The 52540-nt window shown below is 75.8% G+C and carries 47 protein-coding genes and 1 pseudogene (1 of these 48 only partly in view); 31 read left to right on the top strand and 17 right to left on the bottom strand.

The features are described from left to right. Together ACFVHB_RS08645 and ACFVHB_RS08650 are read left to right on the top strand one after the other, a co-directional pair. Positions 1 to 200: the final stretch of an SDR family NAD(P)-dependent oxidoreductase gene (locus ACFVHB_RS08645; protein ID WP_380317223.1), read on the top strand. The gene continues 646 nt to the left of window position 1, outside the view; the window shows 200 of its 846 coding nt (coding positions 647–846); its start codon lies off the left edge, out of view; it ends in the stop codon at positions 198 to 200. Between the two features lie 198 nt (positions 201 to 398). After that, positions 399 to 1610: an ROK family transcriptional regulator gene (locus ACFVHB_RS08650; RefSeq protein ID WP_380317226.1), complete on the top strand. Its 1212-nt coding sequence runs from the start codon at positions 399 to 401 to the stop codon at positions 1608 to 1610. A gap of 639 nt (positions 1611 to 2249) precedes the next feature. On the opposite strand, the gene ACFVHB_RS08655 is transcribed toward ACFVHB_RS08650, so the two are convergent. Continuing rightward, on the bottom strand, positions 2250 to 3317 hold the full coding sequence (locus ACFVHB_RS08655) for an alpha/beta hydrolase (RefSeq protein WP_380317229.1): 1068 nt from the start codon (positions 3315 to 3317) through the stop codon (positions 2250 to 2252). Between the two features lie 309 nt (positions 3318 to 3626). Here ACFVHB_RS08655 and ACFVHB_RS08660 point away from each other — a divergent pair, with 309 nt between their 5' ends. Continuing rightward, complete coding sequence (locus ACFVHB_RS08660; RefSeq protein ID WP_380317232.1) at positions 3627 to 4823, top strand: serine/threonine-protein kinase; 1197 nt, start codon at positions 3627 to 3629, stop codon at positions 4821 to 4823. A 115-nt stretch (positions 4824 to 4938) separates the two neighbouring features. Here ACFVHB_RS08660 and ACFVHB_RS08665 read toward each other — a convergent pair whose 3' ends face one another. Continuing rightward, positions 4939 to 7278: a calcium-binding protein gene (locus ACFVHB_RS08665; RefSeq protein ID WP_380317235.1), complete on the bottom strand. Its 2340-nt coding sequence runs from the start codon at positions 7276 to 7278 to the stop codon at positions 4939 to 4941. Between the two features lie 705 nt (positions 7279 to 7983). On the opposite strand from ACFVHB_RS08665, the gene ACFVHB_RS08670 reads away from it, so the two are divergent. Beyond that, positions 7984 to 8991: a chitinase gene (locus ACFVHB_RS08670; RefSeq protein WP_380317238.1), complete on the top strand. Its 1008-nt coding sequence runs from the start codon at positions 7984 to 7986 to the stop codon at positions 8989 to 8991. A 172-nt stretch (positions 8992 to 9163) separates the two neighbouring features. Here ACFVHB_RS08670 and ACFVHB_RS08675 read toward each other — a convergent pair whose 3' ends face one another. Then, positions 9164 to 9811, bottom strand: coding sequence for an SIMPL domain-containing protein (locus tag ACFVHB_RS08675; protein WP_380317241.1), 648 nt, complete (start codon positions 9809 to 9811; stop codon positions 9164 to 9166). Between the two features lie 13 nt (positions 9812 to 9824). Further along, complete coding sequence (locus ACFVHB_RS08680; RefSeq protein WP_380317244.1) at positions 9825 to 10499, bottom strand: transcriptional regulator; 675 nt, start codon at positions 10497 to 10499, stop codon at positions 9825 to 9827. 278 nt (positions 10500 to 10777) lie between these two features. Between ACFVHB_RS08680 and ACFVHB_RS08685 the strand changes: the two genes are divergently transcribed. The 3 genes from ACFVHB_RS08685 (at position 10778) to ACFVHB_RS08695 (ending at position 14547) form a co-directional block, all read left to right on the top strand. Beyond that, a complete protein-coding gene (locus ACFVHB_RS08685) occupies positions 10778 to 11566 on the top strand; it encodes an ABC transporter ATP-binding protein (RefSeq protein WP_380317247.1) in 789 nt (262 codons plus the stop codon). Positions 11567 to 11750: 184 nt separating this feature from the next. Beyond that, entirely contained in the window at positions 11751 to 13181 is a 1431-nt protein-coding gene (locus ACFVHB_RS08690) for an FtsX-like permease family protein (RefSeq protein ID WP_380317250.1), read from the top strand. Further along, positions 13174 to 14547, top strand: coding sequence for a sensor histidine kinase (locus ACFVHB_RS08695; protein ID WP_380317253.1), 1374 nt, complete (start codon positions 13174 to 13176; stop codon positions 14545 to 14547). The genes ACFVHB_RS08690 and ACFVHB_RS08695 overlap by 8 nt, the downstream gene beginning before the upstream one ends. Positions 14548 to 14554: 7 nt before the next feature. On the opposite strand, the gene ACFVHB_RS08700 is transcribed toward ACFVHB_RS08695, so the two are convergent. Both ACFVHB_RS08700 and ACFVHB_RS08705 read right to left on the bottom strand, forming a co-directional pair. Then, entirely contained in the window at positions 14555 to 15220 is a 666-nt protein-coding gene (locus ACFVHB_RS08700; RefSeq protein ID WP_380317256.1) for a LuxR C-terminal-related transcriptional regulator, read from the bottom strand. A gap of 323 nt (positions 15221 to 15543) precedes the next feature. After that, positions 15544 to 16230 (bottom strand): hypothetical protein, encoded by a 687-nt coding sequence (locus tag ACFVHB_RS08705; RefSeq protein ID WP_380317259.1) that lies wholly within the window; start codon positions 16228 to 16230, stop codon positions 15544 to 15546. Between the two features lie 388 nt (positions 16231 to 16618). Here ACFVHB_RS08705 and ACFVHB_RS08710 point away from each other — a divergent pair, with 388 nt between their 5' ends. Next, positions 16619 to 17677, top strand: coding sequence for a phosphatidylinositol-specific phospholipase C domain-containing protein (locus ACFVHB_RS08710; RefSeq protein WP_380317263.1), 1059 nt, complete (start codon positions 16619 to 16621; stop codon positions 17675 to 17677). Positions 17678 to 17807: 130 nt separating this feature from the next. On the opposite strand, the gene ACFVHB_RS08715 is transcribed toward ACFVHB_RS08710, so the two are convergent. Both ACFVHB_RS08715 and ACFVHB_RS08720 read right to left on the bottom strand, forming a co-directional pair. Further along, on the bottom strand, positions 17808 to 18401 hold the full coding sequence (locus ACFVHB_RS08715; protein ID WP_380317266.1) for a hypothetical protein: 594 nt from the start codon (positions 18399 to 18401) through the stop codon (positions 17808 to 17810). 16 nt (positions 18402 to 18417) lie between these two features. Beyond that, positions 18418 to 19389 (bottom strand): aldo/keto reductase, encoded by a 972-nt coding sequence (locus ACFVHB_RS08720; RefSeq protein ID WP_380317269.1) that lies wholly within the window; start codon positions 19387 to 19389, stop codon positions 18418 to 18420. 344 nt (positions 19390 to 19733) lie between these two features. Between ACFVHB_RS08720 and ACFVHB_RS08725 the strand changes: the two genes are divergently transcribed. From ACFVHB_RS08725 to ACFVHB_RS08755, 7 genes are all read left to right on the top strand, one after another. Beyond that, positions 19734 to 20723: a DUF4129 domain-containing protein gene (locus ACFVHB_RS08725; RefSeq protein WP_380317272.1), complete on the top strand. Its 990-nt coding sequence runs from the start codon at positions 19734 to 19736 to the stop codon at positions 20721 to 20723. Continuing rightward, complete coding sequence (locus tag ACFVHB_RS08730; protein WP_380317275.1) at positions 20720 to 21280, top strand: hypothetical protein; 561 nt, start codon at positions 20720 to 20722, stop codon at positions 21278 to 21280. Before ACFVHB_RS08725 ends, ACFVHB_RS08730 begins: the two co-directional genes overlap by 4 nt. A 105-nt stretch (positions 21281 to 21385) precedes the next feature. Beyond that, positions 21386 to 22474, top strand: coding sequence for an AAA family ATPase (locus ACFVHB_RS08735; RefSeq protein ID WP_380317278.1), 1089 nt, complete (start codon positions 21386 to 21388; stop codon positions 22472 to 22474). Then, positions 22471 to 24018 (top strand): DUF58 domain-containing protein, encoded by a 1548-nt coding sequence (locus ACFVHB_RS08740; protein ID WP_380317281.1) that lies wholly within the window; start codon positions 22471 to 22473, stop codon positions 24016 to 24018. Before ACFVHB_RS08735 ends, ACFVHB_RS08740 begins: the two co-directional genes overlap by 4 nt. Positions 24019 to 24290: 272 nt before the next feature. Further along, positions 24291 to 24800 (top strand): hypothetical protein, encoded by a 510-nt coding sequence (locus ACFVHB_RS08745; protein WP_380317284.1) that lies wholly within the window; start codon positions 24291 to 24293, stop codon positions 24798 to 24800. Between the two features lie 54 nt (positions 24801 to 24854). Continuing rightward, positions 24855 to 25610: an alpha/beta fold hydrolase gene (locus ACFVHB_RS08750; RefSeq protein WP_380317287.1), complete on the top strand. Its 756-nt coding sequence runs from the start codon at positions 24855 to 24857 to the stop codon at positions 25608 to 25610. Positions 25611 to 25904: 294 nt separating this feature from the next. Beyond that, positions 25905 to 27383 carry a glutamate synthase subunit beta gene (locus ACFVHB_RS08755; RefSeq protein WP_380317290.1) on the top strand — a complete coding sequence of 493 codons (1479 nt, stop codon included), beginning with the start codon at positions 25905 to 25907 and terminating at the stop codon, positions 27381 to 27383. Positions 27384 to 27413: 30 nt separating this feature from the next. On the opposite strand, the gene ACFVHB_RS08760 is transcribed toward ACFVHB_RS08755, so the two are convergent. After that, positions 27414 to 28424: an NADP-dependent oxidoreductase gene (locus ACFVHB_RS08760; protein WP_380317293.1), complete on the bottom strand. Its 1011-nt coding sequence runs from the start codon at positions 28422 to 28424 to the stop codon at positions 27414 to 27416. A 288-nt stretch (positions 28425 to 28712) separates the two neighbouring features. Between ACFVHB_RS08760 and ACFVHB_RS08765 the strand changes: the two genes are divergently transcribed. From ACFVHB_RS08765 to ACFVHB_RS08775, 3 genes are all read left to right on the top strand, one after another. Continuing rightward, complete coding sequence (locus ACFVHB_RS08765; protein ID WP_380317296.1) at positions 28713 to 29036, top strand: DUF1330 domain-containing protein; 324 nt, start codon at positions 28713 to 28715, stop codon at positions 29034 to 29036. 193 nt (positions 29037 to 29229) lie between these two features. Further along, the gene (locus ACFVHB_RS08770; protein ID WP_380317299.1) at positions 29230 to 30576 is read left to right on the top strand and encodes a DUF3533 domain-containing protein; all 1347 of its coding nucleotides are present in this window, start codon (positions 29230 to 29232) and stop codon (positions 30574 to 30576) included. Between the two features lie 165 nt (positions 30577 to 30741). Beyond that, positions 30742 to 31395, top strand: a complete 654-nt coding sequence (locus ACFVHB_RS08775) for a GPP34 family phosphoprotein (protein WP_380317302.1) — start codon at positions 30742 to 30744, stop codon at positions 31393 to 31395. Between the two features lie 78 nt (positions 31396 to 31473). Here ACFVHB_RS08775 and ACFVHB_RS08780 read toward each other — a convergent pair whose 3' ends face one another. After that, the gene (locus ACFVHB_RS08780) at positions 31474 to 32076 is read right to left on the bottom strand and encodes a GNAT family N-acetyltransferase (RefSeq protein WP_380317305.1); all 603 of its coding nucleotides are present in this window, start codon (positions 32074 to 32076) and stop codon (positions 31474 to 31476) included. A 230-nt stretch (positions 32077 to 32306) separates the two neighbouring features. Between ACFVHB_RS08780 and ACFVHB_RS08785 the strand changes: the two genes are divergently transcribed. From ACFVHB_RS08785 to ACFVHB_RS08820, 8 genes and pseudogenes are all read left to right on the top strand, one after another. After that, the gene (locus tag ACFVHB_RS08785) at positions 32307 to 32504 is read left to right on the top strand and encodes a hypothetical protein (protein ID WP_380317308.1); all 198 of its coding nucleotides are present in this window, start codon (positions 32307 to 32309) and stop codon (positions 32502 to 32504) included. A gap of 56 nt (positions 32505 to 32560) precedes the next feature. Then, positions 32561 to 33784 carry an AAA family ATPase gene (locus tag ACFVHB_RS08790; RefSeq protein ID WP_380317311.1) on the top strand — a complete coding sequence of 408 codons (1224 nt, stop codon included), beginning with the start codon at positions 32561 to 32563 and terminating at the stop codon, positions 33782 to 33784. After that, positions 33781 to 34413 carry a hypothetical protein gene (locus ACFVHB_RS08795; RefSeq protein WP_380317313.1) on the top strand — a complete coding sequence of 211 codons (633 nt, stop codon included), beginning with the start codon at positions 33781 to 33783 and terminating at the stop codon, positions 34411 to 34413. Before ACFVHB_RS08790 ends, ACFVHB_RS08795 begins: the two co-directional genes overlap by 4 nt. Then, entirely contained in the window at positions 34410 to 36107 is a 1698-nt protein-coding gene (locus ACFVHB_RS08800; RefSeq protein WP_380317316.1) for a hypothetical protein, read from the top strand. Before ACFVHB_RS08795 ends, ACFVHB_RS08800 begins: the two co-directional genes overlap by 4 nt. Further along, the gene (locus ACFVHB_RS08805; protein ID WP_380317319.1) at positions 36104 to 39073 is read left to right on the top strand and encodes a bpX6 domain-containing protein; all 2970 of its coding nucleotides are present in this window, start codon (positions 36104 to 36106) and stop codon (positions 39071 to 39073) included. The genes ACFVHB_RS08800 and ACFVHB_RS08805 overlap by 4 nt, the downstream gene beginning before the upstream one ends. After that, positions 39070 to 39537 (top strand): hypothetical protein, encoded by a 468-nt coding sequence (locus tag ACFVHB_RS08810; RefSeq protein ID WP_380317322.1) that lies wholly within the window; start codon positions 39070 to 39072, stop codon positions 39535 to 39537. Before ACFVHB_RS08805 ends, ACFVHB_RS08810 begins: the two co-directional genes overlap by 4 nt. 149 nt (positions 39538 to 39686) lie before the next feature. Then, positions 39687 to 40127 (top strand): carboxymuconolactone decarboxylase family protein, encoded by a 441-nt coding sequence (locus ACFVHB_RS08815; RefSeq protein WP_380317367.1) that lies wholly within the window; start codon positions 39687 to 39689, stop codon positions 40125 to 40127. A 203-nt stretch (positions 40128 to 40330) separates the two neighbouring features. Continuing rightward, a pseudogene (locus ACFVHB_RS08820) lies at positions 40331 to 40545 on the top strand (aminoglycoside phosphotransferase family protein); the annotation flags it as partial. Between the two features lie 23 nt (positions 40546 to 40568). Here ACFVHB_RS08820 and ACFVHB_RS08825 read toward each other — a convergent pair. Then, a complete protein-coding gene (locus ACFVHB_RS08825; protein WP_380317325.1) occupies positions 40569 to 41693 on the bottom strand; it encodes an NAD(P)-dependent oxidoreductase in 1125 nt (374 codons plus the stop codon). Positions 41694 to 41752: 59 nt separating this feature from the next. Between ACFVHB_RS08825 and ACFVHB_RS08830 the strand changes: the two genes are divergently transcribed. From ACFVHB_RS08830 to ACFVHB_RS08840, 3 genes are all read left to right on the top strand, one after another. Next, the gene (locus ACFVHB_RS08830; RefSeq protein WP_380317328.1) at positions 41753 to 42175 is read left to right on the top strand and encodes a GNAT family N-acetyltransferase; all 423 of its coding nucleotides are present in this window, start codon (positions 41753 to 41755) and stop codon (positions 42173 to 42175) included. Between the two features lie 72 nt (positions 42176 to 42247). Then, a complete protein-coding gene (locus ACFVHB_RS08835) occupies positions 42248 to 42706 on the top strand; it encodes a hypothetical protein (RefSeq protein ID WP_380317331.1) in 459 nt (152 codons plus the stop codon). 109 nt (positions 42707 to 42815) lie between these two features. Further along, the gene (locus tag ACFVHB_RS08840) at positions 42816 to 43895 is read left to right on the top strand and encodes a 4Fe-4S binding protein (protein ID WP_380317334.1); all 1080 of its coding nucleotides are present in this window, start codon (positions 42816 to 42818) and stop codon (positions 43893 to 43895) included. Positions 43896 to 43940: 45 nt separating this feature from the next. Here ACFVHB_RS08840 and ACFVHB_RS08845 read toward each other — a convergent pair whose 3' ends face one another. Together ACFVHB_RS08845 and ACFVHB_RS08850 are read right to left on the bottom strand one after the other, a co-directional pair. After that, positions 43941 to 45113, bottom strand: a complete 1173-nt coding sequence (locus ACFVHB_RS08845; RefSeq protein ID WP_380317336.1) for a low temperature requirement protein A — start codon at positions 45111 to 45113, stop codon at positions 43941 to 43943. A 207-nt stretch (positions 45114 to 45320) separates the two neighbouring features. Beyond that, on the bottom strand, positions 45321 to 45653 hold the full coding sequence (locus tag ACFVHB_RS08850) for a carboxymuconolactone decarboxylase family protein (RefSeq protein ID WP_380317339.1): 333 nt from the start codon (positions 45651 to 45653) through the stop codon (positions 45321 to 45323). Between the two features lie 340 nt (positions 45654 to 45993). On the opposite strand from ACFVHB_RS08850, the gene ACFVHB_RS08855 reads away from it, so the two are divergent. Next, a complete protein-coding gene (locus tag ACFVHB_RS08855) occupies positions 45994 to 47451 on the top strand; it encodes a hypothetical protein (protein WP_380317342.1) in 1458 nt (485 codons plus the stop codon). Positions 47452 to 47526: 75 nt separating this feature from the next. Here ACFVHB_RS08855 and ACFVHB_RS08860 read toward each other — a convergent pair whose 3' ends face one another. From ACFVHB_RS08860 to ACFVHB_RS08875, 4 genes are all read right to left on the bottom strand, one after another. Next, the gene (locus ACFVHB_RS08860; RefSeq protein WP_380317345.1) at positions 47527 to 49296 is read right to left on the bottom strand and encodes a cation:proton antiporter; all 1770 of its coding nucleotides are present in this window, start codon (positions 49294 to 49296) and stop codon (positions 47527 to 47529) included. A gap of 161 nt (positions 49297 to 49457) precedes the next feature. Beyond that, on the bottom strand, positions 49458 to 51020 hold the full coding sequence (locus ACFVHB_RS08865; RefSeq protein ID WP_380317347.1) for an FAD-binding protein: 1563 nt from the start codon (positions 51018 to 51020) through the stop codon (positions 49458 to 49460). Between the two features lie 113 nt (positions 51021 to 51133). Then, entirely contained in the window at positions 51134 to 51436 is a 303-nt protein-coding gene (locus tag ACFVHB_RS08870; RefSeq protein WP_380317350.1) for a hypothetical protein, read from the bottom strand. A 221-nt stretch (positions 51437 to 51657) separates the two neighbouring features. Further along, a complete protein-coding gene (locus ACFVHB_RS08875) occupies positions 51658 to 51960 on the bottom strand; it encodes a cupin domain-containing protein (RefSeq protein ID WP_380317353.1) in 303 nt (100 codons plus the stop codon). A 210-nt stretch (positions 51961 to 52170) separates the two neighbouring features. Between ACFVHB_RS08875 and ACFVHB_RS08880 the strand changes: the two genes are divergently transcribed. Further along, a complete protein-coding gene (locus ACFVHB_RS08880; RefSeq protein ID WP_380317356.1) occupies positions 52171 to 52473 on the top strand; it encodes a YciI family protein in 303 nt (100 codons plus the stop codon). The last annotated feature ends 67 nt before the right edge of the window (positions 52474 to 52540 follow it).

Consider the following 52540-nt stretch of genomic DNA (forward strand, 5'->3'; position numbering starts at 1 on the left):
ACGTCGAGCGCACCCGCGGCGCCTTCGCCGACGCCCAGACCTCGGCCGAGGCCGCCGAGACGATCACGGCCGCGCTCACCGCCGAGCACCCCCCGTTCCGCCTCCAGACCTCCGACCGGGCCCGCGCCTTCGTCGCCACCAAGCTCGCCGACCTCGACGGCTCGGCCGTCCAGAACCTCACGGGCTCCTGGGTGGCCTGAGCCGGGACGGCTACCGCTGGTCCGTGATCCGCTCGGCGTTCCGCGGCTGCGGACGGCACGCCGCCGGCCGGCGGGGAGGCGCTGGGTCACCGGGTGGTGGCGGGGCGGAATTACGGCTGATGAGCGGGGTGGTGAGCGGTCATACTGTCGGGGGCCTGAGCACGGGCCGCCGCGCAGTGTCCGAGACCGGAGGAACCGATGAGCCGCCACCTGCCGAGCACCGTTCCGCCGGGTGGGGGCTCGGCGCAGCCGTGGAACCGGCAGCGGCTGCGCAGCAACAACGAGTGGCTGCTGCTGGAACTGCTGCGGACCGGCGGGGCCTCCTCGCGGGCCCAGTTGGCCCGGGACACCGGCCTCTCCAAGCCGACCGTGTCCGCCGCCCTGGCGGCGCTGGAGCAGGCGGGGCTGGCGCGGGAGGCCGGGCGGTTCGTGCCCGAGCGCGGGCGGACGGCGGTGTTGTACGAGCCGGACCCGACGGCCGGGCACGTGCTGGGCGTGGACATCGGCCGGGCCCGGCTGCGCGTGGCCGTGGCGGACCTCGCGGGGCGGATCGTCGCCCGCCGGGACATCCCGAACAAGGGCCGCACCGCCAACGCGGTGGCCGACGCCGTGGTGGCCGCGGCCCGTGAGGCGACGGCGGAGGCCGGGCTCGCGCCGGCCGAGATCGTGCACGCGGTGATCGGCACGCCCGGCGTCTGGGACGAGGAGCGGCGCGGCGTCCGCTACGCCACCAGCCTGCCGGGCTGGGGCAGACCCGGTCTGTTCGACCGGATCGGGGACGGGCTGGAGACGGCCGTCACCGTCGGCAACGACGCCAACCTCGCCGCACTCGGCGAGTACACCCTGGGCGCCGGCCGGGGCAGCCGGATGTTCGCCTACCTGCTGATCGGCACCGGCCTCGGCGTCGGCGTGCTGAAGGACGGCGAACTGCTCTCCGGCGCCCACGGCGCAGCCGGTGAGGTCGGGCTCGTGCCCCTGCCGCCCCGCCCCGACGGCGAGCCGGGCGGCACGATCGAGCAGGCCACCGCGGCCGACGCGGTGGTCCGGACTGCGCGCGAGCTGGGCATGACCGGCCCGCTGACGGCCAAGCAGGTCTTCGACGCGGCCCGTACCGGCGATCCGCTCGCCACCGAGGCCGTCCACCGCGAGGCCGGGCAACTCGCCTACGCCGTCGCCGTTCTGTCGGCGGTCCTGGACCCGGATCTGGTCGTCCTCGGCGGCGGCCTCGGCAGCAGCGCCGACCTGCTGATGGAGCCCCTGGAGCATGCCCTGCACCGGCTCACCCCGTTGCGGCCCAGGCTCGCGCCGAGCGAACTGGGGGAGGAGGTCGTCCTGCTCGGCGCCGTCGCGACGGCGCTGGACATCGCCCGGCCCGAGGTCTTCGTGCGACGGACGGTGGCCGCCGGCTGACGGGTCGGTTCGCGGTGCGCGCCCGGCGGCTGGTGCGGGGGGATCGACGGCGGGGTCCGCCGGTCGGACCGGGTGGGTGACGATGCGACCGTCTTCCCCCGAGGAACTCCGGGCTCTCCGCTTCGGCTCGGGGCGGCGTGCTGAGGCGGCCGATCGGTGGCCGGTGGAATCCGCGAGCGGACTTTGGACAGACGGTGCTCGCCCACGACCCCTCGCCCACCGAGCCCTCGACCGCGATCAGAACGGAACGGTCCGCGGCCTCCTCCGCGGCCTCCTTCGCCGTGGGTGACCGCTTCCTCGTCGCCTCGCCGTCGACGCCCGACCACGACGACCACCACCGGGTGTCACTTCGTGGCCTCGGTGCGGACGCGACACCGGAGCTCCTTGCCGACCCGCGCCGGGAGGTGCCCCGGCGACGACCCGCGCCGGAAGGTGCCCCCGGCGATGGTCCTGGAGACGTTCCCCGAGGTGGTGGGCACCCTGGAGGAGCTGGGCCGGCGCGGTCTGCGGATGGCCGTGGTGTCGGATCCGGGCCCGGCCGGCTCGCGACCGGAGCCCACCGGACGGGTGGATGACGGTGGGGCTGAACCCGCCCGCGCGGTCGCGGGCGGCCCGCCCGGTGCGGTGAGGCCGTCGGCTTCAGAGGTCCGAAGCGGGACCGGGGGGAGTGACGGGAGGGACGTGGCCGGTGCCGGCGAGGGTCCGCCGGAGCCAGCGGGTGCGGGCGTCGCGGGCGTCCTGGCTGAGGGCCGCCTGCGGTGCGAGGGTGTCGAAGCCGTGGAACGCGCCGGGCCAGACGTGCAGTTCGGCCTCGCCGCCGGCCCGCCAGATCGCGTCGGCGTAGGCCACGGCCTCGTCCCGGAAGGTTTCGGCCGATCCGACGTCGAGGTAGGCCGGGGGCAGGCCGGACAGGTCCGTGGCGCGGGCGGGGGCCGCGTAGGGCGGCAGGTCGGTGGCGCCGTACCGGTCGCCGAGCGCGGCCCGCCACGCGGTCGCGTTGGAGGTGCGGTCCCAGGTGTCGTGGCCGGCCAGCTGGTGGCTGGAGAAGGTGTCGTTGCGGTCGTCGAGCATCGGGCTGAGGAGGAGTTGGCCGATCGGCGCCGGCCCGCCGAGGTCGCGGGTCAGCAGGGCGAGCGCGGCGGCGAGCCCGCCTCCGGCGCTCTTCCCGCCGATCAGGATGCGGTCCGCGTCGAGGCCCAGTCCGGCCGCGTGCTCGGCCGCCCAGACGAGGCCGGCGTAGCAGTCCTCCACGGGGCCGGGGTACTGCGCCCGCGGCGCCAGCCGGTACTCGACGGAGAGGACGGCGAGCCGCAGTGGGAGGGCCCATTCGCGCAGCAGCCGGGGGAGCACGGACCAGGCGTTTCCCATGACCATGCCGCCGCCGTGCAGGTAGTACAGCACCGGGAGCGGCCCGGCGATCCCGGCGGGGCGTGCGCTGACGAGCGTGACCTCCGGCCCGTCCGGGGCCCCCGGTGCCCGCAGTTCGGCGACCTCGAACCGGCCGTCGGCCTGCAGGTCCCCGACCGTCGGCCTGGGCCGGGCCGTGGCGTCCCGCTGCTGCCGGGCGGCGAGGTTCTCCGGGGTGAGCGGCTCCCTCGCCCGCTCGCCCAGGGCCGCCAGCACCGTGAGCAGCTCCCGGTCGAAGGGCGGCGCTTGCCGGGCGACGGGAGCGGGGCCGGGCTCCGACGACGGTTCACCGGCACGCACGACGGGACCTCCCCCGGGGTCGAGGGACGCCCGGCGGCATCCCGACCGGGACAGCTTCTCAGCCCGGTCGGGTCCGGGGAAACGTGGTGGCCAGAGCGGATGACGCCCTTTCGGTCATCGTGGCGTCGGACCGCGCCGCGGGCGCGGCCCGCGGACCACGGCGCGGGAGCGGTCGGACTGAGGCCGCTTCACGCACCGAACGCCCTGCGCCCGTACGGCGCGTGGCGTCCGGCGGACGCCGGCCGGCCGAACTCCGGGGGAGCGTCGCGCGCCTGGCGGGGAGCGTCGGAGACGTCCTAGGGTGGCCGCATGGAGCTGGTCTCGCTGGTGGCCCTGATCGTCCTGATCCTTACCGTCGTCCTGGTGTTCCGGGCGGTCTCCGCCGGGGGCCGACGCCGGCGACACCGGCTCGACGCCGCCGCGGCGGCGCAGGCGCAGCCCGTCCACCCGCTCGCGCACCCGCAGTCCCCGGCGTACCTCCCGCCGCAGGCCGGGCCCGGGGCCGCGGCCCCGGCCGCACCCGCCGCACCCGCCGCCCCGGCCACGCCCGTTGTGGCCGCCGCACCCGCCGCCGCGCCGGTCGCACCCGCCGCGCCGGTCACGGCGGCCCCGACCGTCGCCCACCAGCCGATGCACCAGGGCGAGCCGCGGACGATCGGCGGGTACCACCTGCTGGGCCGGATCGGCTCCGGTGGGATGGGCACGGTGTACCTGGCCCGGCGCGAGGGCGCGGCGACCCAGGTGGCGCTGAAGACCATCAACCTCGAACTGCTGGACGACGCCGAGCTGCTGCGCCGCTTCGAGCGCGAGGCGGAGGTGCTGGGCATGGTCTCCGGCGCCTACACCGCCCGGGTGCTCGACGGCGGGGTGGACGGCCAACGGCCGTACCTGGTGATGGAACTGCTGGACGGCCGGCCCCTGGACGCCCATCTGCGGGAGCAGGGCCCGATCCGCTCGCCCGAGGCGCTGCGGGCCCTGGCACTCGCGCTGGCGGTGGCCCTGTCCGGGGTGCACCGGCTCGGGCTGATCCACCGGGACCTCAAACCCGCCAACATCATGCTGACCACCGCCGGGCCGCGCCTGCTCGACTTCGGCATCGCCGCGCTGGTGGACGGCACCAGGCTCACCATGGCGGGCGGCGGGCCGGGCACCCTCACCTACATGGCGCCCGAGCAGTTCGGCGACGAGCGGGTGGGCACGGCCGCCGACGTCTGGGCCTGGGCCTGCTGCGTGGTCTGCGCCGCGTACGGCGCCAGCCCGTTCGCCGCGACCAGTACCGGCGCGGTGATCCGGCGGATCGTCGACACCGGCCCCGAGCCCACGGCGCTCGCGGCGGTCCGGGCGCTGGACCCCGCGCTGGCCGCCGTCGTGGCGCGTGCGCTCACCGCCGACCCGGCGGGCCGCCCCGCCGACGGCGCGGCCCTGCTGGAACTGCTGACCGCCCACCCCGCCCCGGGGGCCCTTCAGGACCAGATCACCCAGGGCTGGCGCACCCTGGTGCTCTGATCGCCGGTCGCCGAAGGGGGCCCCGACGGTTGACGGACGGTGTGGGCGGGCGGCCGAACCGGGAGGCGGCCTCCGGGGCCGGCTGCCCCCGCCCGCGCGGGGGCAGCCGGGGGTGTCACGGGCAGCTGATGAGGGTGTCGCCGGGGGTGGTGGTGCAACTGTCGAAGCCGGGGCCGCCGTTCAGGGTGTCGTTGCCGGGCCCGCCGTTGAGCGAGTCGTTGCCGAAGCTGCCGTTCAGCCGGTCGTTCCCGAGCCCGCCGAAGAGAGTGTCGTTGCCGTAGCCGCCGTCCGCCATGTCGTCCCCGGATCCGGCGTAGACGGTGTCGGTGCCGCTGCCCGCGCTGATCGTGTCGTTGCCGCCGAGGGCGCAGATGACGTCGTTGCCGGCGGTGCCGACGAGGTTGTCGGCGTTGGGGGTGCCGACGATCGTGCAGCCGTGGGCGTTGTTCACCGTGGTGGTGGCGGTGGCGGTGTTGTTGCCGGGGACGGGGTCGGACTGGGCGGCGCTGACGGTGGCGGTGTCGGAGACGGTGCCGGTGGCGCGGGGTTCGAGGACGACCGTGATCGTGGTGCCGGCGCCGGCGGCGAGGGTGCCGAGGCTGCAGTTGGCGCTGGTGGGGGTGGTGGTGCAGGTGCCCTGGCCGGGCGTGGCGGAGACCAGGTTGGCCGGTCCGCCGACGGTGTCCGCGAGCGTCACGCCCGTGGCCGGCGCGGTGCTCCGGTTGGTGACCGTCACCGTGTAGGAGGGGGTGTCGCCGATGCTGGTGGTGGTCGGCCCGCTCTTGGCCACCGACAGGTCCACACCGGCCGGGGCGTTGACGGTGGTGGTGGCGGTGGCGGTGTTGTTGCCGGGGGCGGGGTCGGACTGGGCGGCGCTGACGGTGGCGGTGTCGGAGACCGTGCCGGCGGCGGTGGTTCCGACGGTGACCGTGATCGTGGTGCCGGCGCCGGCGGCGAGGGTGCCGAGGCTGCAGTTGGCGCTGGTGGCGGTGGTGGTGCAGGTGCCCTGGCCGGGCGTGGCGGAGACCACGGTGGCCGGTCCGCTGAGGCTGTCCGCCAGCGTCACACCCGTGGCGGCCGTGGTGCTGTTGTTGGTGACCGTCACGGTGTAGGAGGCCTGCGCGCCCGCGGTGACGGTGGTCGGGCCGGACTTGGTCACCGACAGGTCGACGGCCGGGGCCCCGGCGCCGCCGTCGTACCGGGCCAGCGCGAAGTCGACGCCCGGCCCGCCGTAGCCGGCGGCGACGATCCTGCCGTCCGACTGCAACGCCACGCCGAGGGCCTGGTCGAAGCCCCCGCCGAAGTCGGTGGTCACCTTGCCGTCGCCGCTGAAGCCGGTGTCGAGGCTGCCGTCGGGGTTGTAGCGGGCGAGCGCGAAGTCACTGGCACCGCCCGACGCGGAGTCCCCGACGACGACGATCCGGCCGTCCGACTGGACCGCCACGCCGTACGCGACCTCGCTGCCGCCGAAGTCGGTGGTGACCTTGCCGTCGGTGTCGAAGCTGCCGTCCAGGTTGCCGCTGGTGTTGTAGCGGGCGATCGCGAAGTCGCTGCCCGTGTAACCGGCGGCGACGATGCGGCCGTCGGGTTGGATGGCCACCGCGTGCCCGAAGTCGACGCCGCCGAAGGTGGTGGCCACCTTGCCGTCGCTGCTGAAGCTCGTGTCCGGGCTGCCGTCGGTGTTGTAGCGGGCCAGGGCGAAGTCGTAGTTGCCGGTGCTGTTCCCGGTGTAGCCGACGGCGACGGTCTTCCCGTCGGACTGCAGCGCCAGCCCCCGGGCGGCGTCGGCCCCGCCGGCGAAGTCGGTGGTCACCTTGCCGCCGGTGCCGAAGCCGGTGTCCGGGCTGCCGTTGGTGTTGAGCCGGGCCAGCGCGAAGTCGCCGCCCGACAGGCCGGCGGCGACGATCTTGCCGTCCGACTGCACCGCCACCCCGAACGCGTCGTCGGCACCGCCGGTGCCGAAGTCCACGACCACCTTGCCGCCGGTGCCGAAGCCGGAGTCCAGGCTGCCGTTGGTGTTGTAACGGACCAGCGAGAACCAGCCGACGCCGCCGTCGGGCACCTCGCTGTGGCCGACCACGACGATCTTGCCGTCGGACTGGATCGCCACCCCGCGGGCCCCGTCGCTGCCCCCGTTGAAGTCGGTGGTCACCCTGCCGCCGGTGCCGAAACCGCTGTCGAGGCTGCCGTCGGGGTTGTAGCGGGCCAGCGCGAAGTCGCCGAACGCGCCCGCGTAACCCACGGCGACGATCTTGCCGTCGCTCTGCACGGCCACGGCGTCGGCGTCGTCCTCGCCGCCGCCGAAGTCGGTGGTCACCCTGCCGCCCGTGCCGAAGGTGGGATCCAAGTCGCCCGGTGCGGCGACGGCCACGGCGGGAAGCGACAACGCGAGCACCAGGCCGGCGGCTGCCACCACCCCGGCCCGGCCGGCCGGCGACCGGCGTCGGTGTTCCACGGTCCGACCGGACCCCGGTCGCCGACCGGAACTGGACAGCGGCATGGACATGTGGCCCACCCTGCCTCTCATCGTCACGCAGCCGGCCGCAGCGTCCGGTGACCATCACGGCGGCGGTGTCTCTCGCGGGTACCCCACGCACCCGCCCGCCCCGGGCCATCGCCTGACGAGCGCCCTGCCCCGGGGGCGTCCGCCCAACAGCTTCGGGCGACCCGCCCCGGCGGACGCCGTCGGCCCGGCCGCGCTGCGCCCACTGGCCGCCGGATTCCACCCCCGCGGGTGAGCCGCACGGCCGGTCCCGAAGCCCGGCGGCGGCACCTGACGATGCGTCCCTCCGGGCGGCGGTCGGCATCCGGGCCAGTGGGCGTCGGTGTCCATGGACCCGCCGGTGTCCGAGCCGTTGTGGATGTCCAGGTCCGCGACGACGCCGTCGGCGGCGACCTGGTCGCACCGGTGGAAGCGAGCGGACGGCTACGGAAACGCCTCCTCGGCTCGGCTCGGCACTACCCGGTCCGGCGATGCCGGCGGTGCCGCTCCGGGCTGAACCATTGGGAAACTTTCCTAACGAAAGTCATTGACCCCGGAGGTCCCGCGCCGCGATTCTGTGAGACGTCCGCCGTGGCCACTGCCGTCCCAACGGGACGGCTGCCGCCTCCCCTTGACCCACCGTCATCGTGTGCGGTGGTTCGACGAAAGCGAGTTGGCATGCGCAAGTCCACCGCAGTCCGTACCCTCGCCCCGGTGCTGGCCGCCGCCCTCGGCCCCGCCGCGCTCCTGCTGGCCCCCGTGACCACCGCGGAGGCGGCCCCGACCGCGGCCGCGGTCGTGCCCGGGATGGCCGCCGCGCCGTACGAGTACCTCGGCTGGGGCAGCCCGCAGAAGCCCGTGGACGTGATGAGGGCGACCGGGGTCACGTGGTTCACCCTGGCGTTCGTCCTGTCCGACGGCGGCTGCGACCCGAAGTGGGACGGCAGCCGGCCGCTCGCCGGCGGCTCCGACGAGGCCGCGATCAGGTCGATCCGGGCGGCCGGCGGCGACGTGATGGTCTCGATGGGCGGCTGGAGCGGCAACAAGCTGGGCGAGAAGTGCTCCAGCGCGAGCGCGCTGGCCGGCGCGTACCAGAAGGTGATCGACGCGTACAGGCTGAAGGCGCTGGACGTCGACATCGAGAACACCGAGTTCTCCAACGCGACGGTCCGTCAGCGGGTGGTCGACGCACTGAAGATCGTCAAGACGCGGAACCCGGGCATCGTCACCTACGTCACCATGGGCACCACCCCGACCGGCCCGGACGCCAACGGCAAGGACCTCATCAAGCGGGGTGCGGCGGCCGGCCTGGCCAACGACGGCTGGGTGGTCATGCCGTTCGACTTCGGCGGTCACAGCGGCACCATGGGCCAGGCCACGGTCAGCGCGCTGGACGGCCTGAAGGCGGCCGTCAAGAGCGCCTACGGCTACGGCGACGACGCCGCCTACCGGCACATCGGCGTCTCCTCGATGAACGGCAGGACCGACGAGGCCGGCGAGACCGTCACCACCGCGGACTTCCGCACCATCCTCGGCTACGCGAAGCAGCACCACCTCGCCCGGTTCGCCTTCTGGTCGGTCAACCGGGACCGCGCCTGCGGCTCCGGCACGGAAGCGGACGCCTGCAGCGGCGTCGCGCAGTCGCCGTACGAGTTCACGAAGATCGTCGTCCAGTACCGCGGCTGAGGACGCGCACCGGCCGTCGCACCGGCCGTCGCGCCGGCGGGCCCGGGCGCGGCCCGGGAACGACGACGGCGGCCGGTGATCCGCGACCGCCGGGGGCCGTCGCGTACTGCCGGGCGCCGTCGCGCACTGCCGGGCGCCGTCGGGAATGCCGGGCGCGGTCGCGCCGTCCGGGTCAGCCGCTGATCAGCGCGAGGCCGAGCAGCACGCCGGCCGAGACCCGGATGGCGCCCGGGGTGAGGTCGCCCTCGCCGGAGCCGCCGCCGCGGCCGTGTCCCCGGTAGTGGGTGCTCAGCTGCTCGGAGTCCACGTCCTGGATGTGCACGACCGCACCGAGCCGCACCCCGGCGGCCTCCGCGTACAGCTCCGCCTTCTCCCGGGCGGCCGCGACGGCGGCGCGGCGGGCCTCGGCGCGAAGCTCGCGCTTGGTGCTGACGTCGAACTCGACACCGTCCACGTGGTTGGCGCCGGCCTCCACGACGTCCACCAGCACCTGCTCCAGCGCGTCGAGTTCGCGCAGCTCGATGACGAAGGCGGCGGTGCACCGGTAGCCGACGAACCGCTGCTCGCGGCCGCCGTAGTCCCACTCGGACTCCAGCCCGAGCCGCGAGGTGGAGACCGCGGCGTCCGGTACGCCGTGACGGCGCAGGGCCTCCCGGACCCGGCCGACCGCGGCGCGGGTGACCTCGAACGCCTCGGCCGGCTTCGGGCGGGTCTCCCTGATCCGGACCTTCATCCGGGCCAGGTCCGGGGTCGTGGAAACGTCGGCCGCGCCGAACACGGAGATGCCCCACGGCGCGTCTATGAACTGGGTGTTATCCATGCCGCCCATCCAATCAGCGGACCGGCCGGGCGGCGAGGGTCTCCCAGAACAGCGCCTCGTAGGCCTGGAGGAGGGTGCCGTACTCGCGGGCGGCGGCGAGGGCGCCCTCGTCCAGGCCGGTGGCGGCGGCCTCCGGACCGAGCGCCTCGGCGGCCCGCTGTTCCGGCCCGGTGGCCGGCTGGGCGAAGAAGTCGAAGAAGGCACAGGCCTCCTCGGAGAAGGCGTAGTGGCGGCGCAGGCCGGTGCCGATGGCGGCGCAGTAGCCGCCCCACGCGGTGAAGTTGGCGACGAGCGCGGCCACGACGGCGGCGGGCCGGCCGTTGAGGGCGAGCCAGGCGAGGTAGGCGGGGTAGGCCTGGCAGCCGGGCAGCGGGGGGCGGGCGGCGGCCTCGCCCGGGGCGAGGCCGCACGCGGCGCCGAGGGCCGGCAGGGTGCGCAGGGCAGCGCTCTCGCCCTCGGCGAGCGTGGCGAACCAGGCGCCCAGGGGCCGGTCGGCGCAGCGCGTGGCGAGCAGCAGCAGGCTGCGGCGGTCGGAGCCGATGATCCGCTGCTGCTGCGCGGCCAGCTCGGCGAGCACACCGAGCGGCGCGCGGCCGTCCGCGACCGCGGCGACCAGCGCGGGCGGCTCGTCGTTCCTGGTCAACTCGCTGCGCAGGGCGTGGAGTTGTTCGGCCACTCGCTGGTTCATCGCGCTCGCATCTCCGCCTCGGACCGGCCCCCGGGTGTCATTCCTACCGTGCCGTCCGCTCCGCGAGGGTGGCGACCCGCCGCTCGGCCCGGGGTGCCGCCTGCGGAGAGGGGGCGAGCGCACGCCACCTCGGCAGTCCTGCCGCTACGGCTGCCGCTGCCCCGGCCCCTGCCTGCCCCTGCCCCTGCCCCGGCCGGCCGGGAGGTTCGGTTTTCCGAACCCCTGATTCGGGGGTGGGCACGATCGATCGGCGCGCCCGGCCCGACCAGCATGGAGGCATGAGCGAGACGACATGGACGACGGCCACGGACCGGGCGACCGGCGTGGCCCCGGCGGCGGCCGTGGAACCCGCCGCGCGGGCCGACGGGCTGCACCGGGAGTACGGACGCGGCGCCGCCGCCGTACGGGCACTGCGCGGGGTGACGGTGGCGTTCGCGCCCGGCACCTTCACCGCGGTGATGGGCCCCTCCGGCTCCGGCAAGACCACCCTGCTGCACTGCCTGGCCGGCCTCGACCGCCCCACCCGCGGCACCGTCCGCTGGGGCGCCACCGACGTCTCCCGGCTGCCCGAGCGCAGGCTGGCCGAACTGCGGCGCAGCCGGGTCGGCTTCGTGTTCCAGGCGTTCAACCTGATGCCCGCGATGACCGTCGCCCAGAACGTCGAACTCCCCGGCCGCCTGGCCGGCGCCCGCCCCGACCGGGCGGCCGTCCGGGAGGCCCTCGCCCGGGTCGGCCTGGCCGGGCGCGAACACCACCGGCCGGGGCAGCTCTCCGGCGGCCAGCAGCAGCGCGTCGCGATCGCCCGCGCGTTGGTCACCCGCCCCGACGTGCTCTTCGCCGACGAACCCACCGGCGCGCTCGACCGCGCCACCGGCCACGAGATCCTCGACCTGCTGCGCACCGGCGTGGACCGGGACGGGCAGACCTGCGTGATGGTCACCCACGACCCGGTCGCGGCCGGTTACGCGGACCGCGTCCTGCTGCTCGCGGACGGCCTGCTGGTCGACGAACTGGCCCGGCCGACGGCGGCGCTGGTCGCCGAGCGGCTGAGCCGGCTGGGCGGGTGAGCGGGGTGCGGAGGTGTCCTCGTCAGGTCGCCGGCCGGTGGGCGGTCGGCGGCCCGTTGGCACTCGGCGGCCGGTGGGCGGTCGCCGGCCGGTTGGTGCTCGGCGGCGCGTCGCCGCTCGGCGGGCCCGGCCCGCTGCCGCGGCCCTCGGCCGCGCGGTGCGCGTGGTGGGGCGGGTGGGCGTGATGGCGTTCCCTACCCTCCGGGCCGCCGGGCCGGTGCCCGCACTGACGCTCGGCCAACTACGGCGCCGTCCGGCCGCGTTCGCGGGACTGGCCGTGGCGCTGTTCCTCGCCGTCGCCACGCTGACCCTCTTCGGCTCGCTGTTCGCCGCCGAGGTGACCGCCCCCGCCGCCGCGCGCCGGGCGCCGGCCGGGCCGGGGCTGATGGTGATCGCGGGCGCGTTCGGCGAGATCGCCGTGCTGGTGGCCTTCTTCGTGGTGGTCAACGCGCTGGGCTTCGCCCTGCGCCAGCAGCACCGGGAGCTGGCCCTGCTGCGGACCGTCGCCGCGACGCCCCGGCAGGTCCGGCGGCTGGTGCGCGGCCAGGTGGTCGCGACCACGCTGCTCGCGGCCGGGCCCGGCTGGGCGGTCGGCGCCCTCGCCGCCCGTCGCTTCCTCGCCGCCCTGCAGGCGCGGGACATGGCCGCCCCCGCCGTGCGGGTGCCGGGCACGCCGCTGCCGATGCTGGTCGCGCTCGCCGCCGCCCTGCTGGTGGGGCTGGCGGCCGCCGCCGTCGCGGCGCGCCGGATCACCCGGATCCCCCCGGCCGCCGCGCTCACCGCGGTCACCACCGAGCACGCGCGGACCGGTGTGCTGCGCCTGCTCGCGGGCGTCGGCGCGCTCACCGGCGGCGTGCTGCTGGTCCGGCTGGCGGCGACCCGGCCGGCCGACCAGCTCGACAAGGCCGGGCAGGCGGCGCTGCTCGGCTCACTCGTCCTGCTGGTGGCCGTCGCGCTGCTGGGGCCGCTCGCCGCCCGCGTGCTCGTCGCCGTGCTCGGTCTTCCGGTGCGGCTGGCGGGGCCCCGCTCGGGGTGGCTGGCCGACGCCAATCTGCGGGGTTACGCGCACCGGCTCTCCTCCGCCGTGGTGCCGGTTGCGCTCCTGGTCGGTCTCTCGGGCACCATGGCGATCATGACAAGCACCGCCGAGCACGCGGCCACCGCCGCCACCGCCACCACGGCTGCCGCCGCCTCCGCGACGTCCGTGACCTCCGCGAGCGACGTCTGGCTGCGGCAGGCGGAGCTGGCGATGCTGGTCTGCTTCGCCGCCGTCTCCATCGTCAACACGCTGGTCGCCCTGACCGCGGACCGCCGCCGCGAGTTCGCGCTGCTCCGGCTGGTCGGTGCGACCCGGCGTCAGCTGCTGCGGATGCTCACCGTCGAGGCCGGGCTGACCACGGCCGTCGGCGTACTGCTGGGCGCGGTGGTCGCCGGTGCCGCCTCGGCCGCCTTCAGCACGGCCGTCTCCGGGACCGCCGTGCCGGCCGTCCCGCTGGCCGCCTGCGGCTGGATCGCGGCCGGCGCGGCCGCGCTGACCGTGCCGGGCATCCTGGGCACCGGCCTGCGGGCGACCGCCGGGCCGGCGGTGGAGTCGGCCGGCGGCGAGCGTGGCTGACCGGCCGTCCGGAGTGCGGCGGTACTTCCTCCAGGTCCGCGGCGGCGAGCTGCTCTTCGCCGTCGCGGGCCTGGTGCCGGCCGTCCTCGGCGGCGCCTACGCGCTGGCGGTCCTGTACGCCGGCACGCTGCTCTCGCTCACCGTCCTCGGCCTGCCGTTCGTGGTCGCCGCGCTGGCCGGCGCCCGCGGCCTCGGCGCACTCCACCGGCGGCTGGTGGGGCGGCTGCTGGGGGAGCGGGTCGAACCACCGCCCCCGCTGCCGCGGCCCGCGGGCGTGTTCGCCCGTGGTCGCGCCGTGCTGACCGACCCGGTCGCCTGGCGGTCGCTGCTCTACCTGCTGCTCCGCCTCCCGCTCGGGCTGCTGGGCTTCGCCGCCGCCGTCGCCCTGCCGCTCGGGTGCGGCTGGCTGGTCGGCTTCCCGCTCTGGGTCCGCCTGCTGGAACCGGGGGACCAGCCGGCCGGCTGGCTGGACGCGGCCGCCGTCCTGCTCGGCCTGGCCGTCCTGGCGGCGTTGCCGGGGGCGAACCGCGCGCTCGGCGCGGCCAACCGGAGCCTGGCCGGGCACCTGCTCGGCCCGGCCCGTGCCCAGCGGCGCGTCCGTACCCTGGAGGCCGCCCGCGCCACGCTCCTCGCCGCCAACGCCGACCGGTTGCGCCGCCTGGAGCGCGACCTCCACGACGGCACCCAGGCCCAGCTGGTCGCCCTCGCGATCACCCTCTCGCTGGCGGACGACGTGCTGGCGGACGACGTGCTGGCGGACGGCGCGGTGGGGGACGGCGCGGTGGGGGACGGCGCGGTGGCCGGTGCCGCGACGGCTCGGGACACGACGGCCGGGGCCGCGCCCGTCCCCGACGTGGCCCGCCTGCGTGCCCTGGTCGGCCGGGCCCGCGGCCAGACCGACGAGACCATCGCCGGGCTGCGCCGGCTCACCGCGGGCATCCACCCGGTCGCCCTGGACGGCGGCCTGGCCGAGGCCCTGCCCGGGCTGACGGCCACCTCGCCCGTCCCGGTCACCGTCCGCCTCGACCTGCGCGAGCGGCCGGACCCGGCCGTGGAGGAGGCCGTCTACTACTGCGCGGCCGAACTGCTCACCAACGTCGCCAAGCACAGCGGCGCCCGCTCGGCCGAACTGTCCGCCACCGAGTCCGACGGCCGGGTCCGGCTGACGGTGCGCGACGACGGCCGCGGCGGGGCGGTGGTGGGCGCGGTCGGCGGCGCCGGGCGAGCGGGCGGCGGGGGAGCGGGCGGGGGGACGGGCCTCGCCGGGCTGCGCGAACGGCTCGCCGCGGTGGACGGCCTGCTGCGGGTGGAGAGCCCGCCCGGCGGGCCCACCGTCGTCACCGCCGAGCTGCCGAAACACATGTGACGGAAAGTCAATCCGTGGTCTCCGCGAGGTAGGTGAGCACCGCCTTCACCCGCCGGTTGTCCGCGTCCGTGGCCGGCAGGTCGAACTTGGTGAACACCGCGGCGACATGCTTCTCCACCGCCCGCTCCGACACCACCAGCCGTGCGGCGATCGAGCGGTTCGAGTGCCCCTGCGCCATCAGCCCCAGCACCTCCCGCTCGCGCGGCGTCAGCGCGTCCACCAGGCTGCGCCGTCCGCCGCGCATCAGCCGGGTCACCACCTCCGGGTCGAGCGCCGTCCCGCCGTCGGCGACCCGGTGCAGCGCGTCCACGAACTCGGACGTCCGGGCCACCCGCTCCTTCAGCAGGTACCCGACCCCCGCGGCGCCGCCCGCCAGCAGCCGGGACGCCCAGGCGGTCTCGACGTGCTGCGAGAACACCAGGACGCCGACCCGGGGTACGCCGGCCCGGAGTTCGACCGCCGCCCGGATGCCCTCGTCGGTGTGGGTGGGAGGCATCCGGATGTCCACCACGGCGACGTCCGGGGAGTGCTCGGCCACGGCGGCGAGCAGCTCGGGGGCGGTGCCGACGGCCGCGACCACGGCACACCCGCGGGCCGCGAGCAGCTCCACCATTCCGTCCCGGAGGATCACCGAGTCCTCGGCCAGTACCACGCGCAGCTGCCTGTCGATCATGGGGCCATTATCGCGACCGCCAGGGCACCGCCCGGCTCCGGGATTCGCGTACCGGCCGGGAGAGCCGCGGCGGCATCCGCACCGCTCTCGCCTTGGCCGACCAGACCGCCACCACCCCGGCACAGAGCACGGCTGACGGCCGGTGCGGGCCGTCAGCCGGGCGGTGGCGGTCCGAACCGTTGACAGGTCGGGCCGTCGAGCGTTCCCGAGAGCGAACCCAGCGGCAGGCGGCACCGCCCGTGAACGCGGGACGGCCGCCGCCCGTCAGGGCAGCGGCCGTCGAGACGGGTGGCGGCAGCTCTCGGCCGGCCTTGGCGGGTTCCCTAGCTCGACGCCAGGTCGGCGGGGTCGATCTGGCCGTGGAAGGGTTCCACCGGGCCGAGCGGGATGCAGACGTCGTCCTTGCCGGCGCCCTGCTGGGAGCAGAACTGGGCGGCGGAGAGGTCGGTGCCCTCCGGGACGAACTGCCAGACGTACTTGTAGTAGGTGGTGTTGGCGTTCAGCGTGCCGAACCAGTCGGGCACGCTGTTCATGTGGAGGCCTTCGAGGACGTCGCTCTCGGGCAGGGCGCGCGCTCCGCCGTCGGTGTGCCAGCAGTCGGGGGCGGCCCCGCAGGTGGGGTACTTGACGACCAGGATGAGGTGGTTCGGCGCCTTGCTGGTCCGGTCGACCGGATCCGAGGTGACCTTCAGCCGGACCAGGAGCGTGGTCTTGCCGAGGGGAGCGGCGATCCCCGGGAGCGCGGAGCTGGTGTTGGCACTGACCACCTGGGCGGTGAAGCCGGTGTCACCGAACACGGAGTGGAGCACCGGCCCCCGCCCGGCCGGCCCGGCGGTGCGGCTGGGCGAGGCGGCGGGCGGCGGGGCGACGTCGCTCTGCCCCGGGCGGGGTGCGGTCGTGCCGGTGCCGCGGGCTTCACCGGACGGTCCGGCGGCACTGCCGCAGGCCGCGCCGAGCACGGCGACGGCAGCGGCGGCCAGGCCTCTGGCCAGGGTACGGCGAACTCTCATGCATCCCCCCGATGTCAAGGAACAGGAAGCAGCCCGCGGCTGCTGGCGCGGGCGGTGTGATCCCCGCGCCGGCGCACTGGTCTACCACACGGAGATCGAACGTGTCTCCGTCGCGCCCGGAGGCGGCGCGCTCGTCGAGTGGCCATCGGCCCCCGGTCGGAGCGGCGGGAGGGTGTCCTCGGAGACCCAGCGGACGCCGGTTCCGTACGCATGAAACGAACGGGGCCCCGGACGGAGTGACGCCGCGTCGGGCGCGGCGGGCGCGTACTTGTCCCGGCGGGGTCACGCATTTGTCGCGTTCCCTTCACATGAGGGATGCTCAGGTCCGGCATCGTCCGCAGACGACCGCCGCACGCGTACTGAGCGTTCTGACAAGGGGACAGTCATCGTGACCGCACGCCGCGCCCTCGCCGGCACCATCGCCACCGGTCTGCTCGCCGCGGCCGCCGCCCTCGCACCCGCCCAGGCGGCCGGCGCGAGCGGCCCCGGCGACCTCCCGTTCGGCTCGGCCACCACCGTCGGCATCCACAACACCTACGACCCGGCCGCGTTCGGCCACCTCGCCGACAGCCTGGACACCGGCACCGGCATGATCGAACTCGACGCGTGGACCGACACCGTCACCAAGGAGTGGAAGGTCAGCCACTCCAACCCGCTCGGCAACAGCAACAACTGCGCCGCCGCGACCACGCCCGCCCAGCTCTACACCGGCGGCACCAACAAGAACCTCGAAACCTGCCTCGACGACGTCCGGATCTGGCTCGGCGCCCACCCCGGCGCGGGCCCCCTGGTCGTCAAGCTGGAACTCAAGGCCGGCTTCGCCGCCAACCGCGGCATGGGCCCCGCCCAGCTCGACGCGCTGATCGCCGCGCACCTCGGCTCCGCCGTCTTCCGCCCCGCCGACCTCCTCGCCAAGCCCGGCGGCGGCAGCTACGCCAACGCCGACGAAGCGGCTCGCGCCGGCAACTGGCCCACCCGGGCGTCCCTCGCCGGCCGCGTGCTGGTGTACGTGATCCCCGGCTCCTTCGAGGAGGGCAACCCCTTCGACAGCCTCTACACCGACGTCGAGTACGCCCGCCACCTCCGCGACCTCGCCGCGGGCGGACGGATCGGCTCCGCCCAGGTCTTCCCCGCCGTCCACGGCGCCGCGGCCGGCGACCCGCGCGGCAAGTACGGTGAGACGTCGATCCGCCCGTGGTTCGTGGTCTTCGACGGCGACGCGGCCGCGTACCCGGGCGGGATCGACACGGCCTGGTACGACGCCCGCCACTACCTCCTCACCATGACCGACGCCCACAACGTCGCCCCCGCCATCAGCGCCACCGACCCCACCCAGGACCAGGCCCGCACCCGCACCGAACAGCTCGCCCGGGCCCACGCCAGCATCGTCTCCAGCGACTGGCGCAAGCTCCCGGCGATACAGGGCCTGGTGCTGCCCCGCGGCTGACGCGGCCGACTCCAGCGGCTGACCACCGTCGGCTCCGGCCACCGCCGGCTCCGGACACCGCCGGCTCCGGCCCTCGCCCCGGACGGCGAGGGCCGGAGCCGGCACGCGGTTCCGCGCGCACCGCCGGTCCTCAGACCGTGCTGAACCTCAGGTGGAGGCGCGGGCACGGCGCCGCCGAGCCCTCGTCCTCAGGCGGAGGGCCCCAGGCCCCGAGCGCGGCGGTAACCCCCTGGGGGCCGGATTCCAGATAGCAGATCATGTTCACCGGATACCGGCTGTTGTCGAACATGTAGCGGTCCATCGGTGTCGGCTCCTCGCTTATTCGCAGCGCCCGCTCCTCGGGCGGGCCGATCCGGTGCCAGTCGGGGTGCAGGTGGATGGATCCCAGGATCTCCACCCCGTCGCGGTCCGCCTGCCGGTGAATGCGCAGCAGGTCCTTCGAACTGCACCAGAATCCCCGGCGGAGGTTCCGGTAGGCGCTGCCGAAGCACGGCTCTACGGAACTCTCGAACTCCTTGAGCGCCATCGGATCGGTGGCACGGACGTTGGTCGCGAACTGGGTCGTGGTGATGGCCGCGACGCCGTCGACGACGGTGCCGAGCAGGAGGGCGAAACAGGAGGGCGGTTCCTGCGGGGTACAGGCCTCGTATTCGTCGCGTGCCACGGAGATGAACGACTTGAGGGAGTCGAATCCGATCACGACGGTGTGGGGCGTGAGGGTCACGGCTGCTCCTGCTCCTTCATCCGAGGTGCGCATCGGGGTCCGCCGCGGCGGTCCGTGAGGCGAGGTCCAGCGAGTCGAGCTCGGCCGGGGAGAGCTCCAGCGTCGCTCCCGGGATCAGTTCGGCGAGCTGCTCGGGCGTCCTGCTGCTGGCGAGCGGGGCGACGACGTGCGGCTGCGCCTTCAGCCAGGCCAGGGCCACCGCGGCGGGGGCGGTGCCGTGCTCGGCGGCGATCGCGTCCAGCGCCCGGAGCACCGCGCGGCCGCGGGGCGTTCCGGCGTACGGTCGCGCCGCGGCGCTGCGGACGCTGGGAACGGCGGGTGCGCCCTCGCGGTACTTGCCCGTCAGGAAGCCCTGCGCGAGCGCGAAGTACGGGACGCAGGAGACGCCCTCGCGCTCGCAGACCGGGGCGATCCCGAGCTCGAAGGGCTCGCGTTCCATGAGGTTGTAGGGAGGCTGGACCGCCACGTACGAGGCGAACCCCGATCGCTTCGAGAGCTCCAGGGACTCGGCCAGCCTGGGGCCGCTGATGTTCGAGGCGCCGATCCGGCGCACCTTCCCCGCCGTGACCAGCGCGTCGAGGGCGGCGAGGGTCTCTTCGAGGGGGGTGTCGGGGTCGTCCGCGTGCGTGTAGTAGAGGTCGATGTGATCCGTGCGGAGACGGCGGAGGGAGTCGTCCACCGCCTGGTGGACGACCTTCTCCGTGAGTCCGGACAGTCCGTTCAGCCGGCCCACCTTGGTGGCGATGACGAAACGGTCCCGGTGGCCGCGCGAGGCCAGCCAGTTGCCGAGGATGGTCTCGGACTCCCCGCCCGAATTGCCGGGGGCCCACTGGGAATAGGAGTCGGCGGTGTCGATGAAGTTCCCGCCCGCGGCGGCATAGGCGTCGAGAATGCCGAAGGACGTCCGCTCGTCGACGGTCCATCCGAACACGCTGCCGCCGAGGCAGAGCGGAAAGACGTCGAGGTCGGAATGCGCGATGGTGGCCAAGGGATGCTTTCTGGATTCTTACCGGTTCCGCTGGACGGTTCCGGTGCGGACACGTGGCACGGGGGTGGCGCGGCTCGGCGTGACGTCCCCCATCGTCGCCACGCTGAACGGCGGTTCATCGCCCCGGACGATAACGCGCGATAAACGGCGCGCAGTTGATGTCAAGTCAGTGCGGAAACCGATACTACCGGCCGGTGATGCCGGCGGTGGTCCGGAACGGTCCGAACCGCTTCCCGCCCGCGCGGGCCGTCCCCGTCCGACGGGGGATGACACGGCGACAGTCGGTGTGCGACGCTGCACGCGCGTGTGATCTTGCGCGCTGCGGAGGAACCGGGGGGTGCCGCGTGAAGGGCGTTGTACCGCGGGGGCCGGGGGTGGCGGCCGGTCTGCTGGTGGTGGGCGGGTTGTTGCCGGCCGCGGCGGCGCTGCGGCCGGTGCGGGACGGGGTGCTCGGGACCGCCGTGGGCGGTCCGGTCGGGTCGACGGGGTTCGTCCTGCTGCTCGCGATCGGATGGGGTGTCCTCGTCGGGCGGTTCGCGGTGCGGTTCCGGGAGGAGGTCCGGCACCTGGACGGGCCGACGCCGTGGGCCGAGCGGCTGCGGACGGCCGCGACGGTGCTGCTGCCCGGGGCGGCCGTGGCGGTGCCGGTGCTGATGCTGGTGTTCCACGGCCGGGTGGACGCGGGGCCGGCCGACCCGCCGCACCCGGTGCAGGCCCCGGTGCCCACCCTCTCGGCGTCGCCGCCACCGCCGGCCGAGCCCGCCGAACCGGGCGACGGAGGCGTGCTCGGGGCGATCGCCGGGGTGGTGACGGCCGCGCTGGCGGCCACCGTCGTGGTGCTGTTCGTCATCGCCCTGGTCGTGGCGTTGCGGCGGCTGCGGCTGCGGCGGGTGCGGGCGCGACCGGTCCCGCCGCTGCCCGCTGCTCCGCCCCGGCCCGAAGAGGTCCTCGCGGAGGCCGTGGCCACCGGCCTGCGCGCGCTCGGCGGCAGTGACGCCCGCGCCGCGGTGATCGCCTGCTACGCGGCCATGGAGGGCTCGCTGGCGGCCTCCGGGGTGTCCCGGCGGGTCAGCGAGAACCCGACGGAGCTGCTGGAACGGGCCGTCACGGACGAGCGGGTCGACCGCTTCCACGCGGAGGCGCTCACCGCGCTGTTCCGGGAGGCCCGCTACTCGACCCACCCGATGGACGACGCCCACGTGCGCCGGGCGCGGACCGCGCTGGACGCGATCGCCGCCGGGCTGGCGAACGGCGGGCCGGCGGACGACGGGCGGGCGGACGACGGGCCCGCGAACGAGCCGGCGGCCGCCGCCGCGGCAGGAGGCCACCGATGAGCGCGTCCCGGACCGGCCGTGGCACCGGCCCGGTGCCCGGCCCCGGCGGCCCCGAGGCCGAGTCGGATCCCGGCCCGGTGCCCGGCTCCGTCCGCCACAGCCTGATCGAGCTGACCGCGACGGCCGTCCTGGCCGAGGTCGGGTTCTTCCTGGTGGGCGGGCTGCCCGCGGCGGGGGCCGGGGCGGTGCTGCTGGTGGCCGTCGCGCTGCTCACCGCCCGGTACGTGGCCGGTGCCGGGTTCCGGCAGGAGGGGCTGCGCCGCCGGGAGCGGCTGATGGAGGCGCACGAACCCGGGCTCGGGGACTGGCGTTGGACGGTCCGGCAGGGGATGGACCCGGAGGGGGACGTCCAGCCGCTCCGCGGCCGGCTGCAACGGCTGTTCGCCGCCAGGCTGTCGGAGGCCCACGGCCTCTCGCTCCCCGCCGACCGCGACCGGGCGGCCGAACTGGTCGGCCCCCGGCTCTGGCCCTGGATCGACCCGGAGGCGCCCGCCCCCGCGGAGGCCGTACCGGCGCCGGTCCTGCTCGCCCTCGTCGACCGGCTCGAATCCCTGTAGCCGCTCCCGTAACCGCTTCGAAGCAGCCGCTCCAACCATCCGCCCCGAGCAGCCGCTTCACCGCCCGTGGCCGAACCGGCCCGTCCGAGACTCAACGGAGAACCCATGACCGCCGTTTCCCAGGCCCAGGCCGACACCCCGACCGCGGCGGCGCCGTCGGTCGCGCTGACCCCGCAGGAGGCCGGCAAGCGGGCTCGCGCCGTGGTGGAGGAGATCGAGCGGGCGGTGGTGGGCAAGCCCGAGGCGCTCCGGCTGGTGATGCTCGGCGTGCTGGCCGGCGGCCACGTGCTGATCGAGGACCTGCCGGGGCTCGGCAAGACCCTGCTGGCGCGGTCCTTCGCGACCGCACTCGGCCTGGACTTCCGGCGCATCCAGTTCACCCCCGACCTGCTGCCCTCGGACGTCACCGGTGCGCCGTTCTACGACCGGAACAGCGGGGAGATGGTCTTCAAGCCCGGGCCGCTCTTCACCCAGCTGCTGCTGGCCGACGAGATCAACCGCACCCCGCCGAAGACCCAGGCCGCGCTGCTGGAGGCGATGGCCGAGGGGCAGGTCTCCGTCGACGGGGCCACGCGCCGGCTGCCGCGGCCGTTCGCGGTGATCGCCACCGCCAACCCGATCGAGTACGAGGGCACCTACTCGCTGCCCGAGGCGCAGCTCGACCGCTTCCTGCTGCGGGTGCGGATGGGGTACCTGTCCACGGGGCTGGAGGCGGCGATGCTCCGGGCCCGGCTGGACCGGTCGGCGCCCGAGGCGGTCCTGGAGACGGTCTCCAGCCCGGCCGAACTGCTGGCCATGCGGGCGGCGGTGGAGCGGGTGGAGGTGGACGACGACCTGGTCGCGTACGTGGTCGCGTTGGTCGCCGCGACCCGCAACGACCAGCAGATCCAGGTCGGCGCCTCGCCGCGCGGCGGCCTCGCGCTGGTCCAGCTGGCCCGGGCCCGCGCGATGGTGGAGGGCCGGGACTACCTGACGCCGGAGGACGTGAAGGCGCTCGCCGTGCCCGCGCTGGCCCACCGCATCACGCTGAAGCCGGAGTTGTGGGTGCGTCAGATCGAGGCGGACGACGTGCTGGCGCGGCTGGTGGACACCGTCCCGGCGCCGCAGACCCTGCCGCGCGCGGCGGCCACGGCCGGCGGCCCGGGTACGGTCGGCGCCCCGGACACGGCCGACGCCCGGGGCAGCGCCCGGTGAACCCCGCCCCACCCGCCGACGGCCCCACCGGAGGCACCGGCCACCCCGGCCACCAGGCCCGTCGGCTCGCCGCGCAGACCGCCCGCGGCCGTCGCCCGGTCCGTCGGCTCGCGACGCCGCCCGCCCCCGCCGGGAACGGGCGCACCGGGCGGAGGCCGCACACCTCCGCCTCCACCTCCACCCCGGCCTCCGCCTCCGGACCCGGCCGCCACCGGCCGCAGGACCGCGTCACCGCCCGGGTACTGGCCCGCAGCACCCGGGCCACCGTGGCCGGCCTGCCGAGCGGCCCGCCCTCGCCGCACTGGCGGGTCGGCGAACGGACCCTGCGGCTGCTCACGGTGGCCGTCGTCGCGGCCGTGGCGGCCCTGGCCACCGGCCACAGCTGGCTGCTGGCCCTGGCGGCCGGTCCGGCCGTCCTGCTCGCGTCGGCCGCGCCGGGCCGCGGTCGCCCCACCGAGCTGACCGCGGAGAGCACCGCCGAACCGCGCCGCTGCTTCGAGGGCGAGCCGGTGACCGTGCGGATCACCGTCCGGCACGACGGCCGGATCGGTCCGCTCGACCCCACCGTCGCGCTCGGCCCCGGCGTGACGCTACAGGCCCTCACCGTCGGCGCCGCCGAGGTCGACCTGGTGGTGCGGGCGGACAGCTGGGGCCGCTGGACGCTCGGCACCGTCGACGTCGACGTCTACGACTCCGGCGGCCTCACCCGCCGGACCGTGCGCGCCGAACTCGGCACGGTCGACGTCTTCCCGGTGCCCAGCGCCGCCCGGCTGACCCCGATCCCGGTCCGGCTGCCCGAACGGCTCGGCGAGCACACCACCGCGCACGAGGGCACCGGCGTCGAGGTCGTCGGCGTGCGGCCGTACGTGCCGGGGGAGCGGCAGCGGCGCATCCACTGGCCGTCCACCACCCGCCGCGACGCCGTCCAGATCAACCAGTTCGCCGCCGAGCGGGCCGCCGACGCGGTGGTCCTGCTGGACACGCTGGCCGACTTCCGGGACGCCGCCACCGGCCTGTCCAGCCTGGACGAGACGCTGCGCGCGGCCGGCGGGCTGACCCGCGCCTACCTGCACCGGCACGACCGGGTCGGCCTGATCGCGGTCGGCGGCCGGCTGCGCTGGCTCACCGCGGGGACCGGGGAGCGGCAGTTCTACCGGATGGTGGAGAGCGTCCTGGAGGTCCGTCAGGACCGCCGCCACCGCGGCCGCGTCGTGCCCCGCTTCCCTCCCGCCGCGCTGCCCGGCCACGCGCTGGTGTACGCGTTCACCTCGCTCGCCGACCAGCGGATCCTGGACGTGCTCGGGCAGGTCCGCGACCGGGGCAACCCGCTGGTCGTGGTGGAGATCCCGGCCGGCGAACCGGCGGTGGAGCCCGGCGACGAGGTGGGTGCGCTGGCGCTGCGGCTCTGGCACGCCGAGCGCGAGGCGATGCGCTCCGCGCTGCGGGCCCGGGGCGTGCCGGTGGCCCGCTACACCCCGGGCGAGGCGCTCGACCTGGCGCTCGCCCCGCTGCTGCGCCGCCGGATCGGAGGAGGAGCCCGATGAGCCCGACCAGCCCGCTGGGTCCGCCGAGTCAGGCGAGCCCGGCGAATCCGACGCGCCCGCTGGGTCCGCCGAGTCCGGCGAGCCCGGCGTCGAGTCGGCTGAGTCCGTCGAGGCCGCCGAGTCCCGCGTCGACCCCGCTGGGTCCGCCGAGTCCGGCTGGCACCGCGACCGGTGCCCACACCGGGCCGCGGTGGCCGGCGCACGCCGCACTGCGCGGCACGGGTGCCGCGCTGGCGCTGGCCGCCGCCGGTCCCGGCACCCCCGGCAGCGCGGTGGACCGGTTCGGGCCCGCCGCCGCGGTGGTCGCCGTCGTCCTCGCCGCCGCGGCCGCGGTGCCGCCCGACGGCGTGCCGGAACGGCCCCACGGCCGGGCCGCCCGGCTCGCCGCGGCCCGCACCACCCTCGTCCCCGCCGGTGCGGTGGTGCTCGCCGCGCTGGGGGAGCCGGGCTGCTGGCAGGCGGGGGCGGTCGCCGTCCTGCTGGCCGGCTACCTGCTGCTCGTCGATGCGCTCGGCCCGCACCGCCGTGCGGTGCGGCCGGCGCACCTCGTGGCCGCGCTCGCCGCCTCGGGCCTCGTCCTCCCGGTGGCGTTCGCGCCGAGCGGGGCGGGCGAGTGGTCGCGTCCGCTCGCCGTCGTCGGTCTGGCGGCCGCCGCCTGCGGCCTCGGCCTGGCCCTGTGGCCGCACGGTCGCGGCGCGGCCCGACAGCGGCACGCCCAGCGCGAGCACCACGTTCAGCGCGAGCACCACGTTCAGCGGCAGCAGCACGAGCAGCGGGAGTAGCACCGCGGCCGGTGGGAAGGTAACCGCCGTCGTCCCACGCCGAAGGAGTCGTCCATGACGATCAGTCACCGCACCATCGGAACCGGCGAGCACAAGGTCCTCGTCCTGCACGACTGGTTCGGCACCAGCGCCGGCTGGGGCCAGTTCCTCGACCACCTGGACCCGGAGGCCTTCGGCTACGCCTTCCTCGACTACCGCGGCTACGGCGAACGGCGGGACGTGGAGGGCGAGTTCACCCTCGCTGAGATCGCCTCGGACGCGCTCGCGCTCGCCGACCAGCTGGGCTGGGCGGAGTTCTCGGTGGTCGGGCACTCGATGGGCGGCAAGGCGGCGCAGCGCGTGCTCGCCGAGGCGCCGGGCCGGGTGCGGAAGCTGGTCGGGGTGGCGCCCGTCCCGGCGAGCGCCTACCCGCTGGAGGGCGACGCGTACGACCTCTTCCACGGTGCGGCGGAGCACGCCGCCAACCGCCGGGCGATCCTGGACCTGGTCACCGGGAACCGCGCCTGCGCCCGCTGGCTGGACGCGATGACGGCCCGCTCGGTGGCCGGCTCCCGCCCGGAGGCGATGGCGGGCTACCTGCAGGAGTGGAGCACCCAGGACTTCGCGGCGAAGGTGGCCGGAAGCACCCTCCCGGTCAAGGTCTTCGTCGGCGAGCACGACCCGGCCCTGTCCGCCGAGGTGATGCGCGGCACCTGGCTGGCCCACTACCCGCAGGCGGAGCTGGAGGTCCTCACCAACTCCGGGCACTATCCGATGCACGAGGTGCCGGTGGCCTTCGCCACCGCCCTGGAGGCCTTCCTCCGGGCCTGACCCGCCCGTCCCGCCCTCCGTCGTGCGCCCGTCCGGCCCTCCGTCGTGCGAACGCCGCCGCGCGAGCGGTCTCGCGAGACCACCCCGCGAGGGCCACCCCCGCGAGACCGCCCGCCGGTACCCCCTCCCGCCGGGCGGTCCGTAGGCGTACGGTGGCCACACGGTGGCGCGCAGTCCGGCGGGCGCGCCGGGTGGGCCACGCCGGGTGGCCGCAGCGGTACGGCTGCGGCGGCACGGTCGCGGTACGGCGCCGCCACCGCACCCCCGCCTTGGCACGCCCTGCCGGAGACCGCGATGGCTGATCCCCAGGCCGACCGCATGGCCTTTCTCACCACGCCCCGCCGGCCGCGCGAGCGCCGGGACCCGCAGGAGCGGCTGGGGGACTGGCACGAGGTCTACCGGGAGGGCGCGCTGCTGCCCGTGATCGGCGGCCAGGCGGCCCGCTGCATGGACTGCGGCCTCCCGTTCTGCCACCGCGCCTGCCCGCTGGGCAATCTGATTCCGGACTGGAACGGGCTGGTGGCCCGCGGCGGTTGGCAGTCGGCCGCCGCCCGCCTGCTGGCCACCAACAACTTCCCCGAGTTCACCGGCCGGCTCTGCCCCGCCCCGTGCGAGAGCGCCTGCGTGCTGGCGATCGACTCCGAGGCCGTGACGATCAAGAACGTGGAGCTGGCGATCGCCGACCGGGCCTGGGAGGACGGCGAGGACCGGCCGCGGCCGCCGGAGCGGATGACCGGCCGGCGGGTGGCCGTGGTCGGCTCGGGCCCGGCCGGCCTGGCCGCCGCCCAGCAGCTGACCCGGGCCGGGCACACCACCACGGTGTACGAGCGCGCCGACCGGATCGGCGGGCTGCTGCGCTACGGCATCCCGCCGTTCCGGCTGGAGAAGCACCGCCTGGACCGGCGGATCGACCAGATGCGCGCGGAGGGCACCACGTTCCGCACGGGGGTGGCGGTCGGCCGGGACGTGCCCGCGGACGAGCTGCGGGCCCGGTGCGACGCGCTGGTGATCGCGGTCGGCGCCACGGCCTGCCGGGACCTCCCGGTGCCCGGCCGCCGGCTGCCCGGCGTCCACCAGGCGATCACCTACCTGACCCTGGCCAACCGGGTGGACGAGGGCGACCGCCCGGTCTCCCCGCTCACCGCCGAGGGCCGCAGCGTGGTGATCGTCGGCGGCGGCGACACGGCCGCCGACTGCCTGGGCACCGCGTTGCGCCAGCGGGCCGCGGCCGTCACCCAGTTCGACATCAACCCCCGGCCGCCGGAGCGCCGGGCGCCCGGCCAGCCCTGGCCGGTCCACCCGAAGGTCTACCGGGTGACGACCTCGCACGAGGAGGCCGGCGGTTCGGCGGCCGAACCGCGGGTGTTCGCGGCGACCACGGTGGGGTTCGAGGCGGGCGCGGACGGGCGGCTGGCGGCGGTCCGGTTCGCCGAGGCCCGGCCCGGCGACCGCCGGCCCCGGCCGGGAACGGAACGGACCGTCCCGGCCGAGCTGGCACTGCTGGCGCTCGGCTTCTCCGGCCCAGGACGCCGCGGCGTGGCCCGCCAACTGGGCCTCGCCGTCGACCCGCAGGGCCGGCTGGCCCGCGACGAGGGCTTCGCCGCGAGGGCGGACGGCGTGTTCGTCGCGGGCGACGCCGGGCGCGGCCAGTCGCTGATCGTGTGGGCGATCGCCGAGGGCCGGGCGGCGGCCGCCGCCGTCGACCGCTACCTGCGCGGCGGCACCGACCTCCCGGCGCCGGTGCGCCCCTCGGACGGGCCGCTCACCGCCTGAGCCGGGTCGCCCCTTCCGCCGGGGCTGGGCTCAGACCAGTTCGAGGACGAGCTTGCCGGTGTTCTCGCCCCGGAAGAGCATCTGCAGGGTCCGCGGGAAGTCGTCCACCGTGCCCCGGACCACGTGCTCCAGCACCTTGATCCGCCCGTCGGCGATCCAGCCGCCGATCTCCCGGGCGGCCTCGGTGAAGCGCGGCGCGTAGTCGAAGACCACGAAGCCCTCCATCCGGGCCCGGCGCACCAGCAGCGACAGGTAGTTCGACGGGCCCCGCACGCCGTCGGTGGCGTTGTACTGGCTGATCGCGCCGCAGACCACCACCCGGGCGTGCATCGCCAGACAGGCCAGCGCCGCGTCCAGGATCTCGCCGCCGACGTTGTCGAAGTAGACGTCGATGCCGTCCGGGGCGTGGGTGCGCAGCGCCTTCCTGACGTTCTCGGTGCGGTAGTCGATCGCGGCGTCGAAGCCGAGTTCGCCGGTCAGCAGGGCGCACTTCTCGGCCCCGCCCGCGATGCCGACGACCCGGCAGCCCTTGGCCTTGGCGATCTGGCCGACCATGGTGCCCACGGCGCCCGCGGCGCCGGAGACCACCACCGTCTCGCCCTCCTTGAGCGCGCCGACGTCCAGCAGTCCGAAGTAGGCCGTCATGCCGGGCATGCCGAGGGCGCCGAGGAAGGTCGACGGCGAGGCGGTGTCCGGTTGGATCTTCAGCGTGCCCCGGCCGTCGGAGACCACGTGCTCCTGGACGCCGAAGGTGCCGGCGACCAGGTCACCGGTCCGGAAGCCGGGGTGGGTGGACTCGGTGACCTCGACCACCGAGCCGGCCCGCATCACCTCGCCGAGGCCGACCGGCGGCAGGTAGGAGGGGCGGTCGTCCAGCCAGCCGCGCATCGCCGGGTCGAGCGAGATGAAGCGGGTGCGGCCGGCGAACTGGCCCTCGCCGGGCGCGGCGGCCGCCTCGGTGACGTGCTCCCAGTCCCCGGGGCGGACCTCGCCCTCGGGCCGCCGGGCGAGGCGGATCTGACGGTTCTCTGCGGACAACATGGCGGCTCCCGGGGGCTGGACGTCGGACGGGGGTGAGTCTAAGCAAGCGCTTAGTCATCGCGCCAGGGGGTGGCGCCCGCGGAGGGCCGGTCGTCCGCCCCCACCGTTCCTGACCGGTCGTCCGCTCCCCGGTCATTACCTATGCGTGACCGATTCCGGCCCGCCGGCGGACCCGTACCGTCGGAGACACGCCGGAACGGTCCGGCGGACCGGCACGCTCCGGCAGCCGGCGCAGTCCGGCGGCCGGGACGACCCGGCCGGGCCCGGAACACCACAGGGGAGAACGCCATGACCGCCTACGCACTCGCGCACGTCCACTCCGTCGAGTTCGGCCCGGACATCGTCGAGTACCTGGAGCGGATCGACGCCACCCTGGAGCCCTTCGGCGGGCGCTTCCTGGTCCACGGCGGCCAGGTCGAGGCGGTCGAAGGCTCCTGGGGCCCGGACCTGATCGTGATCGAGTTCCCCGACCGCGCGCACGTGCGCGCCTGGTACGACTCGCCCGCCTACCAGGACATCCTGGCGCTGCGCACCCGCCACATGACGGCGGACGTGATCTTCGCCGAGGGCGTGCCCGCGGGCTACCGGGGTGCTGACGCGCTGAAGCACTGAGCCCGCGGGTCGTGGGTCGCGGGTCGTGGGTCGTGGGTCGCGGGCCGGGGCCGTGGGTCGTTTGCCGTGGGCCGTGGGCGGGCACCGCCGACCGGGTCGGTCCGGCGGCCGTCCGGGCGAGGCGCCACGGCCGGACGCGGGCGGACGGCTAGGTTCGGGCGGGGGCCCTCCGAACGACGTCCACGGGAGAGCGATGACTTCGAACCGGCCCGAGGCCGGCGTACGGGCCTCGCAGGTGCTGCGCAACCCCAGGGTCTGGCTGGTGCCGACGATCATCATCGGCACGGTGGGCTTCCTGCTCTCGCTGCTCTACATGGGCGGCATCGTCAACCCGTCCGGGGACCTGCACCGGCTGCCGATCGGCCTGGTCAACTCCGACCAGGGGGCCGTCGTGGCCGGACAGCAGCAGAACCTCGGCGCGCAGATCACCACCGGCATCGCGAACGCGCCGGACCCGGGGGACAAGGTCGACTGGCGGCTGCTCGACCGGGCCGCCGCCGACGACCAGCTGTCTTCGGGAAAACTGGCCGGCGCACTGGAGGTCCCGGCCGGCTTCACGGCCGCCGTCGCGGCCCTCGGCGCCCCCGCAGGACCGCAGCCGCCGGCACGGCCGACGATGACCGTACTGACCAACCCCGGCGTCGGCAGCCTGGCCTCCTCGCTCGCCTCCCAGATCTCCCAGGCCGCCGCCCAGCAGGCCTCGGCACAGCTCGGCAAGACCCTCACGGCCCAGGCCCAGGCCCAGGCCCAGGCCCAGGCGCAGGCCCAGCCGCAGCAGCCGGGCCAGCCCGCCGCCGGCACCGGCGGGGCGACCAACGCGGCGGCACTCCAACTGGCCGACCCGGTGACGGTCGAGGTCACGGTCGGCCACTCGATCGGCGCGCACAGCGGCCTCGGCCTGACGGCGTTCTACTACACGCTGCTGCTGGTCCTCTGCGGATTCCTGGGCGCCAACGTGATCAGCAACGGCGTCGACGTCGCGCTCGGCTACTCGGCCAGCGAGTTGGGGCCGATCCGCACCCAGCGCCCGCTGGTGCGGATCAGCCGCACCCAGACCCTGGTCGTCACCTCGGTGATGTCGGTCGGGCTGTCGCTGCTGACCTCCAGCCTGGTGATGCTGGCCACCGTGGGGGTGCTGGGCATGGACGCGTCGCACCTGCCGCTGCTCTGGGTCTTCTCGGTCTGCGCCACCTCGGCGGTCGGTCTCGGCGCGCAGGCGCTGCTCGCGGCGTTCGGCGGGATCGGCCAGCTGATCAGCATGTTCATCTTCATCGCGCTCTCACTGCCGTCCTCCGGCGCGACCATCCCGCTGTACGCGCTGCCGGAGTTCTACCGGTGGCTGGCGGTGTTCGAGCCGATGCGCCAGCTCAGCGACGGCGTCCGGGCGATCCTGTACTTCGACGCGCAGGCCGACGCCGGACTGACCCGGGCCTGGATCATGATCGCGATCGGGACGGTCGCGGCGCTCGTGTTCGGCTTCGCGATGACCACGTACTACGACCGCAAGGGGCTGCACCGCTTCCACCCCGAACCCAGCTGACGCCGGGACGGGCGGCCGACGCCCGCACCGTGCCCAGTGCCTCCGCACCCGCGGCCCCGTCGGACCGGGGGAGGACGGAGCCCGGCCGGGTGGTCCCGAGGTCGGAGCGCGACCCCGTCCCGCGGGCTGATGGCGGGCGCGGCGGCGGGCCGTATCGTCGGTGGCATGAGCCGATCCCTGCATCTGGCCACCTACCTGCTGGCCTTCGACACCCGGGCCCAGTCCCTGCAGGACCGCACCCGGGCCGGTTACCTGCTGCGCGCGGCCGCCCTGGCCGAGCTCGCCCACCGGGGCGCCGCCGCCGAGGAGGCGTCCGGGCGGGTCCGGGTCGTGACGGACACGCCCACCGAGGACGCCGTCCTCGACACGCTCCTCGCCGAGCTGGCCACCCGGCCGCGCACCTGGAAGGCGTGGATCCGGCGGAGCCGGGACGACACGCTGGAGGCCGTCGAGCAGCGGCTCGGGGTGCTCGGGGTGCTGTCCGTGTCGGACCGGGATCCGTACGGCCCGGTCGTGCCGCGACGCGCGGTGACCCTGGCCGACCCGCGCGAGGCCCGGGACCTCCAGACGCGGGTCGCGGAGCTGGTCCGCGGCGGAGGCCCGGTGGCCGAAGCGCCGTTCGCGGACGCCGTGCTGGCGGCGCTGGCCGCCCACGGCCACCTGCGGCTGGTGCTCTCCCGGCACGACCGGCGGGCCCACGCCGAGCGGGTCACCGCGTTCACCGACCGGCTGGCGGCCGAGGCCCCCGGGCTGGCCCGGGCGGTGGCCGGTCTGAACCTGACGATGGTCGCGGGTCAGGGCGGCACGGGCGGCAGCTGACGAGCCATCGGAAGCTCTTGCCGGTCGCTCGTTGCCCGCCGCTGGCGCCGGCCCGCTCCTCGGCGGTCCGCGATCCGGTCAGTCCGGCAGGCGGATCTCGCCCAGCTCCCGCACCGGCAGGCCGGGGCGGAGCAGCGCCGGCGTCTCGAAGAGCGCGCCCGAGGCCATGCCCGGTACCGTCCTGACGTGGCGCCAGCCGCAGTCGAGGTAGTAGCCGTGCAGGCCGGGATTGTCCGAGCGGGCGTCCAGGCGCAGGACGAGGGCGCCCGCCGAGGCCGCCCGGTGCCCGGCCCACTCGTGCAGCAGGCGGCCGATGCCACGGCCCGCGTGGGCGCGGTCGACGGCGCTCTTGCGCAGGTAGCGGGCCGGGACGCCGCGCTCCTCGTCCGTCCACCGCCGTCTGCTGCCCCGGGGCCACACGGTGCAGGTGGCCACCGCCGGACCGTCCGGCTCCAGCAGCGCCATCACCGTCGCCCCTCGCCGGATCAGGGCGAGCCGCCGCTCCGGACGGTCCGGGCCGGACCACTGCGCGTTCCCGTGCCGCCGGGCCACCCAGGCCGCCGCCTCCCGCCGCCACCGCGCGAGCAGCTCGGCGTCCCCGGGTACGGCGGCGCGGACGTACAGGACGGGGGCCGGCGCGGCGGCGCCGCCGGACGTGTCGAGGGTGTCGAGGGCCTTCACGACGGAGCGAACGAAGAGGCGGTGGGAAAGGTTGCGTCCGCAGGCCGGACCGGCCGCACGAGTGTGCGGTGGGGCGGACGGCGGCCCCGGGCGGACCGCGGCGTGCGGCGTGCGGGGTCGTCGGCGTGCGGGGTCGTCGGTGGGCGGGGTCGTCGGTGGGCGGTGGCAGGGTGTGCTCAGGCGGTCGACCGACCGACTGACATGCGCACGTCACGAAGGGCCGTCCCCGCATGAGCACGACCGACAGCACTGGCCCGACCTCCGGCGCCGACGTTCCGGTGATGGCCTGGGCGCGGCACTGCGAGGAGTTGCTCTCCGTGCACGAGGAGGCGTACGAGTCGGCGACGGGGGAGGAGTGGGACCGGCTGACCCGTGACGACTACGAGTCCTGTTCCAACCGTGACGGCTGGCCGGGGCTCGTCGGCTGACGGACCGGTAAACCCGTTGGTGAGCGGCCGTCCGGCCCCCGTAGACTCCGGTGCTCGTGACCGAGACCAGCACTTCTTCGACCGCCGGCACCCATCCGACGGCCACCACGGACCCGACGGCCACCACGGACCGGACGGCCACCAGCGGCCCGAGGGCGCTCGCCGCCGACGCCGAACTGATCGGCGCCGCCGTGGCCGCCGCCGGCCGGGGCATGGTCGACCGTGAGACGGTGGCCGAGGTCGTGACGCTCTGTGCGGTCGCCGGTGAGCACCTGCTGGTGGTCGGGGCGCCGGGCACCGCCAAGTCGGAGGCGGTGCGCCGGGTCGCCGGGCAACTGGGCGGGCGCTACTTCGAGTACCTGCTCGGCCGGTTCACCGAGCCGAACGAGCTGTTCGGACCGGTCGACCTGCGTCAGCTCCGCGAGGGGCGGGTCGAGTTCGAGACCGCCGGGATGCTTCCGGAAGCCGACATCGCCTTCCTGGACGAGGTGTTCCTCGGCTCCACCGCCGTCCTCAACACGCTGCTCGGTCTCCTCAACGAGCGGGTCTTCCGCCGGGGCCGCACCGTGCTGGCCAGCCCGCTGCGGGTCTGCGTCGGCGCCGCCAACCACCTGCCGGACGACCCCGCCCTCGCCGCCTTCGCCGACCGCTTCCTGGCCCGGGTCTTCGTGGAGCCGGTGGCCGACGCCCGGCTGGAGGAGCTGCTGGAGGCCGGCCGCCGCCCGGCCGCGTCCCCGGCCCACCCCGGCGACCTGCTCGGCGCCGTCGACCGGCTCGCGGCCGCCGCCCGGGACTGCGGCCTGGACGAGGTGACCCCGCTGCTCGGCGCCGCGCTGCGCCGGCTGCGCGGCGCCGGCGTGCCGGTCAGCGACCGGCGGGCGGTGCGCTCGCAGAAGCTGATCGCCGCGGCCGCCGTGCTCGACGGTCGGAGCGCGGCCTCCGCCCGCGACCTCTGGGTGCTGCCGCTGATCGCCCCCACCGCCGACACCCAGGCGTTGGCCCGGGACGCCCTCGCCGACCTGATCGAGAAGGCCGCCAACCGCAGCCTGGTGCACGCCGCCGAGGAGCTGTCCCGCAGCACGGCCGCCCGGGCCGAACGGCTCGCCCGGACCGGCACCGCGCTGCTCGTCGAGCACCGCGGTCTGCCCGCCGGACGCGACTCGCGGTTGCGGCTGGAGGCGGCGCTGCGCGAGATCGACGCGGGCTTCGACCCGGCCGACCTGCCGGCGGCGCTGGCCGGCATACGCGCGGAGCTGGTTGCGGCGGTCGCGTCCTCGTGACCACTGCTCAGACGTCCACCCCGCCGGCCGGTCCGCCGTTCGGTCCGCTGTCCGGTCCGGTGCTCGCCCCGCCGTCCTCCCCGCCGTCCTTCCCGCTGCGCTGGGAGCGCCGCGAGCCTCCGCTGCCGGCCGTCGCCGTGCTCGCCCTGGGAGACGCCGTCCCCGCGCTGGCCGCCGCCACCCGGGACGGGCTCCTCGACGGCGCCCGCCTCGCCGTCCTCGCCGACGACGGCCCGCTGCCCGATGACAGTCCGCTGCCCGCTGACGGCCCGCTGCCCGACGGCCCAGCGCCTCACGACGGCCTGCCACCTCACGACAGCCCGCCCCCTCACCACGGCGTGCCACCTCACCTCGGCGCCCCGCCCGCCCAGCGGCTGCTGCTCGTCCTCGGCGCCGAGGACGAGCTGCCGTGGGCCGACGGCGCCCGCTACCTCGGCCGGGACGCCGGCCTGCTGGTCCCCACCACCGCCCGCCCCGGGCCCGCCGCCGCACTGTGGCGCCGGGCGCTCGGCGCCGCGGACGGCCAGCTCTGCGTCCTCGTCCCGGGCCACGCCCTGGTCGCCGACCCGCCCCCGCCCGTCGACTCCCCGGCCGCCCTGGAGCCGTACACCCGAAGCGCCGCCCGATGACCACCACCCGCCTGCCCGCCGCCCTCGCCCCGTGGGCCGCCTCCCTCTCCGCGCTCACGCCCGAACTCGCCGTCGCCCTGGGCCCGTTGCTGCACCGACTGGACACGCTGGTCGGCGAGCGCGAGCCGGTCGCCGACGACCTCGGCGACCCGGACGGCCTCGGCGGCCTCGCCCGCTCCGGCCGGCCGGACCAGCTGCTGCCCTCCGAATGGCTGCTCGCCGACGCGTACCCGGACGAGTTCCTGCGCCGGCTCGCCGACGGTGAACTGCTGCACTTCGCCCCCGAGTTCCGCACCCCGGCCCCCCGCGGCCGGATCGCCGCGCTGGTCGACACCGGCCCGAACCAGGCCGGCTCCGGCCGGCTCGTCCAGCTCGCCGCGCTGCTCGTCCTGCACCGCCGGGCGGCCGCGCGCGGCACCTCGTTGGTCGTCGGCGTCCTCGGCGACCGGGCCGGCCGGCTGCTCACCGGCGACCTCGCCGAGGTGCTGCCGGCCTGGCTGGCCGCCCGCCGACCGGCCGACCCCACCCCCGAGGACGTCCGGAACGCCGAGGAGGGCCTCGACGCCGACGACCGGGCCTGGCTGCTCACCTCACCCCGGCTGGCCGCACGACTCCCGGCCCGGGCCCGGGTGCTGACGAGCGAGCCGGCCCGCTGGTCCGCCGCCGGGGCCACCCACGTCACCGTCCGGCTCGACGGCGCGCAGGCCGAACTCCCGCTGCCGGCACCGGAGATCGCGGTCCGGGCGCTGCGCGGCCGCGAGTTCCGCCGACTGCCCGCGCCGGCCGCGGTCAAGCTGCCCGCCAAGGTCACCGGGGGAGCGGTGCCCGCCTTCACCACCGACGCCCGCACCCTGCTCGCCCGAGGAGCGCACGCCACCACCCTGCTCGCCGTCAACCTCCCCCACACCGACGGCGGCCCCACCACCGCGGTCCGGGCCCGGCGCCACGAACCGCCCGGCCCGGTGGTCGCCGCCGGGCGGACCGGCCGACGGCTGATCGCGCTGTACGTACGTGAGGACCGCCTCGTCCCCTACGTCAGCGGCCGCCCGATCGCCGGTCGCGGCGGCGAACCCGGCGGCTTCTCCGCCGAACTCGGCGCCTTCGGCCTCGACCGCGGCCTGCCGGACGAACTGTTCACCCGCCCCGTCCTGCCGCTGCTGCGCGGCGGCGACGACCTGCTGCTGCCGCTGGCCGGCCGCTGGTGGCGGATCGCGCCCGACGGCACCGTCACCGACGACGGCGAGGCCGCCGGCGGCGCCGACGGGCAGCAGCACTACAACCGCTTCCGCGAGCCCCGGTTGTACGAGCGGGCACTGCCACCCGAGGCGGCCCGTGCCCGCCACCTCGTGCACAGCGGCGCCACCGTCGCCTGGTCGGCGGACGGCCGGAGCTGGGAGGTGCGGAACTGGCAGGGCACGGAGTACCGGATCTCCGTACGGGAGGACGCCGATGTGATCGGCCTGGTCCACCACGACGCGGTGCCCGCGCTGGTCACCTGCACCCGCAGCGCCCGCCTGGTGCGCCACGTCCGCCCCGACGGTGTCCGCACCCTGATGGCCTTCTCCGGCGGCACCGCCGCGCCCGCGGTGCACCCGAAGCTGCCGTTGGTCGCCGCCGAGACCCGGCCCGGCCGGATCGTGGTCGGCGACACGTTCACCGGCCGGATCCACCACCTGATCGGGAGCGACCAGTGACCGCCACCCCCGGCGCGGCCTTCCGCGCCACCGTCGCCGCCGCCGGCTTCGTCCTCGACGTGCCGGTGATCGGCGCGGCCGAGGCCGCCGGGCGCGTCCTGGCGCACTGGCAGGATGGCGCTGAACTACGCGAACTCCCCGATGGCCGCTGGCTGTTGACGCTCGCCGAGCCGGTGGGGACCAGGGCCGACCGGGCCCCCGGCCTGCCGCTGCGGCGCGCGGGCGGCGGCGCGCTGGTCGCCGTCGGCAGCGAGGGCGCCGAGGTCGCCGAGCACGGCCCCGGTCAGCTCGTCCTCACCACGGCCGGCCGGACGGACACGCACCGCATCGCGGGGCTGACCGTCCTGGACCCGTCCGGCTGGCTCGACCCGACCGGCCTCACCCCGCACCGCCCGCGGCCCGTCGGCGCCGCACCGGAACCCACGGCCGAACCCGTCCTGGAGGCCCTGCCGCCGCGCCCGCGGCCCGACCTGCGGGCGGCGGCCGGCATCCGGCCCCGCAGCGAGCGCGCCCGCCGGCTCACCGAGGGCGACCCGGCCGAGGCGCGACCCGACGGGGGCACCCGGCCGGGGCCGGGCATGCTCGCCGGGCGGGTCGGCTGGGCCGCGTACGTGCTCGCCGTGCTCCTGATGGCGGCCGTCGTGCTGGTCTGGGCGGCCGGCAACGCCGGACTGATCGCCGACCGCGGCTTCCGCCCGTTCGCGCTGCTCGCCGGGATCGGCCTCGGCCTGGCCGTCGTCCTCCGCAGCAGGGGCATCGTCGGCCCCCACCGCACCTCCGGCACCTCCCGGACCGGCTCCTCCCGGACCTCCCGGACCTCCCGGACCGGCTCCTCCCGGACCTCCCGGACCTCCCGGACCTCCGGTACCGGCACCGCCGGTGAGCCCACCCCCGCCGCCGGCCGGAAACCCCGCCGCACCCGGCGCCCGCTGCTCGGCGACCTGCTGGCGCGGCTCGCCCTGCGCACCCCGGCGGGCCGGCTGGTGGCCGACCGCCACGCCCGCTACCTGCGCGAGCTGACCCGCGCCTTCGAACAGCGCCGTTGGGAGGACGCGCTGCGCGACGCGATCCAGCTCGCCGGCGGCGGGCCCGGCACCGAGAAGCGCTGGCTCTCCCTCGGCCTCCCGCACCGCCACACCGGCGACCTGCGCCCGACCCCGCGGCGCGGCAGCGCCGGCGCCTCCTCCCCGCTCTCCGGCCCCACCGTCCACCAGCACCTCAGCGACCTCTACCGCCACGCCGCCGCGGCGCTGGAGCGCGATGGCCGGATCGACGAGGCCGCGTACGTCCTCGCCGACCTGCTGAACACGCCCGCCGAGGCCGTCGCCCTGCTCGACCGGCACGGCCGCACCGCGCAGGCCGCCGAACTCGCCGAGGGCCGCGAGCTGGCCGCCGACCTGGTGGTCCGGCTCTGGTGGCGGGCCGGCGAGCACGAGCGCGCCATCCGGACCGCGCACCGCCGGGCCGCCTTCGCCGCCGCCGTCGAACGCCTCACCCCCGACCACCCGGAGGCCGCCCGCGAGCTGCGCGCCGCGTGGGCGCGGCACTGCCGGGAGGCCGGTGACCGGCTGGGCGCCGTCGAGGCCGCCTGGCCCGAGGAGTCGCTGCGCCCCACGGTCGTCGCCGATCTGCGCGACGCCGTGGCCCTCGGCGGGCCGACCCGCAGCCGGGCCCTGCCGTACCTGCTGGCACTCGGCGCGGGCGAGGCGACCAGGACGCTGGCCCGGGCGGTGCTCGACGGCGACGGCGACCCGCGGGCCACCGGCCGGTCCGCGCTGGCCGCGGGCCTGGCGGCCCTGCCGGCCGCCGACCCGGCCACCGACCGCGAACTCGCCACCGCCGCCGCCCGGGCGGCCGTGCGGGACGGCGGCTTCGGCGGACAGCACGGCGGCCGGACCGAGGCCGCCCGGTTCGATCAGCTCATCCGGCGCGCGGACCCGCTCGTCGCCGCCGACCTGGCCAGACCCCGGCCGATCAGCCGCCCGGCCGACGCCCGCCCCGAGTACACCGCCGCCGACCGGCCCGGCACCCTGCCGGTCCTGGACGCGGTCATGCTGGAATCCGGGTCCGTCCTGGTCGCCTGCGGCCAGGCGGGCGTGCGGCTGCTCGCCGCCGACGGCCGCACCCGGGCCCGCTGGGACGTGCCCGCCGAGCAGCTGGTGCTCGCCGACCACGGCGGCAGCGCGCTCCTGGTGGCCGGCTACGGGCGGGTCCGCGAGATCGCCCGGCTCGACCTCGCCACCCGGGCGGTCCGGCCCTGGGCCACCCTGGAGGCGCGGCAGCTGGTGCCGTCCTTCGACGGCCGCCACCTGATCACCGCGGACCGCGACGGCATCGCCGTGCTGGACACCCTCGCACCCCGCCCCACCGTGGTCTGGCGCGAACTCGGCGGCGGCCAGCGGCTGGCGGGCCGGATCGCCCGCACGCCCGGCGGCTGCGCGGCCGTGGTGGTCTCCGACCTGCCCGACGGCTCGCCGCTGACCGAGCTGTGGCGCTGGGACCTGCCCGGCTGGGAGCTGCGCTCACGACTCCGCCTGGACGACGCTGCCGCCGACACCGCCGCCGAGCCCGGCGGCTCGCTGGCGCTCGCCACCGTCGGCCTGCTCGCCGCACGCCCGCTGGAACGCCCGGACCGTACGGTGCTCAGCTGGACCACCGATGCCGCCGCCGCCGTCCGTGAGCTGACCTTCGACGGCGCCGCCCCGTACGGCCCCACCGCCGACGGCGACCACTGGGCGCTCACCGTCCCCCGCACGGACGGCTCGGGCCTGCTGGTGCACACGGGCGCCCAGCTGCCCGTCGCGACCGTCGCCTTCCCGCAGGCCGACCCGGAGCAGGTCGGCATCCGCCGGCACGCCGACGCGGTGACCTTCCGGCACCGCTCCGGCCGGGTGCTGGCCGTCTCCGCCGACGGCGCCACCCTGCTCGCCAACCTGCGCGTCACCACCGACCGGGGAACCGGATGACCCTGCCCACCCGCCTGCCCGCCGACGAGCACGACCGCTACGCGCTCTACCTCGAAGCGCTCGCCGCCGCGCCGACGGAGGCCGAACCCGGCTTGGTCACCGCCGTGTTGCGCGACGAGGACCGGGTGATGGGCCAGGCCGCGGTGGTCCGCCACGTCGACGTGCGGGGGTCCGCGCTGCTCCGGAGCGACGGCTTCGGCCCCTGGGCGGCGGCGCTGGCGGCCGTCGTCGGGGAGCACCCGTTCATCGTCCAGCGCCTCGACGAGTGGGCCCTGCTCGCGGCGCTGGCCCGCGGCCTGCCCTGGGACGCCGCCGCGCTGACCGCGGGCTCGAACCGGCTGCAGCTCGGCGTCGCCGAGACGGTCGACTCCACCCGGGCGCTCACCCTGCTCGCCGCCGACGGCCGGACCCGCCGCATCCGGAACATCGCCGCCTCCCGCCTCCGGGCCCTGGCCCGCCGCTGAGCGGGCGGCGTTACCCCGCGCCGCACCCGCGCCGCACAGGTCCCGAAAAGATTTTCGGCGCCGTTGTCACACCTCCGCGATCCGTTCCGTCGAAGGGGTGACAGCGCACAATACCGAAGAGAGAAGGACCCGCTGTGACCGACGCCCGTATGGCCAACCCCGCCGTCGTCATCCCCGAGGCGATGCCCGCGATCCTGAGCGTGGCCAAGGCCGCCCGCAAGGGCGGGGTGCCCGAGTCGACCCTCGAACTCGTCCACCTGCGCGCCAGCCAGATCAACGGCTGCAGCTACTGCGTCATCGGCGGCGTGGCGAACGCGAAGAAGAACGGCGAGACCGACGAGCGCCTGCACGCCGTGGCCGCGTGGCGGGAGGCGCCGTACTTCACCGACGCCGAGCGCGCCGCGCTGGAGCTGGCCGAGCACGTCACCCGCCTCGCCGACCGCGCCGTCGTGCCGGACGACGTCTGGGACGCCGCCGCCGCGCACTTCGACGAGAAGCAGCTGGCCTCGCTGGTCCTGTGGATCAGCCTGACCAACTTCTTCAACCGGCTGAACGCGACCACCCGTCAGCCGGGCGGCGCCACCTGGTGACGCCCCGGCTCCACCCCTGACCGGCCGGGCCGGGCGGCCCCCACACCGCCCGGCCCCGGCCACCCCGGCACGTCGCCGAGGACCTCTGACCCAAGGGGTGGGCCTGACCTGGTCGGAGGTCGGTGTCGTGGACGAAGCCACCGGGTAGCGGGCCGTGGTCGGCCGCGTCGTCGCCGGCGACGAACCCGGCGACGTCGGCGGTCGGCGTCCTGCCCACCGACCTGGTCATCCGCAACCGCCGGGTCGCCGAGGCCGCGCTGCGGCCGTGGACTCCGGCGTTCACGCACGGCGACCTGCAGATCGCGCATGGCGTGGTGGTCCTTGCGAAGCCTGCTGGCGGTCCGCTGGCTGGTCGAGCACGGCTTCGACCCCCTTCGCGCCGGGCCGTGAGGTCGACGTGCTGAGATCCCGGAGGTGAGGACCGGGCGAACTGACAGTCCGTCATTCCGGTGGCCCCGGAGGCTCATCCGGTGAGGAGTCCTGAGCGGTCACCACCGGGACGCCGTGCGGGCGGCCGGCCAGCAGTGCGGCGAGCTGGTCCGCGCACCGCAGGGCCGCGATTGCCATCGCGCCCCTGGTCATCCCGGCGACGTGCGGGGTGAGCAGCGCGTTCGGCAGGCCGAAGAGCGGTGACGCGAAGGCGGCGTGCTCGTGCGCGAAGGTGTCGACGGCGGCCGCAGCGAGCGGGTGGGCGGGGTCGCGCAGGGCCTCGGCCAGCGCCCGTTCGTCGACGATGCCGCCGCGGGCGGTGTTCAGCAGGACGGCTCCGGGCCGCATGAGCGCCAGCTCCGTCCGGCCGATCAGTCCCCGGGTCCGCGGCGTGAGCGGCAGGTGCAGCGAGACGACGTCGCTGGTCGCGAGCAGTGCGGCGAGCGAAGGGGCCCGGCGCACCGGCGCCTCACCCGGAACCGTCGGCCCCGGGGCCCCGGTCGGGCGACGGGCGAGGGCCTGCACCTCCATGCCCAGCGCGGCGGCCCGCGCGGCCAGCGCCCGCCCGATCCGCCCCAGCCCGACGATGCCGAGGGCCAGCTCGGACAGTTCCACCGCCGGAGCGGTCGGTGTCCGCCAACCACCTTGGTGGGACGCCGCGTTGTGGGCGGTCAGATCCCTCGTCAGGACGAGCAGCTGCGCCAGCGCGAATTCGGCGACGGCGGCGGCGTTGGAGCCGGGGGTGTGGGTGACCACGACGCCGAGCCGGCCGGCGGCGGGCAGGTCGACGTGGTCGGTGCCCGCCCCGGCCCGGCCGATCACCCGGAGCCGGCGCGCCGTCGTGGGGCCGGTCGCCGCCTCCAGGAAGGCGGCCCGCAGCGGCACCCCGGCGCGGGACTTGACGGCGTCGTAGCCGAGGCCGTCCCGGACGGTCTCGGCGCACAGCGCGGCCTCGTCGAAGGGGTCGAAGTCGGTGAACCCGACCGGCCCGGCCCAGGCGGCCCGCACCGCGGTGCGGTCCTCCACCCGCCGCAGGTTCAGGGTGACGGCGAGCCCGTGACCGAGCAGCCGTTCCAGCTCCCGGCCCAGCAGCTCACCGGGGGCCGCGTCCACCAGCAGGACCCGGGCCTGGTCCATGCGTCCTCCTCACCCAACCGGCTCGGCCGGTCGATGCCGCGACCGCTACGATGTAAGACATGAACGATAGCAGCGACACTTACGACGTCCGGCCCGGCGTGCCCGACGTGGACACCTTCCGTCACCTGCGCACCGCCGCCGGCATGAGCGACCGCCCGGCCGCGGCGGTGGCCGCCGGCCTCCCGCACACCTGGTACGGCGTGACCGTGCACACCGAGGACGGCCGCACCGTCGGCATGGGCCGGATCGTCGGCGACGGCGGCTCGGTGTTCCAGATCGCCGACATCTGCGTGCTGCCCGAACACCAGGGCCGCGGCCTGGGCGGGCGCATCATGGCCGGCCTGACCGCCGAACTGGAGCGCCGCGCCCCGGCGGGCGCCTACGTCTCACTGATCGCCGACGGCGACGCCCACCGCCTCTACGCCAAGTTCGGCTTCACCGAGACGGCCCCGCACTCGGTCGGCATGCACCGCCTCGTCTGAGCGCCCCGAGCCCCGCCCCGGGAGGCGGCGGGTCGGGGCCGGGCCGGGAGGGTGACGCGTAGCCTGGGCCCCGTGCCACGCCGTTCGGGAAAGCCCCGCCGACTGGTCGCCGACGGGCGTACCTACCTGTACTCGCTGCGCCACCACCACGACGTGCTGGACGACGGCCGGTCCGAGCGCTGCCGGGAAACCCTGACGTTGTATCCGCAGCCCGCCGGAAGCGGCGGCGGCGCGTTGCGGATCGTCTTCGCCGACGGCCCGGGCCGGTACGTGCCGGGCGGATTCCCCCTGGGCTCCGGGGACGTGGGGTACACCCGGGGCGCCTCGCTGAACCTGCACGAACCGGGCGCCGTCCGGTCCCTGCTCGACACCGCGCTGGCCCGGGGGTGGCAGCCGGGAGGGCGGACGGTGGAGGTCGACGGCTGGTCCCTGCTGGAGGAGGCGGCCGTCATGCGGGACCGGGGTGCGGCACCCGCCCCTCCCGGGCGCGCGCCCGGTGCCGCCGCGAACCCCGGCCGGGCGCCCGCCTGACGACGGCGCGCCGCCCTGCGTACGTCAGTCTTGTTTTCCAACTCACCTCGCGTATGCTGAGCTCCCAGTGAGTATGAAAATGCAACCGACCAGGACCGGGGGGCGTCCCATGGAATCCAAGCTGCCGCGCAAACTCGCCGAACACCCTTCGGTGCGAGCGGTGTTGGCCGCCAGGGCCGAGGGGCGGGCGGCCGATCGGCCGGGCGTGATCGACGCCGCGTGGCTCCGGGAGCTCTGCCTGCGCGCCGGGGCGGACGACGCGGCCGCGGTGAGCCTGGAGCACCCGGATCTGGTGGGGGAGCGCGAGCACGTGCTGGGCGCGCTGCCGGGGGCGCGTGCCCTGGTGTCGCTCGTGGTGCGGATGAACCGGGACGACGTGCGCTCGGCCGCGCGCAGCGTCGCCAACCACGAGTTCCACCGCGCCGGGGAGCTGGTCAACGACGCGGCGCGGACGGTGGTCCGGGAGCTGGAGGACGCCGGATACCGGGCGGTCAACCCCTCGGCGACCTTCCCGATGGAGATGGAGCACTTCCCCGGCCGGATCTGGGTGGTGGCGCACAAGACGGTCGCGGTGGCGGCCGGTCTGGGCGTGATGGGCCTGCACCGCAACGTCATCCACCCGCGCTTCGGCAGTTTCGTCCTCCTCGCCACCCTGCTGGTCGACGCCGAGGTGAGCTCCTACGGCGAGCCGCTGGACTACAACCCGTGCGTGGACTGCAAGTTGTGCGTCGCCGCCTGCCCGGTCGGCGCGATCACCAAGGGCGGCGACTTCGACTTCCTGGCCTGCGCCACCCACAACTACCGCGAGTTCATGGCCGGATTCACCGACTGGGTGCAGACCGTGGCCGACAGCGAGGACGCCGCCGACTTCCGCGGCCGCGTCACGGACGCCGAGAACGCCTCGATGTGGCAGAGCCTCGCCTTCAAACCCGGCTACAAGGCGGCCTACTGCCTGGCCGTCTGCCCGGCCGGCGAGGACGTGCTCGGTCCCTACCTCGACGACCGCCGGCGGTTCATGGACACCGTGCTGCGCCCGCTCCAGGAGAAGCCCGAGACGCTCTACGTGCTCCCCGGCTCCCGGGCCAAGGAGTACGCCGAACGGCGCTTCCCGCACAAGCCGGTGAAGGAGGTCAGCGGCGGCTGGAGCGCCCCGGCACCCACCCGGAACCGCAGGGAACCGAACGCCTGAGCCGGGGCCCGGACCGGACGCGCGAACCGCACGCCGGCCGCGCCCCTACGCCGCTCCCGTCTCCCCTCCGGCGGCCCGCTGACGGGCGGCGCGGTGGTGCTTCGCGAGCTTCGCCAGCGCGAATACCACCGCCGCCGCGCAGCCCACCGCGGCCCAGGCCGGCAGGAACACCGAGGCCGGCACCAGGCCCACCACGGTGAACAGCAGGCAGGGCAGGTACCAGGCGAGCACCGTCCGCCCCGGGTCCCCGTAGCGCAGGGAGATGGCGGCGTTCGCCGAGTAGAACGCGAGGATGCCGCCGCACAGCGCCCACCGGGAGCCCGGCGGCAGCGCGTGGCCGGGTTCGGCCACCGCCGTGCCGAGGGCGGCGGCGATCACGGTGATGCCGGAGACCAGCACGAACGGCAGGTACAGCACGGTGTCGCGGATGGCCCGGCTGGAGCCGCCGGCCTGCGCCCGGAGCAGCCCGCGGGCGGCCTCCGTGGTGCCCCAGACGAAGAAGATCATCGCGAGCTCGGCCACCACCACGAATCCGAGCAGCGCCGCGAGCCCGGACGGCCCGGTGAAGTGGTCGGCGAGGGTGACGACGACGGTGAAGACGCTCTCGCCGAGCACGATGACGACGAACAGGCCGATCCGCTCGACCAGGTGCTCGGTGGCGAGCCGGGCGTAGAACTCCTCGCTGAGGCCGGCCCGGACCACCAGCAGCACCACCTCCAGCGCGACCGCCGCGAACCAGAGCACGAACCGGCCCGGGTTCGGCACCGCGGCCGAGACCGCCCAGAGCGCGGCCGGCGCCAGGCAGTAGAGCACCGGCCGCCACACCGGCACCGGACTGCCCGGCTCCCTGGCCCGGCCGAACCAGATGCCGAAGAACCCCAGCCGCACCCACGCCGCCCCCAGCGCGTACGCCCACGCCCGGTCGCCCAGCCCGTCCGGCGCGGCGGCGGCCATCAGCCCGAGGGCGGGCATCGTGCCCAGCAGGAGCGCCTGACTGCGGGGGTCGTCCGAGCCGAACACGTTGATCGTGACCGTCAGGTTGGCCCAGGCCCACCAGGCCGGGAAGAACAGCACCAGGAAGGTGCCGAACTGCTTCGCCCCGGGATCACCGTGCAGGTCGCGGGCGAGCACGCTCACGGTGACGACGAACACCAGGTCGAAGAAGAGCTCGAACCAGCCCGCCCGCTGCTCCTCCGGCACCGCCTCCTGCGCCCGCATCCCACCACTCTCCCCGCCCGTCGCCACCAGCGTCGGAGGGCCCGCCGTCCACCAGGAGTACCGCCGCGTACCGCCGGCCGGTGCCCGCCACACTCCGCACCACCTCGCCGGGCCGCCGGCCGGACGGCCGCCCGGCCGGGAGCCCGGACTCCGTGCTCACGGCCCGGGGGGCGAGGTGGCGGAACGTCACGGCCGGCGCGGCGGGTCCTACCTGCCGCCCATGCGCGCGGCCTCGTCCTCGGCCACCGCGATGGCGATGCCGAGCGCCTCGGTGATGTGGGCCGCGGCCGACATCACCCGGGCGGTACCGACGATCGGCGCGATCGCGACCAGCACGTCCTGCAACTGGCTCGCGGTCATGTGCTCCCTCATCGCCGGTTCGAGGTGAGCGAGGTAGGAGACGGGCGGGGCGTCCATCGCCACCAGCGCGGCGATCCGGCTGAGGATCAGCATGTCGGGGGCCAGGCCACACCGCTCGATGGAGTCGGCGGTCATGGCCATGAGGGTGTCGAGGACGGGGGTCTCAGAGGTGGTCGACATGTCCGGTCATCTCCCTGTGTCGTTCTGCTCGGCCTGTGCCTCTTGCACGACCGGGGACGTCCGCGGGACGCCCGCGTCCGACCGTAGGCAACACCCGGGTGGGCCGCACGGAGAGTGCGCCGCCCGGGTGGACGGCTCCACGAGGGCGGCAGCACGGGGCTGACGGCGTGAAGCCGACGGTCCGGGGCGCGTGAACGCCGGGGCCGTCGGTTCGCGACGGGCCCCCGAGCGGGGGCCTGCCGGCCACCCGTACGCCGACTCCCGGTGGTGGGCGTGCCGCGCGCCGCTTCTCCTGGAAGGACACCCGGTGGCCGTCGGCCGCCCGCCCGAGGAGGAAACGATGGCGTCGATCCCACCCGAGCCCGGCCCTGGCGGCTCCGCCAGCGGTGGCGGTTCCGGCGAAGGTGGTGCGGCCGAGCCGGTTCCGGCTCCCGCCGACGGCCCGGCCACGCCGCCCGAGCCGGGCCGGCCCGCGCCGGCGGGCGGCGGCGCGGACGAGATCGCCCAGCTCCACGCCCGGATCGCCGCGCTCGAGGCCGCCCCGAAGAAGGAGCACCACCGCTGGCGGACCTCCGGGGCCGTCGTGCTGATCGTGATCGCGTCCCTGCTCTCCCTGCTGTCCGTGCTGGCGGTGTGGACCTCCGACTTCATCGGTGACACCGACCGCTACGTCTCGACCGTCGCCCCGCTGGCCACCGAGCCGGACGTCCAGCAGGCCGTCACCAACCGGGTCACCCAGGTGGTGCTGGAACAGATCGACGTCGACGCGCTGGTCAAGCAGCTGTCCGACGCGGCAGCCCAGCAGGGTGTGCCGGCGAACGCGGCGAACCTGATCAACAATCTGAGCGGGCCGGTCAAGAGCGCCCTCACCCAGCTGGTCAGCGCGACCGTCAACAAGGTGGTCACCAGCGACGCGTTCGCGACCATCTGGGTCGAGGCGAACCGGCTCGTGCACACCTCCCTCGACAAGGCGCTCACGGGCAAGGGCGGTGGCGCGGTCAAACTGGAGAACGACCAGGTCGCCATCGACATCGCGCCGATCGTCGCCAAGGTCAAGGACGAGCTCGTCAACGCGGGTCTCGGCCCGGTCGCGAAGATCCCGGACGTCCACACCAACTTCGTGCTCTTCGCCTCCAAGGACATCGGGAGGATCAAGACGTACTTCCGGCTCCTGGAGATCGCGGGCGTCTGGCTGCCGATCATCACGGTGGCGATCGCCGCGGGCGGCGTCTTCCTGGCCGTCAACCGCCGCCGGGCGCTGATCGGAGTGGGGATCGGATTCTTCCTCGCCATGCTGTTGCTCGGCATCGCGCTCACCGTCTTCCGCGCGATCTACCTGGACCACATTCCGGTGGGCGCCAACGAGGCCGCGGCCGGCGCCGTCTACGACACGCTCATCCGGTTCATGCGGGCCACCGTCCGGGCCGTCGGCGCGATGGCCGTGGTCACCGCGGTCGGCGCCTTCCTGGTCGGCCCGTCACGGCCGGCCGTCGCCGCCCGGACCGCCTGCCGGCGGATCATCGGCTCGCTGCGGGAGGCCCTGTACTCGCTCGGCATGAGGCTCGGCCCGGTCGGCCGGTTCGTGCACCGCTGGAAGCGCTGGATCGGCGGGGGGATCCTGCTGGTCGCGGTCCTGGTCCTGGCCACCTGGAGCTACCCGACCTGGGCCGTGGTGCTGTGGATCACCTTCTTCGTGGCGCTGGCCTTCGGCGTCCGGGAGTTCCTCGACACCGGCCCGGACGGCGACCGCGCCCCGCCGCCGACGGTCCCCGCCGGCCCGCCCCCGGCCCACGCCTGACCCGGACGGAGTCGGCGACGGGTCCGTGTGCCCGAACAGGGCCTCGTTCACCGCCCGGTCGCGCCCGGCCCGTGCTCAGCCCGGTTCGGCCTGCCGGGCCGGGCCGAGCAGGACCACCACGTCCCCGGCCTCCTCGTGCGGCGCGCGGCCGCCGACGACCGGGGCGAGCGTGCCGTCCGACCGGACCCGGAACAGCAGGTCGTACCCGGCGGGGACCGTCCCGGTACCGGACCTCGCCACGACCGGCGCCCCGTCGGCGTACCGGCGGGCCAGCGCCGGCCGGACCAGGGACTCGTCGAAGAGGATCTCGCCGCCGGTGTACGGCGCCACGACCCCGTGGCTGCCGTGGGGCGGCCCCAGGCGGTAGACCGGAGCCCCGCCGCTGCCCTGCAGGATCGTCGAGGCGAGCGCGTTGAAGTCGTCCTCGTCGGTCAGCAGCAGGACGGCCGTGATGCCCTCCAGCTCCGCGCCCTGCCCGGTGGCCGCCGCCAGCAGCTCGCCCGGCGCCAGCTCCAGGCCGGCCGCCCGGATCCGCTCGCGCTCGGGTTCGAGACCGGCCCACATCAGCACGTCCAGGCCCGCCGAACGGAGTACCCGGCCGACCTCCACCACCCAGTACGCGCCGCCGACCAGCAACGGCCGCGAGCGGGCGGTACGCCTGACGTCCAGCAACCTCGCGGCGGGCACCGCGGTGAAGCCGTAGACCGCCACCGTGGCGACGATGACCAGGAAGGTCGCGGGAAGGATGTCCGCGGCCCCGTCGATGCCTTGCGCGACCAGCGTCGTGGAGAACGTCGAGGCCGTGGCGGCCGCGACGATGCCGCGTGGGGCCATCCAGCCGATGAAGGCGCGTTCGCCCTGCGGGAGGTCCGTCCCGAGCGTGGACAGCGCCGCCACCAGCGGTCTGACGACGACGACCAGCACGGCGACCAGGCCGAGTGTCGGCAGCAGGACGTCGGTGAGCGAGTCCGGGGTGATGGTCGCCGAGATGGAGATGAACAGCAGTCCGATGATCAGCTGGACGAGGGTCTCGAAGAACGGGTTGCGTGACGGGACGTCGAAGGAGGGGAGGTTGGCGACGGCCACGCCCATGCCCACGGCGGCGATGAGTCCGGTGTCGTCGCGGAGCACGTCGCAGAGGGCCGCCGTGCCGATCACCGTGGCGAGCTGCACCGAGGTGCCGAGCGGTTCGGGAATCCGGAACCTGCCCAGCAGCAGCCACAGCACCGCCGATCCGACCAGGCCGCCGGCGAGCCCCACCGCGAAGCTCAGCAGCAACTGCCCGGCCTGCGCGCCGAACCGGGCATGGGTGCTCGCGATGACCGAGTGGAAGACCAGCGCGCCCAGGATCGCGCCGATCGGGTCGATCAGCGAACCCTCCCAGACGAGGATCTGCTGGAGCCGTTCCACCGGACGCACGAAGCTGAGCAGCGGCCCGACCACGGTCGGACCGCTGACCACGAGGATCGCGCCGAGCATCAGCGCGGCCCGGGAGGACATCCCCAGGAACTGCGCCGCGAGGAGGGTGGCCGAGATCCCGGTGACCACCACACCGAGCAGGAGCAGCCTGACCACCACGCGCCGGTTGTGTCCCCGGAGGTGCTGCAGGTCCAGGCCGAGGCCCGCGTCGTAGAGGATCAACGCCACGGAGAGCGACACCAAGGGGGAGAACGTCGCGCCCAGCAGCCGGTCGGGGTCGATGTCGTCGGTGAGCGCACCCGCCGTGAACCCGACCGGCAGCAGGACGATCAGCGCGGGGACGCGCAACCATCTCGCCAGCACCTGGGAGCCGACCGCGAGTACGGCGGTCAGCCCCAGACCCAGGAAGATCGCGTCGGTGGTCATGGATCCGCACTGTGCTGGCGCCGACCACACGAGTCAAGGAGGACACGGCCCCGGACGCCGACCGGCCCCGGACGCCGACCGGCCACCCGACGCCGACCGGCCCGGGCGTGGGCCGGCCCCGAAGCCGACCGGAAGCCGACCGGCCCGGGGCCGGAGGTGCGTCAGGTGTGGATGCCCTGGCCCGGGGTGAGGATGCCGGCCGGGTCGAAGCGCCGCTTCGCGGCCACCGCGCCGGGCCACCGGCTGCCGTAGTGGCGGCGCCAGTCGGTGCGGATGAGGCCGGGGATCGCGCCGATCAGGTACCGCTTGCCGCCGAGGGCCACCGCCCGGTCGTACAGCAGCCGGTTGCGGCGCAGCGCGGCGGCGGTGTCGGCGCCCGGGGCGGGGAAGGAGAGCAGGTCGAAGTGCCAGCCGACCGGTTCGGCCGGCATCACGGCCATCGGCCGGGTGAACCGGTCGGTCCGGAACGGGTAGCAGAGCAGCAGGCCGGCGCCCAGGTCCTCGGGCGTGAGCAGCGCCTCCGCCTCGCGCAGGAACGTCGCGGTGGTCGAGGCCGGCAGGAAGAGGCTCAGCCACGGCTTCGGCTGCCCCCACAGGCCGGCCGCCTTCAGGTAGTCGGCGAAGCCGTCCACCCGGAACGCGTACGCGCGCGCGGTCTGGTCCACCACCGTGGTCTCGGCCGCCAGGTGGTGCAGCCCGTGCAGCAGCTGCGCGCGGTCGGGCACCGCGGTGCCGTCGTAGTGGGCGACGAGCTCCGCCTTGTACCGCCAGCCGGTGCCCGCCGCGTTCCGCACCACCTCGCCGACCTGCAGGTCGAACCGCTGCTCGGCCGTCAGCCGCTCCTGGTCCGCGAGGTAGGCGGCGAGGTCGTCGTAGAAGAGGCTGAACACCAGGGCCCGCTCCCGGGCGCGGACCAGGCGCAGGGTCGCCCGGACGATGATCCCGGCCTGGCCACCGCCGGCGAGCACCGCGTCGAACAGCTCCCGGTTCACCGTGGGAGAGGCGGTGACGAGCTGTCCGGTGCCGGTGACCACGTCGACCGACTCGACCGTGTCCACCTGGAGCCCGTACCGCTGCACGGCGCCGCCGATCCCGCCGACGCTCAGCGTCCCGCCGACCGACAGGTGCAGGTAGTCCGTCAGGCACGGCGGCGCCCAGCCCCGGGCGAGCGCGGCGTCGGTCAGCTGCGCCCAGGTGACGCCGGCCTCCACGACGGCCCGGCCGGGGGCGACGGAGACGATCCGGTCCAGGCCGCGGGCGTCGATGGCGAGGCCGCCGGGGGCCGTGGCCTGCCCGTAGCTGGAGTGCGACTCCAGCTCGGCCGTGGAGCCCGTCCCGCTCCGGCCGTTCATCGCGACGGGAATCCGGTGCCGGTGCGCGAAGCCGACCGCCGTGGCCACGTCGCGCACCGAGCCCGGCCGCAGGACGGCCCGGGGCACGGCGGTGACCAGGTGCCCGAAGTCCCCCGCGAAGCGGGCGAGCGTGTCCGGGTCGGCGACGACGCTCCCGTCCAGCGGAGGCAGCGCGGCCAGTTCGCCCGCCTCCGCGCCGGGGCCCGCCTCCGCGCCGGGGCCCGCCTCCGTGCCGGAGCCCGCCTCCCTGCTGGGCCAGGTGACCGTGCCGGGGCCGGTGACCGCCCAGGAGCGTCCGGCGGTGTTCCAGCCGATGACCGTGGCCGCCGCGCCCGCGAGCAGTGCGCGACGCGGTAGGGCTGACTTGCTCATGGCAGATTTCTCCGATCGATCGTCAGATGAGCAGTGTTCTACCGCAGTCGGCACGTGACCGGGCAGCCCGCCGCCCCTCCTCCGCTGCGGGGCGGAGGAGGGGCGGGCGCGGACTACACCAGCTCGCGGTGTGCCAGGGCCAGGGCGAGCACCTCCGCCCGGAAGGGGTTCCGCTCCTCCAGGGCCTCCGCCACGGCGACCGCCTCCTCCACCACCGCCCGCGCCTTCGCCGGGTCGCTCCCCGCCAGCGCGACGGCCCCGCGGAGCAGGACGACGACCAGCTTGGACCCGTACACCTCCGGTGCGGCGGAGGCCAGCACCCGGTACACCTCGAGCGCCCTCGGCCCGCGCAGGATCCGGTTGTTGCTGCTCAGCAGCACGACCCGCGCCCGCAGCAGCACATCCTGGTCCACCATGCGTTTCCCCCTCGACTCGCCGACTCCCTCCCGGCCGGCTGGGCAGCACGACGTGCGCGACGGCGCCCGCGGACGGGAGCCGGCACGGGGCCGGGGGAGTGGATGCGGACGAGTCTGCGGGCCGGGGAGGCCGCGGGGCAAGGGAAGAGGAACGTGCGCTGAGTCCTACCGGAGAGGCCGCTGACCGGGCATGATGGGGTTCGACACGCTGCCGCGACCGGTCAGGCGTCGGCCTCCACGATCACCAGCGTGCCCCGGCTGCCCGCCGCCACCGCGTGCGGGACGCCCGCGGGGACGACGTACAGCCCGCCCGGCCCCACCGGTACGGCCACGCCGTCGACCACCAGCTCCAGCCGGCCGTCCAGGACGAGCAGCACCTCGGCGTGCTCGTGCCGTTCCTCCGCCAGCGGCAGCCCGTCCATCCGCAGCACCTTGACCGCCGCCGGGCCCACCCGGCCGAGCACCTGCGAGCTCCATGCCCGCGGCAGCGCCGCCGCGGCTCCGGCCACGTCGATCCCGTTCACGGCACACCTCTTCCCGCGCGGCCTGCCCGCGCCCTGTCGTCCGGTGGATGCCCTGAACGCTAGCCCGCCGTCCCTCCCCGTTGGTCGACCGTTCGGTAAAATCCCGCGCCGGGATCCCCACCGGAATCCGACGCCGACGCCCCGCACCGAAATCCCGCGGTGACCGGGGAGGCTGACGGGGGATCGGGGAGGGCGGCTAGCCTGGGCGGCATGTTCGTTCTGGAGCTGACCTACACCGCACCGCTGGACCGCATCGACGCCGTGCTGCCCGAGCACGTCGACTGGCTGAAGGCGCACTACGCGGCCGGCACCTTCCTCGCCTCCGGCCGCAAGGTGCCCCGTGACGGCGGCGTCATCCTCGCCGTCGGCGTCGACCGGGCGGCGGTCGAGGAGATCACCCGCACCGACCCGTTCACGCTGGCCGGCCTGGCCGCGTACACGGTCACGGAGTTCGTCGCCAGCACCACCGCCCCCGCGCTGGACGCCTACCGCGAGCAGCTGCCCGCCTCGTAGCGCGCTGCCCGGCCGCCTCGCGGCGAGGGCACGACCGGTCCGGCCCCGGTCCACGTGGACCGGGGCC

The organism is Kitasatospora sp. NPDC127111, from assembly GCF_042677465.1.
Classification (GTDB): Bacteria; Actinomycetota; Actinomycetes; order Streptomycetales; family Streptomycetaceae; genus Kitasatospora.

What these genes read in the sequence shown, in the direction of transcription:
- ACFVHB_RS08855 (WP_380317342.1), top strand. Translation starts at nt 45,994, where the DNA reads ATGGCGTCGATCCCACCCGAGCCCGGCCCTGGCGGCTCCGCCAGCGGT.
- ACFVHB_RS08800 (WP_380317316.1), top strand. Translation starts at nt 34,410, where the DNA reads ATGACCACCACCCGCCTGCCCGCCGCCCTCGCCCCGTGGGCCGCCTCC.
- ACFVHB_RS08880 (WP_380317356.1), top strand. Translation starts at nt 52,171, where the DNA reads ATGTTCGTTCTGGAGCTGACCTACACCGCACCGCTGGACCGCATCGAC.
- ACFVHB_RS08850 (WP_380317339.1), bottom strand. Translation starts at nt 45,653, where the DNA reads ATGTCGACCACCTCTGAGACCCCCGTCCTCGACACCCTCATGGCCATG.
- ACFVHB_RS08690 (WP_380317250.1), top strand. Translation starts at nt 11,751, where the DNA reads ATGGCGTTCCCTACCCTCCGGGCCGCCGGGCCGGTGCCCGCACTGACG.
- ACFVHB_RS08685 (WP_380317247.1), top strand. Translation starts at nt 10,778, where the DNA reads ATGAGCGAGACGACATGGACGACGGCCACGGACCGGGCGACCGGCGTG.
- ACFVHB_RS08670 (WP_380317238.1), top strand. Translation starts at nt 7,984, where the DNA reads ATGCGCAAGTCCACCGCAGTCCGTACCCTCGCCCCGGTGCTGGCCGCC.
- ACFVHB_RS08650 (WP_380317226.1), top strand. Translation starts at nt 399, where the DNA reads ATGAGCCGCCACCTGCCGAGCACCGTTCCGCCGGGTGGGGGCTCGGCG.
- ACFVHB_RS08755 (WP_380317290.1), top strand. Translation starts at nt 25,905, where the DNA reads ATGGCTGATCCCCAGGCCGACCGCATGGCCTTTCTCACCACGCCCCGC.
- ACFVHB_RS08675 (WP_380317241.1), bottom strand. Translation starts at nt 9,811, where the DNA reads ATGGATAACACCCAGTTCATAGACGCGCCGTGGGGCATCTCCGTGTTC.
- ACFVHB_RS08870 (WP_380317350.1), bottom strand. Translation starts at nt 51,436, where the DNA reads ATGGTGGACCAGGATGTGCTGCTGCGGGCGCGGGTCGTGCTGCTGAGC.
- ACFVHB_RS08845 (WP_380317336.1), bottom strand. Translation starts at nt 45,113, where the DNA reads ATGCGGGCGCAGGAGGCGGTGCCGGAGGAGCAGCGGGCGGGCTGGTTC.
- ACFVHB_RS08775 (WP_380317302.1), top strand. Translation starts at nt 30,742, where the DNA reads ATGAGCCGATCCCTGCATCTGGCCACCTACCTGCTGGCCTTCGACACC.
- ACFVHB_RS08770 (WP_380317299.1), top strand. Translation starts at nt 29,230, where the DNA reads ATGACTTCGAACCGGCCCGAGGCCGGCGTACGGGCCTCGCAGGTGCTG.
- ACFVHB_RS08810 (WP_380317322.1), top strand. Translation starts at nt 39,070, where the DNA reads ATGACCCTGCCCACCCGCCTGCCCGCCGACGAGCACGACCGCTACGCG.
- ACFVHB_RS08750 (WP_380317287.1), top strand. Translation starts at nt 24,855, where the DNA reads ATGACGATCAGTCACCGCACCATCGGAACCGGCGAGCACAAGGTCCTC.
- ACFVHB_RS08680 (WP_380317244.1), bottom strand. Translation starts at nt 10,499, where the DNA reads ATGAACCAGCGAGTGGCCGAACAACTCCACGCCCTGCGCAGCGAGTTG.
- ACFVHB_RS08785 (WP_380317308.1), top strand. Translation starts at nt 32,307, where the DNA reads ATGAGCACGACCGACAGCACTGGCCCGACCTCCGGCGCCGACGTTCCG.
- ACFVHB_RS08700 (WP_380317256.1), bottom strand. Translation starts at nt 15,220, where the DNA reads ATGATCGACAGGCAGCTGCGCGTGGTACTGGCCGAGGACTCGGTGATC.
- ACFVHB_RS08730 (WP_380317275.1), top strand. Translation starts at nt 20,720, where the DNA reads ATGAGCGCGTCCCGGACCGGCCGTGGCACCGGCCCGGTGCCCGGCCCC.
- ACFVHB_RS08840 (WP_380317334.1), top strand. Translation starts at nt 42,816, where the DNA reads ATGGAATCCAAGCTGCCGCGCAAACTCGCCGAACACCCTTCGGTGCGA.
- ACFVHB_RS08825 (WP_380317325.1), bottom strand. Translation starts at nt 41,693, where the DNA reads ATGGACCAGGCCCGGGTCCTGCTGGTGGACGCGGCCCCCGGTGAGCTG.
- ACFVHB_RS08760 (WP_380317293.1), bottom strand. Translation starts at nt 28,424, where the DNA reads ATGTTGTCCGCAGAGAACCGTCAGATCCGCCTCGCCCGGCGGCCCGAG.
- ACFVHB_RS08765 (WP_380317296.1), top strand. Translation starts at nt 28,713, where the DNA reads ATGACCGCCTACGCACTCGCGCACGTCCACTCCGTCGAGTTCGGCCCG.
- ACFVHB_RS08860 (WP_380317345.1), bottom strand. Translation starts at nt 49,296, where the DNA reads ATGACCACCGACGCGATCTTCCTGGGTCTGGGGCTGACCGCCGTACTC.
- ACFVHB_RS08815 (WP_380317367.1), top strand. Translation starts at nt 39,687, where the DNA reads ATGGCCAACCCCGCCGTCGTCATCCCCGAGGCGATGCCCGCGATCCTG.
- ACFVHB_RS08865 (WP_380317347.1), bottom strand. Translation starts at nt 51,020, where the DNA reads ATGAGCAAGTCAGCCCTACCGCGTCGCGCACTGCTCGCGGGCGCGGCG.
- ACFVHB_RS08830 (WP_380317328.1), top strand. Translation starts at nt 41,753, where the DNA reads ATGAACGATAGCAGCGACACTTACGACGTCCGGCCCGGCGTGCCCGAC.
- ACFVHB_RS08705 (WP_380317259.1), bottom strand. Translation starts at nt 16,230, where the DNA reads ATGAGAGTTCGCCGTACCCTGGCCAGAGGCCTGGCCGCCGCTGCCGTC.
- ACFVHB_RS08735 (WP_380317278.1), top strand. Translation starts at nt 21,386, where the DNA reads ATGACCGCCGTTTCCCAGGCCCAGGCCGACACCCCGACCGCGGCGGCG.
- ACFVHB_RS08660 (WP_380317232.1), top strand. Translation starts at nt 3,627, where the DNA reads ATGGAGCTGGTCTCGCTGGTGGCCCTGATCGTCCTGATCCTTACCGTC.